Genomic DNA, 55,711 nt, shown 5'->3' with positions numbered 1-55,711 from the left:
AGCACGGCAGCGGCAAGACCCACCTGCTGCGGGCCGTGAGCGAGGCCCTGCGCGAGCAGGGCGGCAGCGTCGGCTGGCTGGACGCCTCGGTGAACTTCCCCACTGCCTTCAACGACCGCTGGACGGCCGTGATGCTGGACGAGGTCCACCTCTACAACACGGCACAGCAGGCGGCGGCCTTCAACTGGTTCATCAATGCCATCAGCCCGGCGGTGGGTTCCCCGCGCTGGGTGCTGGCCGCTGGCGACCTTCCCCCCGCCGACCTGCCGCTGCGCGATGACCTGCGCAGCCGCCTGGGCTGGGGCGACGTGTTCCAGCTGCATCTGCTGGATGATGCCGAGCGCCGCGCCGTGCTGCGCGAGGAGGCCGGCGCGCGCGGCATCGCCCTTTCCGAAGAGGTGGTGAGCTTCATGCTGGCCCGCTTCTCGCGCGATCTGGGCAGCCTGATGGAACTGCTGGGCAAGCTCGACAGCTTCGCCCTGCAGACCCGCCGCGCCGTGACTGTTCCGCTGCTCAAGACCATGCTGGAGACCGAGTGAGCGGGGCCTGTGCCCCCCACCCGCGCCCGGCCTTTCGCCTGATACATGACTGATACGCCGCAACGCCGTCCTCGATTGGCCCTGTTCGATCTCGACCACACCCTGCTGCCGCTCGACTCGGACTACGAGTGGGGCGAATTCACGATCCGCCAGGGCTGGTGCGACCGCACCGAGTTCGGCCGCCGCAACGACGCCTTCTTCGCCGACTACCAGGCCGGCACGCTGAACGTGCACGACTACGTGCGCTTCGCCACCGAAGCCGCCCGCCTGCGTGGCGCCGAGGCCAGCCAGGCCGCGCATGCGCAGTTCATGCAGGAGGTGATCCTCCCCGCGATCCACCCGCAGGCGCTGGAGCTGCTGCAGAGCCACCGCGATGCGGGCGACGAGGTCGTCATCATCACCGCCACCAATGAATTCGTGACCACGCCCATCGCCCGGGCGCTGCGCGTCGAGAACCTGCTGGCCGTGGAGCTGGAGCGCGATGCCGGCGGCTGGATCACCGGCGCGATCCGCGGCGTGCCTTCGATGCGCGAAGGCAAGGTGCTGCGCATGCAGCAATGGCTGCAGGCGCACGGCTGGGACTGGGGCGATGTGGAGACCACCTTCTACAGCGACTCCCTCAACGACGTTCCCCTGCTGGAGAAAGTCGATCATCCGGTGGCCACCAACCCCGACCCGCGCCTGCGCGCGCTCGCGCAGCAAAGAGGCTGGCGCATACTGGACCTGTTTCCTTCCAAGACATGATCAAGAAGTTCATCGACAAGCTGCTGGGCAAGGATTCCAGCACCGCCGCCAAGGGCGGCAAGCACCGTTTCGGCAAGCGTGAGGAAGTGCCGGCCTCCGTCCACGGCATCGACCCGGACCTGGTGGACCGCCGCGCGGCCGAGGTCGTGCGCACGCTGAAAGACGCCGGCTACGAGGCCTACATCGTCGGCGGCGCCGTGCGCGACCTGCTGCTGGGCCTCAAACCCAAGGACTTCGACGTGGCCACCAACGCCACGCCCGAGCAGGTCAAGGGACTCTTCCGCCGCGCCTTCATCATCGGCAAGCGCTTCCGCATCGTCCACGTGGTGCACGGCCGGGGCCGCGAGCACGAGGTGATCGAGGTCTCCACCTTCCGCGCCTACCTGGACAACACCGCCGCCGAGCAGCAGGTCAGCGGCAACGAGAAGACCTCGCGCGCGGCCCTCGCCGGCATGCAGCATGCGGTCGATGCCAGCGGCCGCGTGCTGCGCGACAACGTCTGGGGCCCGCAGGACGAAGACGCCACGCGCCGCGACTTCACCGTCAACGCCATGTACTACGACCCGGAGACCCAGGTCGTGGTGGACTATCACAAGGGCATCCAGGACGCCAAGAAGAAGCTCTTGCGCATGATCGGCGACCCGGCCACGCGCTACCGCGAAGACCCGGTGCGCATCATCCGCGCCGTGCGCTTCTCGGCCAAGCTCGCCGGCCTGGGCTTCACCATCGAGCCCAAGACCGCCGGTCCGCTGATCGCCTCGCAGGCTCTGCTGGCCGACGTGCCGCAAAGCCGCATGTTCGACGAGATGCTCAAGCTGCTGCAGACCGGCCATGCGCTGGCCACCATCGCGCAGCTCAAGAAGCTGGGCATGGCGACCGGCATCTACCCGCTGCTGGACGTGGTGGTCGAGCGTGCCGACACGCCCTTCGTGCAGGCGGCTCTTGCCGACACCGACCGCCGCGTGGGCGAGGGCAAGCCCGTGGCGCCGAGCTTCCTGCTGGCCTGCGTGCTGTGGCAGGACGTGAAGACCGGCTGGGACCGTCGCCTCGCGCAGCGCGAGCACCCGTTCCCCGCGCTGCAGGGCGCCATCGACGATGTGTTCGATCAGCGCATCGGCGACGTGTCCGGCCGCGGCAAGCTGGCAGCCGACATGCGCGAGATCTGGGTCATGCAGCCGCGGTTCGACAAGCGCTCTGGCACCACGCCGTTCAGCATGGTCACCCACCTGCGCTTCCGCGCGGGTTTCGACTTCCTGCGCCTGCGCGCCGACGTGGGCGAGGCCGAAGAGGCGCTGGCCGAGTGGTGGCAGGAATTCCAGCTCGCCGACGAGGCCCGCCGCGAAGACATGCTGGCCCAGGCCCGCGAAGAACAGCGTTCTCGCCAGAAGAAGGCCCAGCCCGTGGTGCGCCGCGTGCCCAAGCCCGCGCCGGCCGAGAGCGCCCGTGCGCCTGCCGCCGCCTCGCCGGCCGAAAGCCGCGATGAATCCAGCGCCGATGGCGCCTTCGAGCCATCCGATGGCGGCGAGCCGCTGGCCGGCGATGCCCCCAAGAAGCGCCGTCGCCGTCGCCGCAAGCCCGCCGGGGGGGCTGGCGGCGCGGGCGAGGGCGGCGGTTCCGCTCCCGCCGGGGAATGACGCTTACTTCCGGACCATCAGCGCCTGGCGCCCCGGCGCAGGGGGCGCAGCAGGTGGTGTATGTCGGCCTGGGCGCCAACCTGGGCGAGCCCCAGGCCGCGCTATGCGATGCGCTCGCCGCCATCGCGGCGCTGCCGGGCACTCAGCTGCTGCGCGTCTCGGCCCTCTACCGCAGCGCACCCGTGGATGCCGGCGGGCCGGATTACTGGAACGCCGTGGCGCAGATCGCCACCACGCTGGAGCCGCTGGCGCTGCTGCAGGCCCTGCAGCGCATCGAAGACGCGGCTGGGCGCGAGCGCCCCTACCGCAACGCCCCGCGCACGCTCGACCTGGACGTGCTGCTCTTCGCCGATCGCCGCATCGACATGCCCGTGCTGACCGTGCCGCACCCGCGCATGTACGACCGCGCGTTCGTGCTGCTGCCGCTCGCGGACGTAGCGCTGGAACAGGTGCCGCCCAGCGCGCTGCAGGCCGTGGCCGACCAGCGCATCGAGCGGGTCGCAGAACCGGGCTGGCACGCGGGCTGATCAGTCGCGCCAGCCGCCCGCCGGGATGTCGGGAAGGGCCTGTTTTGCTATATCTTTCGTAGCGTAATGCGCAGGTAATTCCTGCGCTGCAGGCTGAAACGCCTGCAACTTCCGCGGCTCAGTCCACCCGGGCGCCCGATGCCTTCACCACCTGCTGGTACTTGGCCCGCTCCGAGGCCATGAAGGCGTCGAACTGCTCGGGTGTCGTGGGCACGGGTTCGGCCAGCAGTGCGGCGAATCGGGCCTTGGTTTCGGGCGACTTCAGCGCGTCGGTGAAGGCCTTGTTCAACCGAGCGATCACCGGCCGGGGCGTGCCATGCGGCGCTACCAGGCCCCACCAGGTGTCGATGGAAAAGCCCTTGTACAGGCTGGCGATCGTCGGCACGCCGGGCAGCAGCGGGCTGGGTTCGAGCGAGGTCACGGCCAGCGCGCGGAGCTTGCCCGAGCGGATGTTGGGCGCGGCCGCTGCCAGGTTGTCGATGTTGAAGTCCACTTCGCCGGCCAGCAGTGCCAGCTGCGCAGGGCTGGCGCCGCGGTAGGGAATGTGCAGCGCGTAGATGCCCGCGCGCTGCTTGAACATCTCGCCGGCCAGGTGGCCAGCGCTGCCGTTGCCGCCGCTGCCGTAATTGAGTTTGGCCGGGTTGGCCCTGGCGTAGGCCACCAGGTCGGCCAGCGTGCGGATATGCAGCTGATCGGCATGCGCGGCATTCATCACCACCACGTTGGGTACGCGCACCATCTGCGTGATGCCGGCGAAGTCCCGCGCGGCGTCGTAGGGCATGCGCGAATACAGCCACGGGTTGACTGCATGCGTGGCGGTGGCCGCGATGCCGATGGTCAGGCCGTCCGGCGCTGCCTTGGCGATGGCGTCTGCGCCGATGTTGCCGCCCGCGCCGGGCTTGTTGTCGATGATGACCACTCCCAGGGTCTCGCGCACCCGCTCGGCCAGTGCGCGAGCAGTCACGTCGATCGGCCCACCCGGTGCGTAGGGCACGATCAGGCGCATGGGCGGGTCCTGTGCCAGGGCGAACGGGGAAGCGAAGGTGCTCGCCAGGGCGGCGGCGCCAAGAAGGAGGGGTCTGCGGTTCATAGCCTTCCATTGTGCAAAAAAGGCGTGCGGGGCGGCAAGCGGCTGAGGCTTGGAGCGGGCCTGCCCTGCGGAAAGTGCGGTATGGGATGCTGCTCAGGCCAGCCGTGGGGGCGTCGGGGGCGCAAGTCCTACACCGCTGCAGCCACGCCTGTCTCTATAAAGTGAGGCAGATGCGCGCAAGGATTCCGCCGCGCGACGGAAGGCGTGCAGCCCGGCGCAAGAACCGCCATGTCTCCCTTTTGCCGAGGACCGCCATGCTTGATCTGCCCCACCGCCTTTCCCAGTCCCGCTATGCCGATGCCATCGCGGCCTGCAATGAATGCGCGAACGCCTGCGATTTCTGCTCCGCCGCCTGCCTGCGCGAGCCCGATCCGCGCCACATGGCCAAGTGCATCGCGCTGGACATGGACTGCGCCGCAGTGTGCCGCCTGGCCGCCGCCGCCATGGCGCGCGACAGCGCCCACCTGGCCTATGTGTGCGAGCTGTGCTCGCGCATCTGCGACAGCTGCGCCGAGGAGTGCGCGAGCCACGAGGCGCAGCACTGCCAGGACTGCGCCTGGGCCTGCCGGCGCTGCGCGCAGATCTGCCGGGATCTCTTCCCCTGATCTGACCCTGAACCCTGCCCTGGGGTCATGGTGCGGCCTCTGCGGAGCGGGGGGGGCTGCGGCGCTGGGCGCTCAGCCCGCGTGCTTGTCGGCTTCGGAGGTGAACGCGTCGGCGAAGAATTCGTCGGCGGGCAGGCCGCGTTCGGCGGTGTAGGCCGCGCGGGCCGATTCGACCACCACCGGCGCGCCGCAGGCATAGACCTGGTGGCCTGAGAGGTCGGCGAAGTCGTCCAGCACGGCCTGGTGAACGAAGCCGGTGCGGCCCGTCCAGCCGTCTTCGGGCTGGGCGTCGGAGACCACCGGCACGTAGCGCAGCTGCGGCATGGCCGCCAGCTGCTCGCGCATCCAGCCGTCCATGTAGAGATCGCCCGGCCGCCGGCCGCCCCAGTAGAGCGTGGCGGGGCGCTCGATGTTCTTGAAGCGCATGTGCTCGATGAGCGCCTTGATGGGCGCGAAGCCCGTGCCCGAGGCCAGCATCACGATGGGCTTGGCGGAGTCCTCGCGCAGGAAGAAGCTGCCGAACGGGCCTTCGACGCGCAGGATTTCCTTTTCCTTCATGCCGGTGAAGACATGGTCGGTGAAGCGCCCGCCCGGCATGTGGCGAATGTGCAGCTCCACGCCCGGCGCCGTGGCCTGCTGGTGCGGCGCTGTGGCCATCGAATAAGCGCGCCGCGCGCCGTCCTTCATGATGAATTCGATGTACTGCCCCGCGTGGTAGCGGAAGGTGTCCACCGCCGGCAGCTGCAGTTTCACGACCATCACGTCGTGCGAGGCGCGGCTGAGCGACGAGACGCGCACCGGCAGCTTCTTGATGGGAAAGGCGCTCTCGTCGGTCACCTGGCGCGATTCCAGCACCACGTCGGTCAGCGGCTGGGCGCAGCAGGTGAGCACGTAGCCCGCGTCCTGCTCGGCCGCGCTCAGGGCCTTGGCCTGGTGCTCGCCATGGACCACGGAGCCGCTGAGCTTCTTGCACTTGCACGATCCGCAGGCGCCGTCCTTGCAGCCGTAGGGCAGGCCCACGCCGCTGCGGATCGCCGCTGTCAGGATGGATTCGCCCGACTGCGCGGTGAAGGTGCGGCCGCTGGGCTGCACGCTGATCTGGACGGCCGCCGCGGCGGTCTCTGCAATCGTCATGGTGTGGGTATCCTTGGGTTCTTTTCTTGGAACACGGCTTTCGATTTTGCCCTCAAACCAGAACCCTCTCGGCGCGCTGCCGGCGCGCTTTCGGCGCCAGCGCATCCTCATCATCGGCTGCGGCGACGTGGGCCTGCGCGTGGCGCGGGGCCTGGGCGCGGTAGCGGGCAGCGGGCCGCGCCCGCGGGTGATCGCGCTCACCTCCAGCCCCGAGCGCGTGGCGCCGCTGCGCGCGGCGGGCATCACGCCCCTGGTGGGCAACCTCGACCGCATCGCCACGCTGCGGCGCCTTTCGGGCCTGGCCACGCGCGTGCTGCACCTGGCGCCGCCGCCCGGCGAACGCGAATGCGGCCCGGCCTGGTGGCGCGACGACCGCACCGTGGCCCTGGCGCGGGCGCTGCGCCTGCGCACGCTGCCCGCCGCGCTGGTCTATGGCTCCACCAGCGGCGTCTATGGCGACTGTGGCGGTGCGCTGGTGACCGAGGCGCGCCCGGTGGCGCCCGCCACGCCGCGCGCGCAGCGCCGCGTGAATGCCGAGCGCGCCGTGCGCCACCTGGGCCGCGCCGGCGTGCGGGCCAGCATCCTGCGCATTCCCGGCATCTACGCGCCCGACCGCGAAGGCGGCACGCCCGAGGCGCGCCTGAAGCGCGGCACGCCCGTGCTGCAGGCGCGGGACGACGTCTATACCAACCACATCCATGCCGACGACCTGGCCCGCGCCTGCCGCGCTGCGCTTTGGCGCGGCGGCGCGCAGCGCTGCTACAACGTGAGCGACGCCAGCGAGATGAAGATGGGCGACTACTTCGACTTCGCGGCCGACCTCTACGGCCTGCCGCGCCCGCCGCGCGTGGCACGCAGCGCGGCGCAGCAGACGCTGCCGGTGTCGCTGCTGAGCTTCATGGGCGAGTCGCGCCGGCTCGACAGCACGCGCATGGCGCGCGAGCTGCGCCTGCGGCTGCAGTACCCGACGGTCGCGCAAGGGCTGCGCGGCGGCACGTAGCGCGCGCTGCGCCATCGCCTGGCGGGCTTGGGCAGGCCGCTGCCCCATGGCCTGCGCGCCGGTGATTCCCGCATTGGCGGCTGCGCCGGCCCTCCTTATGATGGCCCGATGCTGACCCTTGCCCAGACCCTCGCCTTCCTGCTGGCCGCCGTGCTCATCACCGCCACGCCCGGCCCCGACAACCTCATGGTGCTGGGCATGGGTATGTCGCGCGGGCGGGCGCAGGGCATCGCCTTCGGGCTGGGCTGCGCGCTGGGTTGCCTGAGCCACACGCTGCTGGCCGTGGTGGGCGTGAGCGCGCTGATCGCCGCTTCTCCCTGGGCCTTCACGGCGCTGAAATGGGCGGGCGGCGCCTATCTGGTGTGGCTGGGCGTGCAGGCGCTGCGCAGTAGGGGCACCGCGCGCGTGCAGGCTGGCCAAGCGCCCGCCGATTCGCTGCGGACGCTGTTCTTCAAGGGCATGCTGGCCAACGCCATCAACCCCAAGGTGGTGCTGTTCTTCCTGTCGTTCCTGCCGCAGTTCGTGGTGCCCGCGCAGGGCAGCGTGGGCCTGCAGCTGGGCCTGCTGGGCGTGCTGTTCACGGTGCAGGCGGCGCTGCTGTTCGGGCTGCTGGGCTACTTCGCCGGTGCCATCGGCGGCTGGCTGAACCGCCGCCCGCGCGCCGGCCTGTGGCTGGACCGGGTGGCGGGCGCGGTCTTCGTGGGCCTGGGGCTGCGCATCATTCTCGCGCGCTGATCGGTAAGTCCGAAACGCTCTACTTTCGATAGCAAAAAGCCCGCTCTGCAGGCGGGCTCCGGGCCGATAGGAGTTGAATCGCCGCGGTGGTGTCAGCCGCGCTCCACCGGCCGTGCCGGGTCGCTGCACCACTCGCTCCAGCTACCGGCGAAGAGGGCTGTGGGGCCCAGGCCGGCGACTTCCATGGCCAGCAGGTTGGGCACGGCGCTCACGCCGCTGCCGCACTGGTGGACCACGGTGCCGGCCGGGCGGCCCTGCAGCAGCGCGTCGAATTCGGCGCGCAGCTGCGCTGCGGGCTTGAAGTGGCCGTCCGGCCCCAGGTTCAGCCCGAACGGGCGGTTGAGCGCGCCCGGGATGTGGCCGGCTACCGGGTCCAGCGGCTCGACCTCGCCCCGGTAGCGCGGCGTGGCACGCGCATCGACGATGGTTTGCCCGGGCTGGCCCAGGCGGTCCTGCACTTCCTGCGCGGTGACCAGCCGGCGCAGCGGCTCGTTCAGGCGGAAGTTGGTCTGGAAGTGCGAAGGTTCCGCGCCGCTGGCCACCGGCTGGCCGGCGGCCGTCCAGGCCTGCAGGCCGCCGTCGAGCACGGCCACTGCATCGTGGCCGGCCCACTTGAGCATCCACCAGAGCCGGCCGCAGTAGTTGGCGCCGTTGCGGTCATAGACGATGGCCTGCATGTCGTTGCTGAAGCCGATGCTCGATAGCCAGACGGCGAAGCGCTCGCGGTTGGGCAGCGGGTGGCGGCCGCCGGACGCGGGCTCGTCGCCTTCGGTGGCGACGATGGTGCCGTGGGCGCCCGGTGCGCCATGCGGGGCGCTCAGGTCATGCTCCAGGTCGGCGCGCACGGCGCCGGGGATGTGCGATGCGAGGTACTGCGTGCCGCCCAGCGTGGGCTGGGCCAGGTCGAAGCTGCAGTCGAACACCATGTGCGGCTGGCCGCTGTCGATCAGGGCCTGCAGCTGGGGAACGGAGATCAGCGTGGTGTAGGTGGCGGGCATGGCGATGGCGAACGGAGTGTGACGGGATCGGGCCATTGTGGCACCGCGCCCGGCCTGCGTGGCGTCCGCCGGCCTTGCGCCGGAGCTTCCAGACCGCTGTGTCAGAAGCGGTAGGTGGAGGTCAGCAGGAAGGTGCGGCGCTGGCCGTAGAAGCAGTCGCCCCGGTCCAGGCACTGCGTGATCTGCACTTTGTCCGTGAGGTTCACGACGTTGAAGGCGAGCCGCCAGTCGCCCGCGTCGTAGGCCAGCAGCGCGTCGGCGATGGTCGAGGCCGGCGTGGAGATGTCAATGCCCTTCTGCGTGCCCGTGTAGCGCAGGCCGCCGCCCACCGTCCACTGGCCGCTACCGCCGGTGCTGAAGCGGTGCGACAGCCAGGCGGAGGCCGTGTGTTTGGGCACGCCGGCCACCGGCTGGCCCTCGTCGCCGGCGTTGCTGCGGGAGATCTTGGCGTCGGTGTAGGCGTAGGCGAGGGTGGCGTCCCAGCTGCGCGCAAGGCTGGCCGTGAGCTCGGCTTCGAGGCCGCGGGCGCGGGTCTCGCCGATCTGCAGGTTGTTGCGCGGGTTGGCCGGGTCGGTGGTCTTGCGGTTCTTCTCGCGCAGCTCGTAGATGGCGGCATAGCCCGACAGGCCCCGGCCTTCGGGCTGCCACTTCACGCCGGCTTCCCACTGCTGGCCGCGCTGGGGTTTGTAGGGCGTGCCGTAGAAGTCCACGCCGCCCAGGGGCTGGAACGACTCCGAATAGCTCAGGTAAGGGGCCCAGCCTCCGTCGGCCTGGTATGTGGCGCCCAGGCGTTTGGTCCAGGCAGTGTCGTCCACGGCGGCGGCGGGGCGGCCTTCGGTGTTCGTCTTGGCGCGGTCGTGGCGCAGGCCGAGCGTGGCCGTCCAGCGGTTCCAGCGGATCTGGTCCTGCGCGTAGAAGCCGATCTGGCGCTGCCGCACGTCGGGCTGGCGCACCAGCGCCGATGCGGCCGGCGGCGTGAAGTTGCCATAGACGGGCGCATAGGCGTCGATGCCGGCGATCGTCTGGCTCCAGGTGGACTGGCTGGTGGTGTTGCGCTGCGCGTCCACGCCCGCCAGCAGCGTGTGCTCGGCGGCGCCGGCGCGCAGCTTGCCTTCGAGTTGGGTGTCCAGCAGCAGCAGGCGGCTCGCGTTGCGCTGCCAGCCGGCGTCGCGGATGAGCGTGCGGCCATCGGCCTCGAACACCGGGCGCGCCGGCCGGCCGGTGGTGCGGTTGGCGGCGAAGCTGGTGTAGATCGTGCGGTAGTCCACGTCGCTCACGGTGCGGCGCAGGTTCTGGCGCACGGTCCAGTCGCTGTTCAGCTGGTGGCTGAAGAGGTAGCCCCAGGAGTTGTTCTCGCTGTTGTAGGCGTCCCAGCCGGGCTCGCTGATGAAAGTGGAGGTCGGGATCTGTCCGTAGGCGCTCGGCAGCAGCGTGCCCTGCCACGGGAAGAAGCCGATCAGCGAGCCGCTCTTGTCCTTCTGGTGCGTGAACTGCAGCGTGAGGGAGGTGGCGGCGCTGGGCTTCCAGGTGAGCGATGGCGCGAACACCTGGCGGTCGTCGCGCACGTGATCGACCTGGCTGTCGCTGTCGCGGCCCACGGCCACCAGGCGGTAGAGCCACTGGCCGTCGGCGGTGAGCGGGCCGGTCAGGTCGGCCGCGATCTGCTTGCGGGCATGGTTGCCCAGCTGCACCTGCACTTCGCGCAGCGGCTCCGCCTGCGGGCGCTTGCTGGTCAGGTTGAGCACGCCGCCCACGCTGCCCTGGCCGTAGAGCACGGACGAGGGGCCGTGCAGGAATTCGACGCGTTCCAGCAGATAGGGCTCGGCCTTGATGTTGTTGTAGGTGCCGTAGATGCGTAGCAGCCCGTCCAGGTACTGCGTCACGTCGCCGCCGCGGGCCTTGAAGCTGTCCACGCGGCTGTCGAAGTAGTTGGAGACGATGCCCGCGGTGTAGGCGGTGGTCTGGCGCAGGGTCTGGGCGCCCTGGGCTTCCATGCGGTCGCGCGTGATGACGCTGATGGCCTGGGGCGTTTCGATCAGCGGCGTGTCGGTCTTGGTGGCCGAAAGCGCCCGGCGCGCGACGAAGCCGGTGACAGGGCCAGTGGGGTTCTCCTGCGCGGCACCGGCGTTCACCGTCACGGGCGCGAGCGTGGCTTCCGCCGGGGCGGCAGGGGCGGCGCCCGCGGCCGTCTGGGCCTGCGCGCCGCCGCCGGCACCCATCGCGCAGAGTGCGGCCACCGCCGTGGCGAGGGCGTGAATCAGCGCGGGCGGGCGCGACGAATGGACTGCGGCGGCGAGCGCGGGATGGCGAGAGGGTGTCGGAATGGACTGCGGCATGGCAATGGAATGAGGACGCCAGCAAGCGGCTTGCACCGAACGACTGGCTGAAGGGGCTGAGGGACGGGCGGAGGGGGTGGCTGGGGCCTCAAGGGAGCCGCCCCAGGACGCAGGGGCGGTCGGCTTCGGGAGGTGGTCCTGGCTGCAGATGTAAGCGGCTGTCGTGCAGCCTGCTCTTCAGAAAATTATAGTCATGAGATTGATTCGCATTACCGTGTTTTGGTGAATTCCACGGATGCGCGGCCTCTTGTGGGTCTCGCCGCAGCGGTGGGGCGTGCTGCGGGATCGTTCGGGGTCTAGGGGCGCAGTCCACGGGCAGCGGGAGAGACTCATCGTGGATGAGGTGCCCCGTAGGCCCAGGCGGTTCGTACAAAGGTGCCTGGGAGGTGCGGCGGTGGACAGGGGAAGGCCATCCCGGTTTCAGCATCTGGAGGTGGCCACGCACGGCGCTTGGACGGTGCGCTCCGGGAGTCGGCCTGGGCCGTTCTGCGCCCGATCGCTGAAGGCTCTGCGGCCGCCCATCGGTTCGCGTTGCGTTCGAAAACGCCCCTGCGGCGACCCGCACAGCGACCATCGGTCGCGAAGCCATTCGGGCCATCGCGCCGCGGCACGGCGTGTTGCGGGGGGCTATACGGGGCAGGGGGCACGCCGATCATCGCCCCCCGGGACTTCGCCCCGATGCTGCCGGCCTGACCTGGCTTCTGTTGTGGGGAGGGCGCAGACGGCGTCCCCGCCCCGGCGCCGCTGCATCACTGATGTCAGTGCTTGAGCGACGACAGGTTCTCGGCCGGTGCTGCCTTGTGGGGCGAACGGGTCAGGCGGGAGCTTGCGCCAGGCGCGCTGAGGGCTGGTTCGCCGCGAGCTCGCTACTATCATGGGCTGGCCCTTTCTCCGACCATGACCGCCTCTGATTTCGCAGCGTACCGTTGCCTGCACACCTATCGCCTCGTCTCCGTCCAGAACGGCGGCACCACTGCGGGCCGGAGGGCCGCATGGGCTCCATGAAGGCCCCGGGCTACCCATCGCAAGCCGCAACGGCAGACCCTGCCATCGATGCGTTCATCGACGCGCTGTGGCTGGAGGACGGCCTCTCGCGAAACACCCTGGCTGCATACCGGCGTGACTTGTCGCTTTATGCGCAATGGCTGGCCGAGAGGGGCCGAGCGCTGCCCCAGACCGAAGAGTCGGACCTCAACGCCTACATGGGGGCACGTTACCAGCAGAAGGGCAAGGCCACTTCCGCCAACCGCCGCCTCACCGTGTTCAAGCGCTATTTCCGTTGGGCGTTGCGCGAGCGGCTGATCACCGCCGACCCCACGGCCCGCCTGCAGTCTGCCCGACAGCCGATGCGGGTGCCCAAGACCCTGACCCAGGCGCAGGTGGAGGCGCTGCTGCATGCACCCGACGCGGCCGAGCCGCTGGGCTTGCGTGACCGGGCCATGCTGGAACTGATGTATGCCAGCGGCCTGCGCGTGACGGAGCTGGTCACGCTCAAGACCTTCCACCTGGGCCTGCAGGAAGGCGTGCTGCGCGTGATGGGCAAGGGCGGCAAGGAACGACTCGTGCCTTTTGGCGAAGAGGCCGGCCGCTGGCTGGAGCGCTACCTGGCCGAGGCCCGCGCAGCCATCCTGGGCGGGCAGCAGAGCGATGACCTCTTCGTCACCCAGCGCGGCGCGGGCATGACGCGGGCCATGTTCTGGGTGATCGTGAAGAAGTCGTCGCAGCGGGCCGGCATCACCACGCCGCCGTCGCCGCACACGCTGCGCCACGCCTTCGCCACCCATCTGCTCAACCACGGCGCCGACCTGCGCGTGGTGCAGCTGCTGCTGGGCCATGCCGACATTTCCACCACCACCATCTACACCCACGTGGCGCGCGAACGGTTGAAGCACCTGCACGCGCAGCATCATCCGCGTGGCTAGGGGACTCTTTCTTTTTCTACTGTCTGGATCCTTCATGCAACGACTTCACCGCCGCCGCCATCTGGCGCTGCTCGCATCGGGCCTGCTGGCCGCCCTCTGCATGCCTGCGCTGGCCGAGCAGCCCGCCTGGCCTTCGCGCCCCATCCGCATCGTCGTGGCCTATCCGGCCGGCGGGGTGAGCGACGTGGTTGCCCGGGCGTTGGGCGACAAGCTCTCTGCGCAGCTGAATGTGCCGGTGGTGGTGGACAACAAGGCCGGCGCGGGTGGCAGCATCGGCATGGATGCGGTCGCCAAGGCCGCGCCCGATGGCTACACGCTGGGCTTTTCCGCCATCAGCCCGCTGGTGCTGAATCCGCACCTGGGCAAGCCGCCGTTCGACCCGGTGCGTGACATCGTGCCGGTGGCCAGCGTGATGTATTCACCGGTGCTGTTGGTGGGAACGTCCGCCTTGGGCGCGCGCGATTTTCAGCAGCTGCTGGCTCAAGCCAAGGCGCGGCCGGGCGAGGTGCGCTGGGCTACTTCGGGGCTGGCGTCGCTCGGCCACATCATGCTCGAGCAGATCGTGCTGGGCAGCCAGGCACAGATCACGCACGTGCCCTACAAGGGCGGCGGCCAGCAGCTCAACGATGCACTCAGCGGCCAGTTCGAGGTGCTGTCCACCAATGCCGCGCCGGCGGTGATGCAGCAGATAAAGGCGGGCCGGCTGCATGCGCTGGCCGTGGGCGCGCCAAAGCGTCTGGAGACCTTGCCTGAGGTGCCCACGCTGGCCGAGCTGGGCCTGCCAGCCGCCAATCTGACCTCGGTCTTCGGCATCTTCGCGCCGGGCAAGACGCCCGTGCCGGTAGTTGAGCGTTTGAATGCGGAGATCAACCGGGCGCTGGCGCAGCCCGACGTGCGGGCGCGGCTGACGGCTTCGGACAACGTGCCCGCAGGCGGCTCGGCAGCCGATTTCGCCCGGCAGATCGCGGCCGAATCCGCGAGCAACCTCAAAGTGATCCGCGCTGCGCACATACAGGCGCAATGAGTGCGGAGGCTGCGCCTGCAGGGGCGCAGCGGGTGTTCATTGGCTGAGGTTCTCAGCCCACGTCAGCGCTTGCAAGTGGGCCCAGTTGACCTGGCGGTTGGAGAGGTGAAGCTCTTGCGCCGCCCGGGCGAAGGCTGCGTCGTCGCCGCTTTCGCAGGCCTTGGTGAGCTCGAGGAAGGGGGCGAAGACGCCGGTGTTGTGCAAGAGTGCATCGATCACGGGCTGTGGCAGTGCCACGGATTCGAGCGCTTTCTCCAGCGGCACACCCAGCATGGTGTCGAGCAGCGAGAACACGCCCACCACGAAGGCGTTGTCGCAGTCCTCTGGCGGCAGCAGTTCGGCCGCCAGCAGTTCCATCAGGCGTCCGCGCACCACGGCCGTCTGGCCTACGGCGGGTGGCGTGCTGTCGGCGCGCGAGGTGGTCATCAGGAGCGCGGCCCAGCGGAAGAGCTTCTTCAGGCCGAGGATCATCACCGCATGCCCGAACGAGGTGATCTCGCAGGACAGGCCGAAGCCGGACGAATTGATGAACCGCAGCAGGTTGAAGGACAGGGTGGGGTCCTTCTTCAGTAGCTCCTCTATCTCGGCGGTAGATGCCTGGCGGCGCACCAGGTTGATGAGCTGGATGACGGTGGCCTGGGAGGGGCGGATGGTCTGCGCCTTGACGAGCGACGGGCGTGCGAACCAGAAGCCCTGGAAGAGCTTGACCCCGAGCGCTGCCATGCGCTCGTGCTGTTCGGCCGTCTCCACCTTCTCGGCGACCAGCTGAGCGGTGCTGTGGGCGCGGGCGTATTTCACCAGCGGTTCGGCCAGCTGTGGGTGGAAGGCCTGTATGTCGAGCTTGATGAAGGCCGCCAGCGGCAGCCAGGAGGCGTAGGCCTTGCGCAGCACGTCTTGGCTGAAGGCGAGGCGGAAGCCACGTGCGCGCAGCCCCTCCAGCAGGGGCACCCGGTCCTGGATGTCCTCGGGGGCGGCGCCGTCCTGCAGGATGGGCACTTCCAGCACGACCTTCTCGGGATGGATCAGCTCCAGATGGCCGCCGGCAAGGCTTTCATGTGTGCAGTTGATGAAAACCGTCTTGCGCCCGACCAGGGCCTCGGTCCCGGCATAGGAGAGGGCGTTGAACAGCAAGGCAGCATCGCTGGCCGCCGTGTGCTCGTCCGCGCGGGTCGAGCGGTCGAATAGCTCGTAGCCGTAGACCGTGCGATTCTCATCGAGGATGGCCTGCCGCGCGATGATGATGTGCTCGCCCGACTCAGCTGAATCGGCGTTTTCCAGGGCTTGCGGTTCGGTGGGCTGGAAGTCTGGCGAAAGGGGGGCGGATGGGCTCGGCATGGACGCAGGCTGGATGGGGGGGTACAGGCCCATTCTAAAAGCAGCCAAGGCGCCAGGCGGACGGCGTGCGCCTGAGCGCTGCGGCGCTGGTACCCACACCGCCGGGCGGCAGGCGCTTTGCGCAGGAGCCGTCAGCTGCCGTCGGCGACGTGGTCGGCCCAGGCGAGGGCCTGCAGATGAGCCCAGTTGATCTGCTGGCTTGTCAGCCCCAGGGTTTGGGACGCCTGGTCGAAGGCCGCGTCATCGTTGTTCTCGCAGGCTTCTGCCAGCGTCAACAGCTGGCCCAGCGTGCCCGTGCGCTCCAGCAGTGCCTCTGCCACGGGCGCAGGCACGTGCAGCAGGCCCACCGCGGCAGCGAGGGGGATGGACAGCATCACGTCCAGCAGCGAGAAGACGCCGACCACGAAGGCCTGGTCGGCCTCCTCGGGCGTGAGAATCTCCAGCGCCAGCAACTCCATCAGGCGGCCGCGCACGACCGCCGTCTGACCGACGGCGGGCGGCATGGCGCCGGTACGCGAGGCGGTGAGCAGCAGTGCGGCCCAGCGGAAGAGCTTCTTGAGCCCCATCAGCATGACGGCCTGGCGGAACGAGGTGATCTCGCGCGTCATGCCGAAGCCGGTGGAGTTGATCAGGCGCATGAGGTTGAAGGCCAGGCCCGCGTCCTTCTTCAGCACTTCCTCGATCTCGTCGGTGCTGGCCTGTTTGCGTACCAGGTTGATGAGCTGGATGATGCTGTGCTGAGAGGGGCTCAGCAGCTTGGCCTCGACCAGTGAGGGGCGCGAGAACCAGTAGCCCTGAAAGAGCTGGATGCCTTTGCTCGACACCATGTCGTACTGCTGCGCGGTTTCCACCTTCTCGGCGATCAGCTCGGCGCTGGACTGCCGGCCCGCGTAGTTGATGAGCACCGCCAGCTGGTCATAGGCCAGCACCGACAGGTCCAGCTTGATGTAGTCGGCCAGCGGCAGCCAGGGCGCGTAGATCGATTCGAGCACCGTGTGGTTGAAGGCCAGATGGAAACCCCGCTGGCGCAGCTCCGCCAGGATGGGCAGGCGCATGTTCACCTCTTCGGAGGCTGCGTGGCCCAGTGGCGGAATCTCGAGAACGACCTTGGCCGGGTCGACCAGTTCGAGGTGGCCGCCCGAGAGGCTCTCATGGGTGCAGTTGACGAAGATGAGCTTTTTGCCCACCAGGTCTTCGGTGCCTGCATGGGACAGGGCCGTGAAGACCAGAGTGACGTCGCTGGCGGCCGTGTGCTCGGTCTGGGTGCGCGAGCGGTTGAAGAGTTCGTAGCCGATGACGGCGTGCTCACCGTTGACGATGGCTTGCCGCGCGATCATCGCCTTGCTGATCGCGGACGATCCGGCAGGGGGCACCGCGGCGGGCAAGGGAGGCGTTGCAGTAGGCATGATTGAGGAAAGCGATGAATTGCGGCCAAGCATAGCTTGAGCAAGGCGATGCGCGGAGAAAAGCAGCAAACCCCCGTGGCGTCGTGTAGGCGAGTATGCAGGCCGCCGGGGTTGCGGTTCCGATCCGTGCTAGCTGGATGGAGCCCTCCGGTGCCGCGGTGGTTCCTCAGCCGTTGCACAGCCAGTCCATCTCGGCGTCGCTGAAGCCCGCTGCGCGCCGTGCGTCGGCGTTGAAGGGGGGCTTCAAACGCGGCGCCTCGTAGTGGCGCACCAGGTGCGCGTAATGCGCAACGGGGTCCAGGCCCGCGCGTTCGCAAGTGTGGCGATACCAGTGATTGCCGATCGCCACGTGGCCGATCTCTTCGCGCAGGATCACGTCCAGGATGTCCACCGCCGCCAGCGCGTCGTGCGTGCCCACCTGGCGCAGCTTGCGCTGTATCTGGGGCGTGGCATCGAGCCCGCGGGCTTCGAGCGTACGCGGCACCAGGGCCATGCGGGCCACGATGTCGTGCGCGGTCTTCTCGCACATCGTCCAGAGGCCCTGGTGCGCGGGGAAGTCGCCGTAGTCGTGGCCGGTGCTGCGCAGATGGGCGCGCAGCATGCGGAAGTGGCTGGCCTCCTCGCCGGCCACGCGCAGCCAGTCGCGGTAGTAGGCATCGGGCATGCCAGCGAAGCGCCAGACCGCGTCGAGCGCGAGGTTGATGGCGTTGAACTCGATGTGGGCGATGGCGTGCATCAGCACGGCGCGGCCTTCGGGGGTGGCGGGCGAGCGGCGGGCGACCTCGGTGTGGCGCAGCAGCGCGGGCCGCTCGGGCCGGCCTGGCAGGCTGGCCGGATCGGGCTCCGGCAGCGTGGCGTGGCTTGCTATGGAAAAAATAGCTGACTGCGCATGCATTTCGAGCGCTGCGGCCGATTTTTCTTCAGGGTCTGCGAGGCGCAAGACCTCCAGGGCACGTTGGCGAAGCTCCATCCCTACAATTCTAGTTTTTCCACCACATCCCGATGACAGGAGACCGCATGGCGCTGTATGAACTCGATGGCATTGCTCCGCGCGTGGCGGAATCGGCCTGGGTGGCGGAGAGCGCCGAGGTCATGGGCAACGTGGCGCTGGGCGAAGACGCCAGCATCTGGTTCGGCGCGGTGCTGCGGGGCGACAACGACCCCATCACCATTGGCGCGGGCACCAACGTGCAGGACGGCAGCGTGCTGCATGCCGACATCGGCCAGCCGCTGACGCTGGGCGAACGCGTGACCGTGGGCCACAAGGTCATGCTGCACGGCTGCACCATTGGCGACGAGTCGCTGATCGGGATCGGCGCAGTGGTGCTCAACGGCGCGAAGATTGGCCGCCATTGCCTGGTGGGCGCGGGGGCCCTGGTCACCGAGGGCAAGGAGTTCCCAGACGGCTCCATGATCCTCGGAAGCCCCGCCCGCGTGGTGCGCCAGCTCACACCCGAGCAGATTGAGGGCTTGCGCCGCAGTGCGCAGGGCTATGTCGAGAACGCCCGGCGGTTCCGCGCAGGACTGCACCGCATCGGCTGACCGCCCGCGCAATCGCCTGCCTGGCCGGGATTGCCCGGCTGTCCTCGTCCCATTCTTTTTTTTTCGTTTTTTGCAGGAAGGCACAGCGTGTCCGAACTCCACAAATTCCTTTTCGACGGTCTGCCGGTACGCGGCATGCTGGTGCGTCTGACAGACGCCTGGACCGAGATCCTGGCCCGCCGTGCCGGCAACACCACCACGGGCGCCTATCCTGAGCCGGTGCGCGAGCTGCTGGGCGAGATGGCCGCCGCTGCCGTGCTGATGCAGTCCAACATCAAGTTCAACGGCGCGCTGGTGCTTCAGGTGTTCGGTGATGGCCCCGTCAAGCTGGCCGTGGCCGAAGTGCAGTCCGACCTGAGCCTGCGCGCCACGGCTTCCGTCACGGGCGAGGTGCCGGTGTCGTCGCGCCTCTCTGACATGGTGAACGTAGGCGGTGGCGGCCGCTGCGCCATCACGCTGGACCCGAAGGATCGCCTGCCCGGCCAGCAGCCCTACCAGGGCGTGGTGCCGCTGCACGGCGACCACCACGAGAAGCTGGACAAGCTCAGCGATGTTCTGCAGCACTACATGCTGCAGTCCGAGCAGCTCGACACCACCCTGGTGCTGGCTGCTGACGACAAGGTGGCAGCCGGCATCCTGATCCAGCGCATGCCCATCAAGGGCGAGGGCAACCTCGGCGGGAGCGAGCTGAGCCACAGCGAGAACGAGGACCAGATCGGCCGCAATGAGGACTACAACCGCATCGCCACGCTGGCCGCCAGCCTGACGCGGGAAGAGCTGCTCTCGCTGGACACCGATACCATCCTGCGGCGCCTGTTCTGGGAAGAGAAGCTGCTGCGCTTCGTGCCCCGCGAAGGCGAGGAAGGTCCGCGCTTTGCCTGCACCTGCAGCCGTGAGCGTGTGAGCAACATGCTGCGCAGTCTGGGCGCGCAAGAGGCCGAGAGCATCCTGGCCGAGCGCGGCGAGATCGAGGTGGCCTGCGAGTTCTGCGGCCAGCAGTACCGCTACGACGCGGTGGATGCCGCGCAGATCTTCACCGGCGCCGTGAAGTTGCCGCCGGGCACGGACGCAGTGCAATGAACTGAGGTGGCCGGCCGCAGCTTTGCCGGCCGCCGGGTTTGCAGTCCGCTGGACTGAGGGCGCCTGCGCGCTCGCGGCAGCGTTTGTCAGCGCGCAGCGATGAGCCGCTGGAACAGCTGGTGCTCGCATTCCGGGTCGCTGCATTTCTCGCAGGCCCAGTTGCGCATGCGCAGCCGACGGTCGGCGACGGATGCCGGCGCTTGCTGCGCCTCGTTGGCTGCCGTGCTCTGGCGCACGCCTGCGAGGGCCATCAAAGCCCTGCTCGCCTGCTGCACGCGGGCCGGCATGTCGCCATAGAGCACCTGGTAGGGAATCTGGCCCGCGTGCAGTGCTCTGCGCAGTCGGGCGTGCAGGGCCTCGGCCGGAGCGTCTGGCGCGGGCCCTTCCAGCCCGCCCAGCAAGGTCAGCTGGTAGGTGGCGGCATGGCGGCGGGCTGCGGCCTCGATGGCGTCACGGCCCGGGTCTGGGGCCGCGCCTGCGCCAGTGGGGGAGGTCAGGGCTATTTCAGCGCCGGTGCAAGCGGCGGTCAGCACATGGGCCTGCAGTTCGGTGCGGCCCTGGAGTCGCCATGCGCGGCCAGCGGGCAGATCGGCGCGCACGGCTGCATCCAGCGCATGGGCCAGGGCGGCGCTGTCGTCGGCGCGATCGGCCAGGATGGCCACTTGGAAAACAGCGGGGGGCAAGGGATGGTTGCCTGTGGTGACGGGCGGCGAGAGACCGCCTCCATATGCGTGAATGAGGGGTGAAGGAAGCGGCAGGGCCCACCGTGCGTGAAGCCTGCGTGCCGCTTCAGCGCCGGTTGCCGGCGATCTGCACGTAGATCTCGTTGGGCTTGACCATGCCCAGTTCGCTGCGCGCCTTTTCCTCGACCATGTCCAGGCCGTCGCGCAGGTCCTGTACTTCGGAGCTGAGCCGATCGTTGGCCAGGCGGGCCTTTTCGTTGGCGGCCTTCTGTGCAGCGATCTTTTCCTGCATTTCCTGCACATGGGCCAGGCTGCCGCGCCCGGTCCATAGCTGGGCATGGACGCCCGCCAGCAGCAGCAGCAGGACCAGAGGGACGATGCGGGGGGTCATAGAGCCGGGTGTCGGGGGGGCGATGGCGTGCCGGGCCGCGCTGCAGTCCACCCGCACCTGCACGGCGCGTTGCGCCGGGCGCGGGGCCCGGCGGTGGCGTGGCTGCAAGCGGCGGCGCTCACGGCAGCAGCGCGGAGGCGCTTCAACGCAGGTTGTAGAACGCTGCTCGGCCGGGATAGTGCGCGATGTCGCCCAGGTCTTCTTCGATGCGCAGCAGCTGGTTGTACTTGGCGATGCGGTCAGAGCGCGACAGCGAGCCGGTCTTGATCTGGCCAGCGTTGGTGCCCACGGCGATGTCGGCGATGGTGGAGTCTTCGGTTTCGCCCGAGCGGTGCGAGATCACGGCCGTGTAGCCGGCGCGCTTGGCCATCTCGATGGCGGCGAAAGTCTCGGTCAGGGTGCCGATCTGGTTGATCTTGATGAGGATCGAGTTGCCGATGCCCTTGTCGATGCCTTCCTTGAGGATCTTGGTGTTGGTCACGAACAGGTCGTCGCCCACCAGCTGCACGTTCTTGCCCAGGCGCTCGGTCAGGTGCTTCCAGCCGTCCCAGTCGCCTTCGGCCATGCCGTCCTCGATGGAGATGATGGGGTACTTGTCCACCCAGGTGGCCAGCATGTCGGTCCATTGCTGGGCCGTCAGGCGGATGCCGCCTTCGCCTTCCAGCACGTAGTGGCCGTCCTTGTAGAACTCGCTGGCGGCGCAGTCCAGGCCCAGGGCGATCTGCTCGCCGGCGGTGTAGCCGGCAGCGTCGATGGCCTGCAGGATCAGCTGGATGGCGGCTTCATGGTTCTCGACGCTGGGGGCGAAGCCGCCCTCGTCGCCCACGGCGGTGCTCATGCCCTTGTCGTTGATGATCTTCTTCAGGGCGTGGAACACCTCGGCGCCCCAGCGCACGGCCTCGCGGAAACTCGGAGCGCCCACGGGGATGATCATGAATTCCTGCAGGTCCAGGCTGTTGTTGGCGTGCGCGCCGCCGTTGATGACGTTCATCATTGGCACGGGCAGCTGCATGCCGCCCATGCCGCCCAGGTAGCGGTACAGGGGCAGGCCAGATTCTTCGGCGGCGGCGCGGGCCACGGCCATAGAGACCGCCAGCATGGCGTTGGCGCCCAGGCGGCTCTTGTTGTCGGTGCCGTCCAGGTCGATCAGGGTCTTGTCCAGGAAGGCCTGCTCGGAGGCGTCCAGGCCCAGCACGGCTTCGGAGATCTCGGTGTTGATGTGCTCGACGGCCTTGAGCACGCCCTTGCCCAGGTAGCGGCTCTTGTCGCCGTCACGCAGTTCAATGGCTTCGCGGCTGCCGGTGGAGGCGCCCGAGGGCACGGCCGCACGGCCCATCACGCCCGATTCGAGCAGCACGTCGCATTCGACGGTGGGGTTGCCACGGCTGTCCAGCACTTCGCGGCCGACGATATCAACAATCGCACTCATGGGTTTCCTTCAGGGAGAGTTTCAAAAACCGGGACGGGTGGGGCCGATCTTCAACACCAAATCGGCCACCAGCGCTTGATCTTCTTGCGCAGTTTGCTATCGAAAGGGGAGCGCGTGCGGGTCAGACGCCTTCGACGCAGACCATGCGCATGACGGCCGCGCCTTCACGGGCGGCCTTGGCCTTCTGGTATTCGGGCGTGGCGTAGAACGCCTGGGCCGCTTCGAACGAGGGGAATTTCAGCACCACCATGCGGCCGGGGTTCCAGTCGCCTTCCAGCACCTCCACCTTGCCGCCGCGGATGCACACCTCGGCACCATGCACCTGCATGGCATGCGTGCTCCACTTCTTGTACTCCTCGTACTGCTCGGGATGGGTGACGTTGACGCTGGCGATGACGTATCCGCTGGGCATGGTGCTTGTCTCTTGGTGGTTGATGGGTGGTGGGGCCGGGAAGCGATCAGGCCTCGAAATCGTCTTCGAGGAAGCCGTTCTTCTTGGTGACCTCGTCGAGCGCCACCAGGGTTTCCAGCAGCGCCTTCATGCGGCCCAGGGGCACGGCGTTGGGGCCGTCGGACCAGGCCTCGGCCGGGCAGGGATGGGTCTCCATGAAAAGGCCCGCCACGCCAGCGGCCACGCCGGCACGTGCCAGCACCGGCACCATCTCGCGGGCGCCGCCACTGACCGTGCCCTGGCCGCCGGGCTTTTGCACCGAGTGGGTCACGTCGAACACCACGGGCGCGCCGGACTTGCGCATCTCGGCGAGGCTGGTCATGTCGGCGACGAGGTTGTTGTAGCCGAAGCTCACCCCGCGCTCGCAGGCCAGGAAACGGTCGGGCGACAGGCCGGCCTCTTCGGCAGCGGCTCGGGCCTTGTCGATGACGTTCTTCATGTCCCAGGGCGCGAGGAACTGGCCCTTCTTGATGTTCACCGGCTTGCCCGACTGCGCCACGGCGCGGATGAAGTCGGTCTGGCGGCACAGGAAGGCGGGCGTCTGCAGCACATCGACCACGCTGGCCACCTCGGCGACCTGCGCGGTGTCGTGCACGTCGGTCAGGATGGGCAGCTGCAGCTGGCGGCGCACGTCGTCCAGGATCTTCAGGCCCGCCTCCAGGCCCACGCCGCGCTTGCTGGAGCCCGAGGAGCGGTTGGCCTTGTCGAACGAGCCCTTGTAGATCAGCGGGATGCCGAGCGGCGCGCAGATCTCCTTGAGCCGGCCGGCGACGTCCATGGACATCTGCAGGCCCTCGATGGAGCAGGTGCCCGCGATGAGGAAGAAGCGCTGGTCGAGGCCGACGTTGAAGCCGCACAGTTGCATGGCGTTGTCTCCGTGGTAGCTGCGGCTCAGGCCGCTGGGGTGGCCAGCGCTGCCAGCGCCGCGGGGGCGCGAGAGGCCTGGTGCTCGACCGCGGCCTTGATGAAGGCGTTGAAGAGCGGGTGGCCGTTCCAGGGCGTCGATTTGAACTCGGGGTGGAACTGCACGCCGATGTACCAGGGGTGGACGTCCTGGGGCAGCTCGACGATCTCGGTGAGCTGCTCGCGCTGCGTGAGCGCGGAGATCACCAGGCCCGCCTTGCGCAGCTGGTCCAGGTAGTTCACGTTGGCTTCGTAGCGGTGGCGGTGGCGCTCGGTCACCACGTTGCCGTAGATCTGGTGGGCCAGCGTGCCGGGTGCCACGTCGGAGCTCTGCGCGCCCAGGCGCATGGTGCCGCCCAGGTCGGAGTTGGCGTCGCGCTTCTTGATCGTGCCGTCCGCATCCTTCCACTCGGTGATCAGGGCGATCACCGGGTGGGGCGTGGCGGCATCGAATTCGGTGCTGTTGGCGTTCTTCAGGCCGGCCACGTGGCGGGCGTATTCGATGGTGGCCACCTGCATCCCTAAGCAGATGCCCAGATAGGGCACCTTGTGTTCGCGGGCGAAGCGGGCCGTGCAGATCTTGCCTTCCACGCCGCGCGCACCAAAGCCGCCGGGCACCAGAATGGCGTCGTACTTGGCCAGCTTCTCGGCCGCATCCGCCGCGCCGATGGTTTCGGAATCGACGTGCTCGATCTTCACGCGCACGTGATTCTTCATGCCGGCGTGGCGCAGCGCCTCGTTGACCGACTTGTAGCTGTCGGACAGATCGACGTACTTGCCCACCATGGCAATGGTGACCTCGCCCTGCGGATGCTCGGTCTCATAGACCAGCTGGTCCCAGCGCTTGAGGCTGGTGGGCGGCGTGTTCAGGCGCAGCTTGTCGCAGATCAGGCCGTCCAGGCCCTGCTCGTGCAGCACGCGGGGCACCTTGTAGATGGTGTCCACGTCCCACATGCTGATCACGCCCCACTCGGGCACGTTGGTGAAGAGCGAGATCTTGGCGCGTTCCTCGTCGGGAATGCGGCGGTCGGCGCGGCACAGCAGCGCATCGGGCTGGATGCCGATCTTGCGCAGCTCCTGCACGGTGTGCTGCGTGGGCTTGGTCTTGAGCTCGCCGGCTGCCGCGATGAAGGGCAGGTAGGTCAGATGGACGAAGGCGGCGTTGTTGGGGCCGAGCTTGAGGCTCAGCTGGCGCACGGCCTCCAGGAACGGCAGCGATTCGATGTCGCCCACGGTGCCGCCGATCTCGACGATGGCCACATCGACCGCGTCGTCGGTGCCGACGCCGGCGCCGCGCTTGACGTATTCCTGGATCTCGTTGGTGACGTGCGGGATCACCTGCACGGTCTTGCCCAGATAGTCGCCACGGCGTTCCTTCTCCAGCACCGACTGGTAGATCCGGCCGGTGGTGAAGTTGTTGGATTTCTTCATGCGCGTTTCGATGAAACGCTCGTAGTGGCCCAGGTCGAGGTCGGTTTCGGCGCCGTCGTCGGTGACGAACACCTCGCCGTGCTGGAACGGGGACATGGTGCCCGGGTCCACGTTGATGTACGGGTCGAGCTTGATGAGGGTGACTTTGAGGCCCCGCGATTCGAGGATCGCGGCAAGGGAGGCTGAGGCGATTCCCTTGCCCAGGGAAGACACCACACCGCCGGTGACGAAGACAAATTTGGTCATGTCTTTTATGGTGGTGGGAAATCGGAATTATAGAGGCCGGCCCGACTGCGGTCGCCGCGGGCTGGCCCATGCCCCCCGGCACCGTCTGCTAAATTGCGCTCCCATGAATGAGCTTGCTGGCAAACACATCGTCCTGGGCCTGAGCGGAGGCGTGGCCTGCTACAAGGCCGCCGAACTCACACGACTGCTGATCAAGGCCGGTGCAACGGTGCAGGTCGTGATGACCGAGGCCGCCGGCCAGTTCATCACGCCGGTGACCATGCAGGCCCTGAGCGGCCGCGCCGTCTATGGCTCGCAGTGGGACGCGCGCGAAGCCAACAACATGCCGCACATCAACCTGAGCCGCGAGGCCGATGCGGTGCTCATCGCGCCGTGCAGCGCCGACTTCATCGCCCGCCTGGTGCAGGGCCGGGCCGACGAGTTGCTGAGCCTGCTGTGCCTGGCGCGCCCCGCCGATCGCGTGCCGCTGCTGCTGGCCCCCGCCATGAACCGCGAGATGTGGGCGCACCCGGCCACCCGGCGCAACCTGGCCCAGGTGGCGGCCGACGGCGCCACGGTGCTGGGCGTGGGCACCGGCGAGCAGGCCTGCGGCGAGACGGGCGACGGCCGCATGCTGGAGCCGGCCGAGATCATGGAAGAGCTCGCGGCCTTCTTCACCCCCCAGCGCCTCGCCGGCCAGCGCGTGCTGGTCACGGCCGGGCCGACCTTCGAGGCGATCGACCCGGTGCGCGGCATCACCAACCGCTCCAGCGGCAAGATGGGCTTCGCCATCGCCCGTGCCGCCCGCCATGCGGGCGCCGAGGTCACGCTGGTGGCCGGCCCGGTGGATCTGCCCACTCCGCGCGGCGTGCACCGCATCGCCGTGCAATCGGCGCAGGAGATGCTGCGGGCCGTGATCCCGCAAGCGCAGGATGCTACTGTTTTCATAGCGACTGCCGCGGTGGCCGACTGGCGCCCGGCGCAGGCCGCCTCGCAGAAGATCAAGAAGGATGGCTCGGGCGACGTGCCCACGCTGAGCTTCGTGGAGAACGAAGACATCCTCGCCACCGTGGCGCAATCCGAGCGGGCCCGCTCGGGAGCGCTCTTCTGCGTGGGCTTCGCCGCCGAAAGCGAAGACCTCATAGCCCATGCCAGCGCCAAGCGCGTGCGCAAGGGCGTGCCGCTGCTGGTGGGCAACATCGGGCCGGCCACGTTCGGGCAGGACGACAATGCCCTGGTGCTGTTTGACGCCCAGGGTCACCAGGACCTGGGGCGCGCCTCCAAGCATGAGCTGGCCGGTCGGCTCGTCGAAGAGATCGCCCGGCGGCTGCCAGCCGCGCGCTGACGGGGCGTTTTCCGGCGCTGGGCTGCTGTCGTTGCCCAGGGCTGGCCTGGGGCGTACGGCGCTTTCCCGTTTTCTTTTTTCACACCTGGGCGGACCCATCGTCCGCCGCCTTTCCATGAAGATCGACCTGAAGATTCTCGACCCCCGCATGGCAGAGCAACTGCCGGCCTACGCCACGCCCGGCAGCGCCGGCCTGGACCTGCGCGCCTGCCTGGATGCGCCCATCACCCTGGAGCCGAACGCCTGGCAGCTTGTGCCCACGGGCATCGCCATCCACCTGCGCGATCCGGGCTACGCCGCGATGATCCTGCCGCGTTCGGGCCTGGGCCACAAGCACGGCATTGTGCTGGGCAACCTCGTGGGCCTGATCGACAGCGACTACCAGGGCCAGCTGATGGTGAGCGCCTGGAACCGCAGCGGCACGGCCTTCACGCTGCAGCCCATGGAACGGCTGGCGCAGCTGGTGATCGTTCCGGTGGTGCAGGCACAGTTCAACGTGGTGGATGAATTCGGCGCTGTCTCCGAGCGCGGTCAGGGCGGCTACGGCTCCACGGGCACGAACTGACCGCGCCGTGGGTGTAGGAGACCGCACTACGCGCATACCGCCTGCCGGCCCGCACGGAACCAAATGTGAGCAATGGTTCAATCGGTCAACGCACGGGCCCCATCGGCCATTGCTATGACAAAGGAGTTCAAACCATGCGTACCTCTTCCCGTCTGGCCACCCTGGCCGCTTCCGTGATCGTTGCCGGCACCCTGGCCGCCTGCGCCCAGCAGCCCATGTATTCGCAGTACCCGACGCAGCCTCAGCCGCAGCCTGCTCCGGGCTACAACACCTATCCTTCCGCAGCCAACAACCAGTACGGCACGGAATTCGGTACGGTGGCCAACATCGAGGTGCCTCAAGCCCGCAGCGGCGGCACCAGCGGTGCCGGCGCCCTGTTGGGTGCGGTGGTCGGCGGCGTGCTCGGCAACCAAGTGGGCGGCGGCATGGGCCGCGCGGCCGCCACGGCCGTCGGTGCTATCGGCGGTGGCTTCGCGGGCAATGCCATTGAAGGGCGCACCAACAACAACCAGGTGGCCGGCAACGGCAATTACCGCCTGATCATCAATCTGGACAACGGCGGCCAGCGCGTGTTCGACGTGCCTTCGCCCGGCGATCTGCGCCCCGGCGACCGCGTCCGCATCAACGGCGGTCAGATCTCGCGCATGTGATTGCGCCAACGCATCCCCGGGCAGCGCGCCCGGCGGGCGCACACAACACAACGGGCCCCTAGGGGCCCGTTTTTCATGCGCGCCTGCAAAGGCTCAGTGCAGCAGACCGCCTTCGGGCGCCTGGGGCTGGATGCGGAAGAAGCCCGTGCCGGCTGTGCCGCGGCCGATCTCTTCCTCCGTCGCCTCGCGCACGCCTTCCACCCGCAGATGCAGGCGCAGCGCGATACCCGCAAGAGGGTGGTTGCCGTCCAGCACCACGTGGTCGGGGTAGAGCTGCGCGACGGTATAGAGCGCATCGCGCGGCGCATCGGCATTGCAGCCCGGGGGTAGGGCGGAGCCCTCGAAGGTCATGCCTTCCTCGATGTCAGCTGGAAAGAGGTTGCGCGGCTCCAGGAAGAGCAGCTTGTCCTGGTAGTCGCCGAAGGCTTCTTCGGGCTCCAGGTGCAGGTCGAGCATGGTGCCTACCGCGTGGCCCTGCAAGGCTTCTTCCACCCGCGTCAGCAGGTCGTCGCCGCCGACCAGGAACTCCACGGGCTCATCGAGCACGTCCAGTTCCTCGCCCAGGGTGTCTTTCAGGATCCAGGTCAGAGCGACCACGCATTGAGAGGTGATTTCCATGGTGTGTGCAGCTTGCGCGGTTCGTGCCGCGATGGGAAAGATCGAAGGCCGCCGGTGCTCCGTTGTCACGAAGGCACGCGGCGGCCGCTGGGCGCGATTTTCCCACGGCTGCGCGGGCCGCCAAACCTGACCCTTGCGGTATGCCGATCAGAAGGGGTAGTGACGGGGGGTGGTCTGCATGGTGATCCAGCGCGTGTCGGTGAAGGCATCGATGCCCGCCTGGCCACCGAAATGGCCGTAGCCCGAGTGCTTGACGCCGCCGAAGGGCATCTGCGCCTCGTCGTGCACGGTCGGGCCGTTGACGTGGCAGATGCCCGCCTCGATGCGGGCGGCCACGCGCCAGCCGCGCGCCGTGTCGCGCGTATACACGGCCGATGCCAGGCCGAACTCGTTGTCGTTGGCCATGGCGATGGCTTCTTCCTCGCCGCGCACACGCACGATGGCCTTGACGGGGGCGAAGGTCTCTTCGCGGAAGATCGCCATGGCCGGCGTGACGCCGTCGATCAGCGTGGCCGGCATCAGCGTGTCGGTAGCCTTGCCGCCGCAGAGCAGCCGAGCGCCCTGGGCCAGAGCATCGTCGATCAACCGGTTGGCGCGCTCCACGGTCGCCATGTCCACCACCGAGCCGAGCACCACCGGGCCCTGGCGCGGATCGCCGAGCGGCAGCGCGTTGGCGCGAGCCACCAGCTTCGCGAGGAAGGCGTCGGCCACCGCCTCGTCCACGATGATGCGTTCGGTGGACATGCAGATCTGCCCCGAATTGGCGAAGGCGCCGAAGGTGCAGCCGGCTACGGCGGCGTCAATGTCGGCATCGTCCAACACCAGGAAGGGGGCCTTGCCACCCAGCTCCAGCACGGCCGGTTTGAGGTATTTGGCGCAGGTCTGGCCGATGATGCGGCCGACCCGCGTGGAGCCGGTGAAGTTCACGCGGCGCACGGCCGGGTGCGCCACCATCGCCTCCACCACCGCGCCGGCGTCGTCGGGCGCATTGGTCACGAAGTTGACTACGCCCGGCGGGAGGCCGCCTTCCTGCAACGCTTCGATGATCAGGCCGTGGGTGGCGGGGCACAGCTCCGAGCCCTTGAGGACCACGGTATTGCCGCAGGCCAGTGGCGCCGCGATAGCGCGCACGCCCAGGATGACGGGCGCATTCCAGGGAGCGATGCCCAGCACCACGCCTGCAGGCTGACGCACGGCCATGGCCAAGCTGCCCGGCACGTCGGAAGGAATGATCTGGCCATTGATCTGCGTTGTCAGCGATGCGGCTTCCAGCAGCATGCTGGCTGCCAGATGTACGTTGAAGCCGGCCCAGAGGCCCGATGCACCGGTCTCGGCGGCCATGGCAGCGGCGAATGCGTCGGCCTTGGCTTCCAGTGCCTGCGATGCCTTCATCAGCATCTGGCGGCGGTCGGTGGGCCCCAGAGCGGCCCAGGCGGGAAATGCCTTGTGCGCGGCCTCGACGGCGCGAACGGCGTCTTCGGGTGTGGCAGCCGGGGCTCGGGTGGCCACCGAGCCGTCCAGTGGATTGCGGCGTTCGAAGTTGGCGCCGTTGCCGGCTTTTGCGGCTTCTCCGGCGATCAGCATGGTTTGTTCGATCACGAATGTCTCCTCGGTCGGATGGGGGAAGTTGCCCCGGAGCGCGTGCAGCGCTTGGCGGGCACTGCATCGTGCCACCGTCGGGGGGCGGGCTGTCGGCCGCATAGGACAATGCCGCACTGTTTCCCAGCTCTTTTCCGGACCCGCTTCATGGACACCCATATTCCGCTCGCCCTGCTGGGCGGGCTCACCGCCTCACAATTCATGCGTCGCCACTGGCACAAAAAGCCTTTGCTGGTGCGTCAGGCAATCCCGGGCTTCACGCCCCTGATCCCTCGTGCCCGGCTGCTTGCCATGGCAGCAGAGGAGGGCGTGGAGTCGCGCCTGATCCAGCAGCAGGACGGCGGCCGCTGGAAGCTCAGCCACGGTCCGCTGGCACGCCGCAGCCTGCCACCTCTGCAAAAGCCCGGCTGGACCGTGCTGGTGCAGGGCGTTGATCTGCACGACGATGGCGTGCATCAGCTCATGCAGCAGTTCCGCTTCGTGCCCGAGGCGCGGCTGGATGATCTGATGATCAGCTACGCCAGCGATGGCGGCGGCGTCGGTCCCCACTTCGATAGCTATGACGTCTTCCTGCTGCAGGCTCAGGGCCGCCGCCGCTGGCGCATTGGCCGGCAGAAGGACCTGACGCTGCGCGAAGGCATCCCGCTCAAGGTGCTGGAGCATTTCGAGCCCGAAGAGGAGTTCGTGCTGGAACCCGGCGACATGCTGTACCTGCCCCCGCGCTGGGCGCACGACGGCATTGCCGAGGGCGAGTGCATGACCTACTCCATCGGCTTTCGCTCGCCAAGCCGGGCGGATGTCGCACAGAACGTGCTGCTGCGTCTGGCCGACGAAGCCGGCGACGAAGAGGACACGCCGATCTACCGCGATCCGCGCCAGGAAGCCGTGGCCCAGCCCGGCGCCATTCCTTCGGCGCTGCAGGATTTCGTGCGCGACGCCGTGCGCCGCGCGCTGTCTGATCCACAGGCCCTGGAGCGCGCACTCGGTGAATCGCTGACCGAGCCCAAGCCCAATGTCTGGTTTGACCCGGCGCCGCTCGGCGGCTTGCTGGAAGGGGTGGTGCTGGACCGCCGCACGCGCATGATGTACGACGAGCGCCACGTCTTCATCAATGGCGAGAGCTACCGCGCTTCAGGGCGCGATGCCACGCTGATGCGCCGTCTGGCGGACGAGCGCTCGCTGTCTGCGCAAGATCTGTCCCGCGCCAGCGACGATGCGCTGGAGTTGCTGTCGGTGTGGTGTGACAGCGGCTGGGTGCATTCGCTGGTGCAGCCAGACTGAAGCGCGCCGCCGATCAAGTGCATCTGGGTGTATCTCTTGTTGCAAGCCGAAATGGTCGATGAATGAGCCACTCAGCGGATGAGGCCGCAATGCCGGGATATTGGGTGCGCTCCTTGCCTCAAGGCCGGTTCGCCGGCCGCGAGTCTTTTCGGCAGCATGTTCGCGATGCGTTGGCATGGGCGGCGCATGAGGGATGGCCTGAACTCGTGCTGAGCGATCCGGACTTTCACGACTGGCCCCTGGGCGAGCGTGCCGTGGAGCAATCGCTGCACGCGTGGGCCCGCGCCGGCAGGCAGTGCACCGTGCTGGCCGCAGATTTCGGTGCCGTGCAGCGCCTGCATGCGCGATTCGTTCAGTGGCGCGGCACCTGGAGCCATATCGTCGTCTGCCGCAAGGCGGCGGGCGCCCCGCCGCAGGAGGTGCCCAGCGCGATTTGGTCGCCCGGCTGGGTGCTGCACCGCATTGATGTGCCACGTTGCGTGGGGATGGCCGGCCCGGAGCCGGACCGCCGGGTGCTGTTGCGTCAGTCGTTGGACGAATGGCTGTTGCGCAGGAGCTCGCCGGGCTTTCCCGCAACAACGCTGGGGCTCTGAGGCGTGCTCAGATCGCTGCCTTTTCGCGGCCCTGGTCGATCGTCAACAAGCTTCCCAGCCTCCCGCCACGGTCTTCTTGGTGTTACTGGGGATTGACGAAAATCCTTATAATTTATCGTTGGCCTCATAACCACACGCATGCCGCCTGGTGTGCTTGGCCAACCGGACCGCTGCAAGAGGTGGACGGTGTTGTCCATTCGAAGAAATCCGTTTGTCCAAGAGGAAACCTGAAATGAAGAATTCCGTCGTTCTGGCCGCCCTGATCGCTGCTGCTGCCCTCGCCGCCTGCGGCAAGAAGGAAGAGCCCGCTCCCGCTCCCGCACCTGCCGTGGAAGCTCCTGCCGCCGCACCGGCTGCCGCTGCCGCCGCTTCTGACGCTGCCATGGCTCCCGCTGCTGCTGCTTCCGAAGCTGCTTCCGCCGCTGCCGCTGCCGCCTCCGACGCTGCTGCTGCCGCAAACGCTGCTGCCGCTGCTGCTACCGGCGCTTCCGCAGCCAAGTAAGCTCTGCAGGCTGTCCCCGGCGTTGCCTGGGGATCGGTCGAAGGCCCCGTACCGCTGGTCGGGGCTTTTTTTCGTCTGTCTTTTGGCGGCTGCTACGGCTGCTACGGCTGCTGCGAGCGCTGTCGGTGGAGAAGGCGTTCAGTCCACTTCGATCCAGCCGGTGCCTTCGCGCGGATGGGCCACGTCCACCGCCTCCGCGGGCCAGCCCAGGGCGTCTGCGAGCGCCGCACGGGCCAGCTCGGGGCGGTTGTTCTGGGCGCTCAGGTGGGCTGCTGCGACGCGCTGCAGGCCCGCGTGGCGCACCGCGCCCAGGATGTCTGCCGCGACATGGTTCGGCAGGTGGCCGAGGCGGCCGCTGATGCGCCTTTTCAGGAAGGCCGGGTAAGCCGATGCCTGCAGCATGTCGGCATCGTGGTTGGATTCCAGCAGCAGCGCGTGGCAGCCCTGCAACTGCTCCAGTACATGCTCAGATGCGTGGCCCAGGTCGGTCAGCAGACCGATGTGCGTGGTGCCGTCGCTGCAGCGCAGGTGCAGCGGTTCGCGGGCATCGTGCGGCACGGTGAAGGGGCGGGCCTCGAAGGCGCCCAGGTCGATCGCCTCGCCGTCGCGGGCGATGCGCAGCAGGCCGTCCAGCTCCGGGCTGCCCAGGGCCTCGTACGTGCCCTGACTCATCCATACCGGGACGCGGTGGCGCAGGGCGAGTTTTTGCACGCAGCCGATATGGTCGGAATGCTCGTGCGTGATGAATACGGCGTCGAGCTCATTCAGCGCAACGCCTGCGGCATCCAGCCGCCATTCGAGCTGCCGGATGCCGAGGCCGCAGTCCACCAGCAGCCTGCGGCGGGCCTGCGGGCCGCAGGCGCCGTTGGTGCCGCCTTCGACCAGCGTGGCGTTGCCCGTGCTGCCGCTGGCCAGGTTGCGAAAGCGGAGCAACTCGGGTGGGCTTACTTCAGATCGTCGACCAGCACCCGCACGATGCGCTGGGCGTTGTCGGACGATTCGGGGGCGCCGGCTGCGTTGAGCACGGAGACGGTGCTCACGTTGCCCTGGGTGCGCACGACGATGCGGTACTTGAGCGGTGCCACGCTGTCGGACGAGCTGCTGAACAGCTTGCCGAAGAAGCCCTTGTCCTTCTTGTCGGTCGGCGGCACGTAGCGCACGAAATAGACGCCCTGGCTGCGGTCGCGGTCTTCCACGGTGAAGCCGGTGCGGTCCAGCGTCAGGCCGACGCGGCGCCATGCGCGGTCGAAGGGTTCATCCATCTGCACGGCCGGGGCGCCCGCCACGGTGGCCAGGCGCGCAGCCGGTGCGGCCTGCACCGGCGCATTGGCGATGGCGCGCGACTGCTGCTCGCTCACGCCCAGCTTGACCATCAGGCGGCGCAGGAATTCGGTTTCCAGCTCGGGATCGACCGGACGGGGCTGCCACACGGTGCTGTCTTTTTGCTGGTTGGTGTAGACCTCGGCCATGCCGCGGTGCGAGATAAACACCTCGGTGGAGCCGTTGGGGCCGCGCTCCAGGCGCGTGCGGAACTTGTCGCGCTCGCCCGTGGAGTAGAGCGAGTCGAACACCTTGCCGATGGTGGAGCGGATGATGTCCTGCGGCAGCTTGGCACGGTTCTCGGCCCAGTCGGTTTCCAGCAGGCCCAGCTTGGGCTCTTCGGTAGTGAAGACGAAGCCGTTTTCGAGCCAGAAGTCGCGCACGGGCTCCCAGAGCTGTTCCGGCGTGCGGTTGACGACCAGCCAGCGCTGGTTACCGTCGCGCTCGATGCGGACGTCGCCGATGGTCTGCGGCGCCGCATTCGTGCGACTGCTGGCGCGCTGGGTCTGGCCGGCCTCGAAGGCTGCGGCCGACACGGTGCTGCCGGGCACGACGTAGCGAGCGTCGGTGGTGATCTGGCGCAGATCGGGCGGCACCTCCAGCGTCGGCCCCTTGGTGGCGCTCTTGTAGTCGATCTTGTCGTTTTCCAGAACGGAGCAGGCGGACAAGGCCATGGCAAGGCCCAGCAGGCCCAGGCGATTGATTGCGTTCACGCGAAAATCCTCTTGTGATCTGAGGCTGCAGGTGCGGCCGGGTACGTGTTGCGTCAAGGTGGGCGGTGCGTCAGAGCAAGCCGCCGGCCTTCAGGGCGGCTTCGACGACGGGCTCGTTGGCGGTGGACAGAGGCGTCATGGGCAGGCGCATGGCGCCGCCGCACAGGCCCATGCGCTTCATGGCCCACTTCACGGGAATCGGGTTGGCCTCGACGAAGAGCTGCTTGTGCACGGGCATCAGCTGAAACTGGATTTCCATGGCTCGGCGCACGTCGCCCGCAAGGGCGGCCACGCAGAGCTCGTGCATCAGGCGCGGGGCGACGTTGGCCGTCACGCTGACGTTGCCGTGGCCGCCGCAGAGCATGAGGGCCACGGCGGTCGGGTCGTCACCCGAATAGACGGCGAAGCCCTTGGGCACCTCGCGGATCAGCCACTGCGCGCGCTCGATGTTGCCGGTGGCTTCCTTGATGCCGATGATGCCGGGCACCTGGGCCAGGCGCAGCACCGTGTCGTGCTGCATATCGGCCACGGAGCGGCCTGGCACGTTGTAGAGGATGGTGGGCAGGTCGCCCACGGCTTCGGCAATCGCCTTGAAGTGCTGGTACTGGCCCTCTTGCGTGGGCTTGTTGTAGTAGGGCACCACCTGCAGCTGGCTGTCCGCACCGACCTTCTTGGCGAAGCGGGCCAGTTCGATGGCCTCGGAGGTGGAATTCGCGCCGCAGCCGGCCATGATGGGCACGCGCTTGGCGGACTGCTCGACGGCCACGCGGATGATCTCGCAGTGCTCTTCGACGTTGACCGTGGGCGACTCGCCCGTGGTGCCCACCACGCCGATGCAGTCGGTGCCTTCGGCGATATGCCAGTCGATCAACTTGCGCAGCGTGGGGTAGTCCACGCTGCCGTCCTCGTGCATGGGGGTGACGAGGGCGACGATGCTGCCGGTAAGAGGAGCGCTGGGGAGTGTCATGTCCGCATGGTGAAACGGTAAAAGGGCATTCTAACTAGCCGCCCGCGGCATGGAGGGCATTGCAGTGGGAACGAGGGGGCGCCGTGGTGGTGTTGCACCGGGTACCTCGCGCACCGCGGCGATCCGCTGCACGAAGCGTTCGGGCGACGGCAGCCAGCCGTCTTCGAAGGCCACGATGCGCAGACCTTCGCAGGCGCGCAGCAGTTCCCCGGGCGCCAGCAGAAAGTCGGGCCGCGAAGGCCGTCCCACGGTTTCGTTGCCGGCGGCGAACGTTTCATACAGCAGCACGCCGCCCGGCGCCACGCAGGCCACGATGGCCGGCAGCAGTGGGCGCCACAGGTAGTTGGTGACGATCACCGCATCGAAGCGGCGGCCGGCGAGCGGCCAGGGGCCGGCCTCGATGTCGGCGCACAGGGTTTCGGCGAAGGCGCCCAGCGGGCCCAGCGCGTCCTGCGACCGGTCGATGCCAGTGACCGCATGGCCGCGCCCGTGCATCCAGCGCAGGTGGCGGCCTGCGCCGCAGGCCACGTCGAGCACGCTGCCGCCCGCGGGTGCCAGATGCGCCCATCGCTGGATCCATTCGGAAGGGTGGTCTTGGCCGTGCATGGTGGTTTTGCTATTATTTTGATAGCTTCCTGCGCTTGTCCAGCGGGCGCAGGCGGCATTAAAGAGTCGGAAATCGATGCCGGAGTCGGAGTTCGGCCGCTCAGAAGCAGGCCCAGATCTGGTCGGCCAGCATGACCACGAAGCCCGGCTCCGCGTACAGCCAGAACACCAGCGCCAGCAGCGCGCCGCCCAGGGCGAGGGTGAGCGCCAGGTGCAGGCGTTGGGCGGGGCGCAGGCGCTGGCGGGGCATGCTTGCAAGACCTGTCAGGCGGGGCGCGGCGCGCGCAGCACCGGGGCTTCGCGCACCGGCAGGTTCACCAGGCCCGCGAAGACGCCCAGCGCGATGGCGATGTACCAGACCACGTCGTAGCTACCGGTGCGGTCGTAGAGGTAACCGCCCAGCCACACGCCCAGGAAGCTGCCGATCTGGTGGCTGAAGAACACGAAACCGCTGAGCATCGACAGGTGCTGCACCCCGAAGATCTGCGCTACCGTGGCGTTGGTGACCGGCACGGTGGACAGCCACAGCGCGCCGATCACGGCCGAGAACACATACACCGACGCGGGCGTGAGTGGCGCCAGCAGAAAGGCGCTGATGGCCACGGCGCGAGCGAAATAGATGAACGCGAGGATGTAGCGCTTGGGCAGGCGCTGGCCCAGCGTGCCGGCCAGGTAGGTGCCGAAGATGTTGAAGAGGCCGATGAGCGCCAGCGCATAGCTCGCCACCTGCGGCGAGAGGCCGTGGTCCTTGAGGTAGCTGGGCATATGCACCCCGATGAACACCACCTGGAAGCCGCAGACGAAGTAGCCCGCGGTCAGCAACAGGAAGCTGGGGTTGTGCAGCGATTCCGCCACCGCCTGCGCGATCGACTGGCCGCGCTGCGGCGCAGGCGTGGCGCCTTGGCCGGAAGGCTTGGAAAAGCCGGGCTCGCGCAGGCCGAAGGCCAGCGGCACGATGAGGAGCACCAGCAGCGAGAGCGCCAGCAGCGCCTCCTGCCAGCCCATGCGGGCGATGAGCTGGCCTTCCACCGGAACCATCAGGAACTGCCCGAACGAGCCCGCCGCCGCCGCCACGCCCATAGCCCAGGAGCGCTTTTCGGGCGCGATCTGCCGCCCCAGCACGCCGTAGATCACTGCATAGGTGGTGCCTGCCTGGGCCGCGCCGATGAGCACGCCGGCGGTGAGTGCGAAAGTCAGCGGCGTGGGCGACAGCGCCATGCCCGCCAGTCCCAGTGCGTAAAGCAGGGCGCCGCCGATCAGTACGCGGAAGGCGCCGAATCGGTCCGCCACCATGCCGGCCAGGATGCCGAATACGCCCCAGGCGATGTTCTGCACCGCGATCGCCAGCGCGAAGGTCTGGCGCGTCCAGCCCATTTCCTGCGTGATGGGCTGCAGCCAGAGCCCGAAGCCGTGGCGTATGCCCATCGACAGCGTGACGACGGCGGCGCCGCACACCAGCACCTGGGCCATGGACAATTTGCGCGTGGGATCTTGAGGCATCGTGCGAATGTAGCCAAAACGGCGCGGGGCCGCTGGCACGCAAGCGTCTTGCTTGTCTGTGAGCTGTGGTTATATCCAGCACTACAATCCGCCGCCATGGCAGTCAAACCCGCATCCGTATCCGCATCCTCCGCCGCGAGCAGCGAGTATTCCGAAGGCTCGATCCGCGTGCTCAAGGGCCTGGAGCCCGTCAAGCAGCGCCCGGGCATGTACACCCGCACCGACAACCCCCTGCACATCATCCAGGAGGTGCTGGACAACGCCGCCGACGAGGCCCTGGCCGGCCACGGCAAGAAGATCAAGGTCACGCTGCATGCCGACGGCTCGGTCAGCGTGGAAGACGATGGCCGCGGCATTCCGTTCGGCCTGCATCCCGAAGAGAAGGCGCCGGTGATCGAGCTGGTGTTCACCCGCCTGCATGCGGGCGGCAAGTTCGACAAGGGCAAGGGCGGCGCCTACAGCTTCTCGGGCGGCCTGCACGGCGTGGGCGTGTCGGTGACCAACGCGCTGGCGCTCAGGCTGGAGGCCCACACCCACCGCGAAGGCCAGGTGGCCCGGCTCGTCTTCGAGGGCGGCGACGTGACCGAGCCCCTGGTGGCGCGTCCGCTCGCCGCCGGCGAACGCAAGCAGGGCACCACCGTGCGCGTGTGGCCCGATCCCAAGTACTTCGAAACCTCCGTGCTGCCGATGGGCGAGCTGACCCACCTGCTGCGCAGCAAGGCGGTGCTGATGCCCGGCGTCACGGTGACGCTGGTCAACGAGAAATCGAAGGACACCCAGACCTGGCAATACAAGGGCGGCCTGCGCGACTACCTGGCGCAAACCTTGTCGGCCGATCCGGTGATCCCGCTCTTCGAGGGCGAGGGCTTCGCCGACCGCCACAACGAGAGCTTCGCCGAAGGCGAGGGCGCCTCCTGGTGCGTGGGCTTCACCGACGAAGGCGCCCCGGTGCGCGAGAGCTACGTCAACCTGATTCCGACCAGTGCGGGCGGCACGCACGACGCGGGCCTGCGCGACGGCCTCTTCAACGCGGTCAAGAGCTTCATCGAGCTGCATTCGCTGCTGCCCAAGGGCGTCAAGCTGCTGCCCGAAGACGTGTTCGCCCGCGCCTCCTACGTGCTGTCGGCCAAGGTGCTGGACCCGCAGTTCCAGGGCCAGGTCAAGGAAAAGCTCAATTCGCGCGACGCCGTGCGGCTGGTCTCCAGCTTCGTCAGGCCGACGCTCGAGCTCTGGCTGAACCAGCACGTCGAATACGGCAAGAAGCTGGCCGAACTGGCCATCAAGGCCGCGCAGACGCGCCAGAAGGCCGGCCAGAAGGTCGAGAAGAAGAAGGGCTCCGGCGTGGCCGTGCTGCCCGGCAAGCTCACCGACTGCGAAAGTCGCGACCTCTCGCACAACGAGGTCTTCCTGGTCGAGGGCGACTCCGCCGGCGGCAGCGCCAAGATGGGCCGCGACAAGGAATGCCAGGCCGTGCTGCCGTTGCGCGGCAAGGTGCTCAACACCTGGGAGGTGGACCGCGACCGGCTCTTCGCCAACAACGAGATCCACGACATCTCCGTGGCGCTGGGCGTCGATCCGCACGGCCCCAACGACACGCCGGACCTCTCGGGCCTGCGCTACGGCAAGGTCTGCATCCTGTCGGATGCCGACGTGGATGGCTCGCACATCCAGGTGCTGCTGCTCACGCTCTTCTTCCGCCATTTCCCCAAGCTGATCGACGCCGGCCACATCTACGTGGCGCGGCCGCCGCTCTTCCGGGTGGACGTGCCCGCGCGCGGCAAGAAGCCGGCCTCCAAGGTCTATGCGCTGGATGCGGGCGAGCTCGAGTCCATCCTCGACAAATGCGCCAAGGACGGCGTGGCCCGCGAGAAGTGCCAGATCAGCCGCTTCAAGGGCTTGGGCGAGATGAACGCCGAGCAGCTCTGGGAAACCACCCTCAACCCCGACACGCGCCGCCTGCTGCCGGTGCAGCTGGGCGCCATGGGCTTCGCCGATACCGAGAGCCTGATCACCAAGCTGATGGGCAAGGGCGAGGCCGCCGCCCGCCGCGAGCTGATGGAGCTGCACGGCGATGCGGTGGAGGTGGATATCTAGCCGTACGCGCTGCGGCTTAGGGCGGATTCGGGCTGCAGCCCCCGTTCTGCGAGCGCATGCTGCTATTGATTTGGTAGTGGATGGGTGGAGCACGGCCCAGGGCCGCTCCGCTGCCTCCTTCGTTCTTTTCTTTTCCTTCGACGCATGAGCGACAACGACCAACCCACCCTCGATCTCACCCCGCCCGCGCCGGCTGACGACCAGCTTGCCCTGGCCGGCTACGCGCAGCGCGCCTATCTGGAATACGCGCTCTCCGTGGTCAAGGGCCGCGCGCTGCCCGACGTGTGCGACGGCCTCAAGCCTGTGCAGCGGCGCATCCTCTTCGCGATGGACCGCATGGGCTTGTCGTACAGCGGCCCTACCCGCAACGTGCCCGCCAAGCCGGTGAAGAGCGCCCGCGTGGTGGGCGACGTGCTGGGCCGCTTCCATCCGCACGGCGACCAGTCGGCCTACGACGCGCTGGTGCGTCTGGCGCAGGACTTCAGCCAGCGCTATCCGCTGATCGACGGCCAGGGCAACTTCGGCAGCCGCGACGGCGACGGTGCCGCCGCCATGCGCTACACCGAGGCGCGCCTGACGCGCATCTCCAGCCTGCTGCTCGACGAGATCGACCAGGGCACGGTGGACTTCGTTCCCAACTACGACGGCTCCACCGAGGAGCCGCGCCAGCTGCCCGCCCGCCTGCCGTTCGCGCTGCTCAACGGCGCCAGCGGCATCGCCGTGGGCCTGGCCACCGAGATCCCCAGCCACAACCTGCGCGAAGTGGCCGACGCCTGCGTGGCACTGGTCAAGAACGCCCATCTCTCCGAAGAGGAACTGTTCACGCTGATCCCCGGCCCGGACTACCCCGGCGGCGGCCAGATCATCAGCAGCGCGGCGGACATCCAGGATGCCTACCGCACCGGGCGCGGCAGCCTGAAGGTGCGCGCGCGCTGGAAGATCGAGGATCTGGCTCGCGGTCAGTGGCAGCTGGTGGTGACCGAGCTGCCGCCGGGCGTGTCGGCGCAGAAGGTGCTCGAAGAGATCGAGGAACTTACCAATCCCAAGGTCAAGGCCGGCAAGAAGGCGCTCTCGCAGGAGCAGGTGCAGCTCAAGGCCACGGTACTGGGCGTGCTCGACGTGGTGCGCGACGAGTCCAGCAAGGACGCGCCCGTGCGCATCGTCTTCGAGCCCAAGACCGGCCGCGTGCCGCAGCAGGAACTCATCACTTGCCTGCTGGCCCACACCAGCCTGGAGACTTCGGCTCCCATCAACCTGACCATGGTGGGGCTGGACGGCCGGCCCGTGCAGAAGTCGCTGCGCCGCATGCTGGAGGAGTGGGTCGCCTTCCGCCAGCAGACCATCACGCGGCGCAGCCAGCATCGCCTGGCCAAGGTCCTGGACCGCATCCACATCCTCGAAGGGCGGCAGACCGTGCTGCTCAACATCGACGAGGTGATCGCCATCATCCGCGCCAGCGACGAGCCCAAGGCCGCGCTGATGGCGCGCTTCAATCTGTCGGAGCGGCAGGCCGAGGACATCCTGGAAATCCGCCTGCGCCAGCTGGCGCGGCTCGAGGCCATCAAGATCGAGCAGGAGCTCGCCGAGCTGCGCGAAGAGCAGGGCAAACTCGAAGACATCCTGGGCAACCCGTCGTCGCTGCGCCGTCTCATGATCAAGGAGATCGAGGCCGACGCCAAGCAGTTCTCCGATGCCCGCCGCACCCTCATCCAGGCCGAGAAGAAGGCCGTGGCCGAAGTCAAGGTGGTCGATGAGCCGGTCACTGTGGTCGTCTCGCAAAAGGGCTGGGTGCGCGCGCGCCAGGGCCACGGCCACGACGCAGCCAGCTTCGCCTTCAAGGCGGGCGACGGGCTCTATTCCACCTTCGAGTGCCGCACGGTCGATACGCTCATCGTCTTTGGCAGCAACGGGCGCCTGTATTCGGTGGCGGTGTCGCAGCTGCCGGGCGCGCGCGGCGACGGCCAGCCCATCACCACGCTGATCGAGCTCGAAGCCGGCACGCAGCCGGTGCATTACTTCGCCGGCCCGGCCGCCGCCACGCTGCTGCTGGCCAGCTCGGGCGGCTACGGCTTCATCGCGGCGGTGGAGAACATGGTGGCGCGCAACCGGGGCGGCAAGGCCTTCGTCACGCTGGGCGAGGGCGAGCAGCTCTGCCGGCCTTCGCCAGCAGCGGGCTGCAGCGCGGGTGGCCAGCCGCTGGCGCCGGCCACGCACGTCTGCTGCGCGTCGGTGGGCGGGCGCATCCTGACCTTCGAGATCAGCGAACTCAAGACCATGGCCAACGGCGGCCGCGGCCTGATGCTGATCGACCTGGAAGACAAGGACCAGTTGGCAGGTGCGGCGGCCTACACACGCAGCGTGCGCATCGCGGGCGTGGGGCGCGGCGCCAAGGAGCGTGACGAGACGCTGGAGATCCGCAGCCTGAACAACGCGCGCTTCCCGCGCGGGCGCAAGGGCAAGGCGGCTGACCTCGGATTCAAGCCGAACGCCGTACTGCGCGTCGAATAAACCCTCGTGAACACCCGTCCCCTGCGGCGGTCATCGCACGGGGGCGGCCTTTTTGTTGCACCGCCGCATCGCGGTGGGAGCATGGTGTTAATGCGGAGTAGTGTTTCGGCTTGTATCAAGGCACTATCTGCCCGCACGGCCATTGCAGGCGACGCATGAAGAGGTCGTGACTTGTCGAGATGCGCGCCAGGAGTACCCTATTGTGAAAGATCTGAAAATCGCCACCCGGCTCGCGCTGGGATTTGCGCTCATCCTGCTCGTCATGTTCGTCATGAACATACTGGGCCTAACGAACATGGGGGAGATGGTCCGTTCCGTGAAGGGCGTCGGATCGGAAGCTCTCCTGAAGGAGCGCCTGATCAGTGATTGGGCACGCAACATCCATACCAGCGTTCAGCGGACCAAGGCCGTGGTGCTGAGCGCGGACGCATCGCTCAGCGACCGGTTCGCGGAAGAGGCCGCCGCCTCGTCGCGCCAGTCGGGGGACATGCTCAAGCGCATTGATTCGCTGGCCGAGAGCGACCAGGAGAAGTCGCTGATGGCCGAAATCCAGAAAACGCGCACGGCCTATCTCGCGTCGCGCGACGCTCTGTACAAGGCCAAGCGCGAGGGCCGGCTGGACGAAGCTCAACGGCTGTTCACGCAGGAGTTCCAGCCGCTCAACGTGCAGTACCTCAAGAACGTGCAGCAGCTCCTGGACCTGCAGCGTGCGAACATTGATGTGGCTCTCGGAAAGGTGGAATCCGGCTACGCGCAGACCCGTATCGCCATGGTGATCGCCAGCGTGCTGGTTTTGATCCTGGGCGCGGGCCTGGGCTGGTGGATCACGCGCGGCATCACGCGCCCACTCGGCCAGGCGGTGCGCGTCGCGCGTGCCGTGGCGGACAACGACCTCACGAGCACCATCGCCCCCGGCGGGCGCGACGAGACCGGGCAGATGCTGAATGCCCTGCGCGAGATGAACGACAACCTCGCCCAGGTCACGGGCCGCGTGCGCCAGGGGGCCGACAGCATTGCCGTCGCGGCGCGGGAAATCGATGCAGGCAACCAGGACCTTTCCGCGCGGACCGAACGGCAGGCGAGTGCGCTGCAGGAAACAGCGGCCTCGCTCGAACAGCTCACCAGCGCCGTGAGCCAGAACGCCGACAGCGCGCGTCAGGCCACGCAGCTGGCCGCGCAGGCATCGCAGGTGGCGGGCGAAGGAGGCAAGGCCGTGGCGGACGTGGTGCAGACCATGGGCGCCATCGATGCGTCCTCGCGCAAGATCGCCGACATCATCGGCGTGATCGACGGCATCGCCTTCCAGACCAACATCCTGGCGCTGAATGCGGCCGTGGAAGCGGCCCGTGCCGGCGAGCAGGGCCGGGGCTTCGCTGTGGTGGCCGGTGAGGTGCGCAGCCTGGCGCAGCGCAGCGCCGAGGCCGCCAAGGACATCAAGACCCTGATCGGCGACTCGGTGGCCAAGGTGGACCAGGGTTCTCAGCAAGTGGCCCAGGCCGGCCGCACCATGGAGACAGTGGTGGACAGCATCCGCCGCGTGGCTGACATCATGGGCGAGATCAGCGCGGCGACCGTCGAGCAGAGCTCCGGCATCGGGCAGGTGAGCCAGGCCGTCGGCCAGATGGACCAGATGACGCAGCAGAACGCGGCGCTGGTCGAAGAAGCTGCGGCTGCAGCCAGTTCGCTCAAGTCCCAGGCGGCCATGCTGTCCGAACTGATGGCGATCTTCAAGCTGCGAGATGGCGGCCCCGCTGCGGAGTACCGGCCCCAGGCCGTGCCCATGGTCGCACCGGCTCCCGCCCGGGGGGCCGCTGCGGCGCCAGCGAAGGCCCGTGCCCAGGCGCCGGCCGTCCCGGCCAAGCCCGCTGCGCGTCCGGCGGCCACGCCGGCACTGCCGGGCCGCGCAGCGGCACCGGCAACCGCACAGCCACCAGCACCAGCACCAGCACCCAGCGCACGCAAGGCGACTGGCGGCGACGACGACTGGGAAACGTTCTGAACTTGTGAGCGGCGGCTGCCGACCCTTGCGGGCTTCGGGAGTCTCGGATGCTGTTGCTGGCCGGGATCGCCGCAGGCGGCATGGCGTTGATCCGCGGAAGCCAGAAGGCGCTGGTCGAAGCCAATGCATGGCTGCCGCATTGCCGGCGCCGACGGGGCCTCGCCGAGGCCCTAACGGGAGCGCGACGAGTTCGGCGAACTGCTGCGCCCGCTCGGCCGGATCGGAGATCGTCCGCTCGGTGCAGCACGTCAACGACATGATGGGCGAGATCTCTGCGGCCACCTCCGAGCAGAGCGCTGGTATCGGCCCGGCGAACGAATCCGCGGCCCAGCGGGATCAGATGACGCACCCGAACGCCGCACGGGTGGAGGAAAGTGCCGCCGCAGCCCAGAGCCTGCGCGGGCAGGCAGAGCAGCTGGCGCGAACGGTGCCGGTCTTCACGCTGCGCTCCATGCCCGGCAAGGCCGGGGCGGCGTTGCCACCGCCGTCTTCCCGGGATGCGTGTCGCCGGCTGACGGGCTGATCAGGCTCTTGCAGCCACGGCTTCGGCGGCGAAGCGCTGCGATGGCTGCGCAATCTGGTCGCGGCACGCCACGAGCGGCAGATCGCGCTGGCCGGGCACGGTGCGGGCCACCAGCGCGTAGAGGCTGCTCACGGCGCCGGAGACCGCATCGGGCGTGGCTGCGCCGCGCAGCAGATGGCCCAGCAGCACAGCGGAGAAAACATCGCCCATGCCGTTGGGCAGGGGCTGCAGGTCGATGAACGGGGTCTGAACCAGCCAGGCGGCATCTGCCGTCACGGCCAGGGTGCCGAGCCGGTCGTCGGGCAGATCGGGCGTGCGCAGGCTGGTCACCACGACCAGCGCCGGCCCGGTGCCGGGCGTGGGGCCCAGCAGGGTCCTCGCTGCAGCGATGGCCTCATCGACCGATGCGAGCGGCTTACCGCCGTGCAGCAGCTCGAATTCGTATTGGTTGGGCGTGATGATGCTGGCTTGCGCCAGCGCGCGGCGGCGCAGGAATTCGGGGATGTCGGGCCGCACGAAGACGCCCCGGCCCACGTCGCCCATCACCGGATCGCACAGGTAGTGCAGGCCGGGGCGGGCGGCGCGGATCTCCTGCACGGCCGCGAGGATGGCTTCGCCCACGCCGGCATCGCCCAGGTAGCCCGAGAGCACGGCCTGGCAGCGCGCCAGCACGCCGCGCGCACGCAGTCCGTCCAACACGTCGCCGATGTGCGCGGGGGTGAACACCTGGCCCTTGAACTCACCGTAGCCCGTGTGATTGGAGAACTGCACCGTGTGCACCGCCACCGGCTGCAGACCCAGCAGCTGCAGCGGCAGCACCGCCGCGTCGTTGCCCACGTGCCCGTAGGCGACGTGCGACTGGATGGACAGCACCAGGGGCGGCTCGGCAGCGTGCAGGGTCATGGCGGAGGCGATGGACTCGGTCGGTTATCAGGTGGTCAGGAGAGTTCGGCGATCAGCTCGATCTCGACGCAGGCACCCATGGGGATCTGCGCTACGCCGAAGGCGCTGCGGGCATGCACGCCCTTGTCGCCGAACACCTGGCCGAACAATTCGCTGGCGCCGTTGGTGACCAGATGCTGCTCGGTGAAGTCGCCGGTCGAGTTGACCAGGCTCATCACCTTGACGATGCGGGCGATGCGGTTGAGGTCGCCGCCGGTGGCCGCGTGCAGCGTGCCCAGCAAGTCGATGGCGACGGCGCGGGCGGCGGCCTTGCCTTCTTCGGTGCTGATGTCGCGGCCGAACTGCGCGGCCCAGGGCTTGCCGTCCTTGCGGGCGATGTGGCCGCTCAGGAACACCAGGTTGCCGGTCTGCACATAGGGCACGTAGGCCGCGGCGGGCACGGACACCGGGGGCAGTTCGATCTGCAGTTCCTTGAGCTTTTCATAGATGTTCATGGCGATCCTTGCAATAGGTGGGTGGGTACAAAAAAAAACGACGGCACGCAGCGCGTACAGAGTGCGTACGCTGCAGGCAGAAACCGAAGTGTTACACAGGCTGAGCCATGGTCCGCAGCCGCTAGGATGCTCGCATGCGGCCTCCCATGCTCTCTCTGTCTGCCCGCGCAGCACCGCTCCAGCAGCAGCGGCAGGGGTGGCGATTGCCGGCCGTCCTGTGCGGCGGCGTGGCCGGCACGGCGGCACAGCTGCAGCAGCCTGCGCTGTGGCCGGGCTGGGCTTATGGTGCCTTGATCGCGCTGGTTGCAGTGATGCTGGGCTGCGCTGCGGCCGGCCAGGCGATGCGGGGTCGCCAGGTCGGCTGCTCTACCCTGCGGGATCTGCCTGGGCTCCTGGGCTGGTTGATCGGATTTTGCGTGGGTGCGGCCTTGCTCTTTGGTCTCTGCGGCCTGCGCGCCACGGCTTTTATGGCGCAGGCCCTGGACCCCGCTCTGGAAGGGCGCGATCTGCGTGTGGTCGCGATGGTCGGGGCCATGCCGCAGCTGCGTGACAACGCAGTGCGCATGCGGCTGGAGGTCGAATCGGCGCAGCTGGAAGGCCAGCCCGTACGCCTGCCGCCGCTGATCGAGGTGTCGTGGTATTCGGGGGCCTTCTTCCTGCGCGACGGCGGCCCTGAGCCGGGCGCGGCGGCCATTGCCGAGCTGCAAAAGCCCCCGCCCGAGGTGCACCCTGGAGAGCGCTGGGAGCTGACTCTGCGGCTGAAGGCGCCGCACGGCGGACGCAATCCACACGGCTTCGACTATGAGCTCTACCTATGGGAGCAGGGCGTGCAGGCCACGGGCTACGTGCGTGCCAGCCCGCGCGATGCGCCGCCGCGCCTGCTGGCCGCGACCTGGGCCCACCCGATCGAACGGGCCCGCCAGCACGTGCGCGACGCCATCCTGGAGCGGCTGGGCGGGCGCAGCGGTGCACCGGGCGATGGGGTCACCGCTGCCGCCGACATCGCCCGCCAGCGCGCTGCCGGCGTGGTGGCCGCGCTGGTGACAGGGGACCAGCGCGCCATCGACCGTGCCGACTGGGACGTGTTTCGCGCCACCGGCGTGGCGCACCTGATGAGCATCTCGGGGCTCCACATCACCTTGTTCGCGTGGCTGGCCGCGCATGCGGTGGGCGCGGCCTGGCGCCGGTCGCGGCGGCTCTGCCTTGCCTTGCCCGCTCCACGGGCGGCATTGGTCTGCGGCGTGTGGCTGGCGGCGGGCTATGCACTCTTCAGCGGCTGGGGTGTGCCGGCGCAGCGCACCATCTGCATGCTGGCTGTGGTGGCGCTGCTGCAGCTTTCGGGCCGGCGCTGGCCATGGCCGCAGGTGTGGCTGCTGGCCTGCGCGGCGGTGCTGCTGGCCGACCCCTGGGCGCTGCTGCAGGCGGGCTTCTGGCTGAGCTTCATCGCGGTCGCCGTGCTCTTTGCTAGCAATCCGATAGCGCAAGGCGCGGGTGGAAAGGGCGCTGCAGGGCGGTTTTGCTCGATGCTGCGGGAGCAATGGGTGGTCACGCTCGCCCTCACGCCGCTCAGTCTGCTGCTGTTCGGACAGGTGTCGCTGGTCGGGCTGCTGGCCAATCTGGTGGCCATTCCGTGGACTACGCTGGTCGTCACGCCGTTGGCCCTGGGCGGCGTGCTGTGGCCGCCGCTCTGGGATGCCGCGGCGTGGAGCGTGCAGCCCCTGTCGGCTGCGCTGCAGTGGCTGGCGGGCTGGCCCTGGGCCCAGCTGTCGCTGGCGGTGGCTCCGCTCTGGGCGGGCATTGCGGCTGTGGCCGGGGGCACGCTGCTGGCCCTGCGCCTGCCCGTGCCGGCGCGCCTCTTGGGCCTGCCGCTTTTGCTGCCAGCGCTCTGGTGGCATCCGCCGCGCCCGGCGCCAGGCCAGTTCGAGCTGCTGGCCGCCGACGTGGGCCAGGGCCAGGCGGTGGTGGTGCGCACCGCGCGCCATGCGCTGCTCTACGACGCCGGTCCGCGCTACCATCAGGACAGCGATGCCGGCGACCGCGTGCTGGTGCCCTTGCTGCGTGCCACCGGCGAGCGGCTGGACCGCGTGGTGCTGAGCCACCGCGATGTGGATCACACGGGCGGCGCGGCGGCCGTGCTGGCCCAGCAGCCCGCAGCGGACGTGCTCGGCTCCATCGAGCCGGGCCATCCGCTGCAGCAGCTGCGGCCCGTCGCGCCCTGCCGGGCGGGCGATGGATGGGAATGGGATGGCGTGCGTTTTTCCGTGCTGCATCCTCCCCCCGGCGCCGACCTGGCTGCGGGCAAGCCCAATAGCCACAGCTGCGCCTTGCGCATCGAGGCCACGGCGGGCACTGCGGCCTTGTTGGTGGGCGACATCGAACGCGCGCAGGAAACCGCACTCATCGCGCGCGGCGCGCCGCTGCATGCCGACCTGCTGCTGGTGCCGCATCACGGCAGCCGCACGTCGTCCAGCACGGCCTTTCTGGAGGCCGTGGCGCCCCGCACTGCGCTGGTGCAGGCCGGTTACCGCAATCGATTCGGCCACCCTGCGCCCGACGTGGCACGGCGCTACCTCGAGCGTGGCATCGACTTCGTGCGATCAGACCGCTGCGGGGCCATCGGCTGGACGTCCGAAGCACCGGAGCGCGTGCGCTGCGAGCGCGCAGCGCAGCGGCGCTATTGGCAGCATGCGGCGATCGCGGCCGACGAGGTCCCCTGACTCACCAGCGATCTCGAAGCGTGCGTTGATCGCGCGGCCGTCGGTCGGCCTGCTCTCCTACAGCGTGCTGTATCAAATCTGGCGCCGATGTTCCCAAGTGTCGGCCCGCAACTTGCTATGCTGAGTCCAGGAGGCACCGCTTTTATGCAGAAGTTCGACGAGATGTATGCGTCGCTGCCGTTTCAGGGCAGCGACGTTCGAGACCATTACAAGCGCTACGGGCAGTGGTTGGGTAAGCAGTCAGAAGAAGCGATGCAAGCGCGCCGCGCGGAGGCGGAGATGATCTTCCGCCGTGTCGGCATCACTTTCGCGGTGTATGGCGCCAAGGACGAGGACGGCGCGGGTACCGAGCGGTTGATCCCGTTCGATCTGATCCCGCGCATCATCCCCTCGCACGAGTGGTCCCGCATGCAGCAGGGCCTGGTGCAGCGCGTGACCGCACTCAACCGTTTCATCCACGACGTCTATCACGGCCAGGACATCATCCGCGCCGGCATCGTGCCCTCCGACCTGATCCTGCGCAACGCACAGTTCCGGCCCGAGATGGTGGACGTCGATGTACCTCGCGATCTCTACGCACACATCGCCGGCATTGACATCGTGCGGGCGCCCGACGCCAGCGGCGAGGGCGTGTATTACGTGCTCGAAGACAACCTGCGGGTGCCCTCGGGCGTGTCGTACATGCTCGAGAACCGCAAGATGATGATGCGGCTCTTCCCCGAGCTCTTTTCGCTGCACAAGGTCGCCCCCGTCGCGCATTACCCCGACCTGCTGCTCGACACGCTGCGCGCCAGCGCCCCGGCCGGCGCCGCCAACCCGACGGTGGCGGTGCTCACGCCCGGCATGTACAACAGCGCCTACTTCGAGCACGCGTTCCTGGCCCAGCAGATGGGCGTGGAACTGGTCGAAGGCCAGGACCTGGTGGTCAAGGACAACTTCGTCTACATGCGCACCACGCGCGGCCTGCAGCGGGTGGACGTGATCTACCGCCGCGTGGACGACGACTTCCTCGACCCGCAAGTGTTCCGCCCTACCTCCACGCTGGGCTGTGCGGGCCTGATGAGCGCCTACCGCGCGGGCAACGTCGCCATCTGCAACGCGGTGGGTACGGGCATCGCCGACGACAAGTCGGTCTATCCGTATGTGCCCGAGATGATCCGCTTCTACCTGGGCGAAGAACCCATCCTGGCCAACGTGCCCACCTGGATGTGCCGCAAGGCCGACGACCTGAAATACGTGCTGGATCACTTGCACGAACTGGTGGTGAAGGAAGTCCACGGCGCAGGCGGCTACGGCATGTTGATCGGCCCGGCCGCAACCAAGGCCGAAATCGAGGAGTTCCGCGCCGCGCTGCTCGCCAATCCGTCGGGCTACATCGCGCAGCCCACGCTGTCGCTCTCCAGCTGTCCCACCTACGTCGAATCCGGCATCGCGCCGCGCCACATCGACCTGCGCCCCTTCGTGCTCTCCGGCCAGAAGGTGCAAATGGCCGCTGGTGGCCTCACGCGCGTGGCGCTGAAGGAAGGCTCACTCGTCGTCAACTCGTCGCAGGGTGGTGGTACCAAGGACACCTGGGTGCTGGGCGAAGACAACGCCGCTCCACCCGTGCCCTGGCCCGCACCTACGCAAACCCTGGGCGGCATGACCCAGACCCTGGGCAGCGTGGTGCCCCCCCTGGGAGGACTCTGAGATGCTGAGCCGTACCGCCGATCATCTGTTCTGGATGTCCCGCTACACCGAGCGGGCAGAGAACACCGCCCGGATGCTGAACGTCAACTACGAGACGTCGCTCCTGCCCCAGTCCGCCGCCGTGTCGGAAGAGGGCTGGCAGGGCCTTCTTTCCATCAGCGAATTGATGCCGGCCTACCTCGCCAAGCACGGCGAGGTCACGCCGGCCGGGGTGCTGAATTTCATGGTGCATGACGGCACCAATCCTTCGTCCATCGTGTCGTGCCTGCGTGCGGCGCGCGAGAACGCCCGTGCGGTGCGCGGCGCGCTCACCACCGAGGTGTGGGAGACGCAGAACCAGACCTGGCTGGAGCTGAGCCGCCAGCTGGGCGGCGGCGTGTTCGAGCGCGACCCGGGCCAGTTCTTCGAATGGGTGAAGTACCGCTCGCACCTGTCGCGCGGCGTGGTGTTGGGCACCATGCTGCAGGACGAGGCCTTCCATTTCCTGCGGCTGGGCACGTTCCTGGAACGGGCCGACAATACCGCACGCCTGCTGGACGTGAAGTTCCATGCGGTGCAGAGCGACTTCCACGGCTCGGTTCAAAACCCGCGCCGGGCCACGCCGGAGTTCGACTTCTACCACTGGAGCGCGATCCTGCGCAGCGTCTCGGCCTTCGAGGTCTATCGCAAGGCCTATCGCGACGTCATCACGCCCGAGCGCGTGGCCGACCTGCTGATCCTGCGCCGCGACATGCCGCGTTCGCTGCACGCCAGCGTGAACGAAGTGGCGGACAACCTCGCCGTGCTTTCCAACGAGCACTCGGGCGAGACCCAGCGCAAGGCCGGCCGCCTGTTGGCCGATCTGCGCTACGGCCGCATCGACGAGATCCTGGCCACGGGGCTGCATGCATACCTCACGCAGTTCCTGGACCGGGTCAACGAACTGGGAGCCGGTATCAGCCGAGATTTCCTGGTGCCGGTGCCGCACTGACGAAGGCGGGGGCCTGGCTGCGTCGCCCCCAGCCGCTCTCGACCGCATCCATGCACCGGGCGCCGGGCGCGCAGCTCAAAAAGCTGGCGGCAGGCGCTTGTCTTATTGGGGGCTGGGAGTAAAAAGTGGCTGAGGTGCTTGAGAATCAAGCGCAGGCAGCTACTTTTTCGATAGCGATAGCGATAGGGGTGCTGCTGATGCAGTCATCAGCGCCATGGGCCGGAGGCGCGATCTGCCTGCCCGGCCCGTCGCTGAGGCGCCCGGCTTTCAGCGCTGGCCTCTGCGTTTTTGCTCGCGCAGCATGAACAGGTACAGGCTTTCCACCTTTTCCCGCGCCCAGGGCGTCTTGCGCAGGAACTTGAGGCTCGACGATACGCTCGGGTCGCTCTCGAAACACCGGATCGGTACTTCTCTCGCCAGGCCGCTCCAGCCATAGTGCTGCTGCAGCGCCACCACGATGGCCTCCAGCGTCATGCCGTGGAGCGGGTTACGGGGCTGTGCGGGCGGCTGGGCGGGTGCGGGCGCCGGCGGTGGGGCGGTGGAGTCGTCGTCGTGCATGGGCCGCGAGCATACGCGCTCCTGCGGGCCTGCCGGCGGGCGCGTGCCCTCCGCCCCGGCTCATGTGCGCGTGACGTTTTCTTGCCCGCGCCGGCTTTGTGCCGCGCCGCAGACCCTGGCACGAAGAGTGGCGGGCGCGTCGTTCACTGCCGCTGCAGATGCGGCTCACTGGCGAACAGCTCGGCCGCCCAGTCCACGAAGGCGCGTACCTTGGCGCTGAGGTGTCGGTTGGGCGGGTACACCACGTAGACGGGCAGCAGGGGGTGAGACCAGTCGTCCAGCACATGGATCAGCTGGCCCTCGTCGACATAGCGCTGCGCCTGGAAGGTGGTGATCTGGCCCACGCCGCGGCCGGCCACGAGCGAGGAGACGTAGGCATTGCTCTCGTTCACCGCCAGCTGCGACGGGCCTGAAATCTCCAGCACTTCGCCGTCCTTGTGAAATTCGAGCGGGTAGCGGCGCGTGGTGACGGGCGAGAAATAGATCACGCTGCGATGCCCGTTCTCCAGGTCCAGCGGATGCTTGGGGGTGCCGTGCTGCGCGAGGTAATCGGGCGAGGCGACGGTGATGAACTCGAGGTTGCCGATGCGCCGCGCCACCAGGGACTGGTCGGCCAGTTCGCCGCCGCGGATCACGCAGTCCACGTTGTCGCCGATCAGGTCCACAGTGCGGTCGCTCACGCCCAGGTCGATCTGGATGTCGGGGTAGCGGTCCTGGAACGCCGCCAGGCGCGGAATGATGAGAAGCCGGGCCACCGCCGTGCCGACATCCACGCGCAGGCGACCTCGCGGGTTGGCGCGGGCCTGGCTCATGCTGGCCTCGATGTCGTCGAAATCGGCCAGCAGCCGCACCGTGCGGTCGTAGTACGCCGCGCCATCAGGCGTCACGGTGACGCGCCGCGTCGTGCGGTTGAGCAGCTTCACGCGCAGCCGCTCCTCCAGCGCCTGCACGTGCTTGGTCACGCTGGCCTTGGGCAGCTGCAACGAATCGGCGGCGCGCGTGAACGTGCCGGCTTCCACTACCCGCACGAATATTCGCATGGCCTGTATCTGGTCCATGGATTTCCCTTTGTTCCCTTCCCCGTCTCTTGCAGAGACGGAAAGAATTCTCACACGCAGCACATGGCTGGATTGTTCGAAGTTTGGAAACAGTACTGTGGCGTTTGCCTGGTTTATCGTGGGGTGACCCGTCGCTACATTTCACATCACCCGGCCCTTGTCCGGCACCACCACCATGATCCGCTCCACCACGCCAACGCCGTCCGTCTGCACCGACTCCACCATTGAGGTGGCGAACGGCCAGTCGGTGGACGTGCGCCTGTATGGGCGCAAGCGGGCAGGCCACGTGCTGCCGTTGGTGGTGCACTTTCACGGCGGCGCGTTCGTGTCCGGAGACCTCGACAACGGCGGCACGGTGGCCGGCCTGCTCGAAGCCGCCGGTGCGCTGGTGGTGTCTGTTGCCTATCCGCTCACGCCCTTCCCGCAGCCCCTGGAGACCGGCTACGCCGTGCTCAAGTGGGCCTTCAAGCACCGCACCAGGCTTGCAGGGCAGGGCGCGCGGGTGTACCTGGCGGGCGAGGAGGCCGGCGGCAACCTGGCCGCGGGCGTGGGGCTGATGTCGCGTGACCAGGCACATCCCCCGCTGGCGGGGCAAATCCTGCTGTCGCCCATGCTGGATCCGTGCGTCGGCACCCCCTCGGTTCGCGCCGTCACCGGCAAGGCCACCGAGTGCAAATGGTCCGCTGGGTGGATGAAGTTCCTGGGGTGCGCGCGGGATGCGGAGCATCCCTACGCCGTGCCCGCGGCGGCCCAACGGCTGGCCGGTCTGCCCCCCACGCTGGTGCTGGTGGGCAGCGACGACCCGATGCACGATGAGGCGCTCGCCTATGCCGCCCGCCTGGAGGCCGCCGGCCAGCCCGTAACGCGCCATGTCTTCAACAAGGCAGCGCAGTGGCCCGACGCCCTCCTGCAACCGGGCGCACGCAATTGCCCTTGCGCCGCTGAGGTGCAGGAGCAATTCCGCCAATTCTTCGAGGCCACGCGATGTCCCGCTCCGCAGTGACCTCTTAAACCCGCTTTCCCCGTACCGGCCGTGCCTGGTGCTTGACCTCGACTGCGGTTGAGGTCTGAGCCTTCGCACGCCTGTCGATCGCAAGGCTTTCCCTTTCATGCCTTTTTTCCGGCCGTCCCGTGCTGGAGGGAGAAGGCTTGCCCCGAATTTTTGTTGTACCGATCTGAGATTCAAAACACGGAGGAATCATCATGAAGAAGCCATCCACTCTTTTCTCGCCCGCCCGCCGCTGGTGGACCGCTGCCGGCGCTGCTGCGGCCGTGGCTGCCGCCGGCGGTGCGATGTTCGGACTGAGCGCGTCGCGCGCCGAGTCCCCGGCCGCTGTGCCGGCGGCCATGCCGGTGTCGGTCGCCACCGTGGTGCAGCAGGACGTGTCGCTGTGGGATGAGTTCTCAGGCCGGCTCGAAGCTATCCAGCGTGTGGAGGTTCGCCCCCGCGTGGCCGGCGCCCTGCAGGCCGTGCATTTCCGCGAAGGCGCTTTGGTCAAGCAGGGCGACCTGCTGTTCACTGTGGACCCCGCTCCCTTCGCCGCTGAAGTGGACCGTGCCGAAGCGCAGGTCGTGGCTGCTCAGGCGCGCGTGGCGTACACCCGCAGCGACATGGAGCGCTCCACGCGCCTGTGGGAGGAGCGTGCCATCGCACAGCGCGAGCATGAAGAGCGCGTGAACGCGCAGCGCGAGGCTGACGCCAACCTGCGCGCAGCGCAGGCCGCCCTGAAGACCGCGCGCCTGAACCTGGGCTACACCCAGGTGCGCGCCCCCGTGTCGGGCCGCGTCGGCCGCATCGAGGTCACGCAGGGCAACCTGGTGGCCGCAGGGGCTGGCGCGCCGGTGCTGACCACGCTGGTGTCGGTGAGCCCGATCTACGCGAGCTTCGACACCGACGAGCAGATCGTGGCCAAGGCCCTGGAAGGCCTGCGCAGCGGCAAGAACGCCCGCTCGCAGATCGAGAACATTCCCGTGCAGATGGGGACGGGCACGGCCGGCAGCACGCCCTACACCGGCCACCTGCAGCTCATTGACAACCAGGTTGACGCCCGCAGCGGCACAGTGCGCGTGCGTGCCGTGTTCGACAACGCCGAAGGCGCGCTGATGCCTGGCCAGTTCGCCCGCATCCGCATGGGGCAGGTCAAGAGCACGCAGGCCGTGCTGATCAACGAACGCGCCGTGGGCACCGACCAGAACAAGAAGTTCGTGATGGTGGTGGGCGAGGGCAACAAGGCCGAGTGGCGAGAGGTGCAGCTGGGTGCGCCGGTCGACGGCCTGCGTGTCGTCACCTCGGGCCTGAAGGCCGGAGAGCGCATCGTCGTGAACGGACTGCAGCGCGTGCGCCCCGGCGCCGTGATCGCGCCGCAGGAGGTACCGATGGCCGCCAAGTCCGAGTTGGCGGGCGACCGCAAGCAGGCACGCACGGCGGCCCATCAGCCTGCAGCCTGAATGCACGTCTAGACCCAAGACAAGAACATCATGAATCTCTCCCGATTTTTCATCGACCGTCCCATCTTCGCCGGGGTGCTGTCGGTGCTCATCTTTCTGTCAGGGCTGATCGCCCTGCGCGCGCTGCCGATCTCGGAGTACCCCGAGGTCGCGCCACCCTCCGTGGTGGTGCGCGCCACCTATCCCGGCGCCAATCCCAAGGTGATCGCCGAAACCGTGGCCACGCCGCTGGAGGAGTCCATCAATGGCGTCGAAGGCATGCTCTACATGGGCAGCCAGGCCACCACCGACGGGGTCATGACGCTGACCGTGACGTTCGCGCTGGGC

The 55,711-nt window shown here is 68.3% G+C and carries 52 protein-coding genes (2 of these 52 only partly in view); 27 read left to right on the top strand and 25 right to left on the bottom strand.

The features are described 5' to 3' along the window. The 4 genes in view from hda to folK are tightly spaced (at most 45 nt apart) and all read left to right on the top strand, a layout consistent with a single transcriptional unit that may run on beyond the window. Positions 1-539, top strand: the 3' portion of a protein-coding gene (hda, locus tag AC3A84_RS14495) for a DnaA regulatory inactivator Hda (RefSeq protein WP_487970559.1). It extends 160 nt beyond the left edge of the window; 539 of the gene's 699 nt are visible here — the last part of the coding sequence; its start codon lies beyond the left edge, outside the window; the stop codon is at positions 537-539. 45 nt (positions 540-584) lie between these two features. Next, positions 585-1,283, top strand: coding sequence for a histidinol-phosphatase (locus tag AC3A84_RS14490; RefSeq protein ID WP_487970557.1), 699 nt, complete (start codon positions 585-587; stop codon positions 1,281-1,283). After that, on the top strand, positions 1,280-2,917 hold the full coding sequence (gene pcnB / locus AC3A84_RS14485; protein WP_487970554.1) for a polynucleotide adenylyltransferase PcnB: 1,638 nt from the start codon (positions 1,280-1,282) through the stop codon (positions 2,915-2,917). The genes AC3A84_RS14490 and pcnB overlap by 4 nt, the downstream gene beginning before the upstream one ends. Next, the gene (gene folK, locus AC3A84_RS14480) at positions 2,914-3,444 is read left to right on the top strand and encodes a 2-amino-4-hydroxy-6-hydroxymethyldihydropteridine diphosphokinase (RefSeq protein WP_487970552.1); all 531 of its coding nucleotides are present in this window, start codon (positions 2,914-2,916) and stop codon (positions 3,442-3,444) included. Before pcnB ends, folK begins: the two co-directional genes overlap by 4 nt. Before the next feature lie 118 nt (positions 3,445-3,562). On the opposite strand, the gene AC3A84_RS14475 is transcribed toward folK, so the two are convergent. Further along, positions 3,563-4,534 (bottom strand): Bug family tripartite tricarboxylate transporter substrate binding protein, encoded by a 972-nt coding sequence (locus AC3A84_RS14475; protein ID WP_487970550.1) that lies wholly within the window; start codon positions 4,532-4,534, stop codon positions 3,563-3,565. 254 nt (positions 4,535-4,788) lie between these two features. Here AC3A84_RS14475 and AC3A84_RS14470 point away from each other — a divergent pair, with 254 nt between their 5' ends. Beyond that, positions 4,789-5,139 (top strand): four-helix bundle copper-binding protein, encoded by a 351-nt coding sequence (locus AC3A84_RS14470; RefSeq protein WP_487970548.1) that lies wholly within the window; start codon positions 4,789-4,791, stop codon positions 5,137-5,139. Positions 5,140-5,211: 72 nt separating this feature from the next. Here AC3A84_RS14470 and AC3A84_RS14465 read toward each other — a convergent pair whose 3' ends face one another. Then, complete coding sequence (locus AC3A84_RS14465; RefSeq protein ID WP_487970546.1) at positions 5,212-6,273, bottom strand: CDP-6-deoxy-delta-3,4-glucoseen reductase; 1,062 nt, start codon at positions 6,271-6,273, stop codon at positions 5,212-5,214. 46 nt (positions 6,274-6,319) lie between these two features. Here AC3A84_RS14465 and AC3A84_RS14460 point away from each other — a divergent pair, with 46 nt between their 5' ends. Then, on the top strand, positions 6,320-7,273 hold the full coding sequence (locus tag AC3A84_RS14460; protein ID WP_487970544.1) for an NAD-dependent epimerase/dehydratase family protein: 954 nt from the start codon (positions 6,320-6,322) through the stop codon (positions 7,271-7,273). A 108-nt stretch (positions 7,274-7,381) separates the two neighbouring features. Next, the gene (locus AC3A84_RS14455) at positions 7,382-8,008 is read left to right on the top strand and encodes a LysE family translocator (RefSeq protein ID WP_487970542.1); all 627 of its coding nucleotides are present in this window, start codon (positions 7,382-7,384) and stop codon (positions 8,006-8,008) included. Positions 8,009-8,100: 92 nt separating this feature from the next. Here AC3A84_RS14455 and AC3A84_RS14450 read toward each other — a convergent pair whose 3' ends face one another. Both AC3A84_RS14450 and AC3A84_RS14445 read right to left on the bottom strand, forming a co-directional pair. Continuing rightward, complete coding sequence (locus AC3A84_RS14450; RefSeq protein ID WP_487970540.1) at positions 8,101-9,006, bottom strand: sulfurtransferase; 906 nt, start codon at positions 9,004-9,006, stop codon at positions 8,101-8,103. A 101-nt stretch (positions 9,007-9,107) separates the two neighbouring features. Further along, on the bottom strand, positions 9,108-11,225 hold the full coding sequence (locus tag AC3A84_RS14445) for a TonB-dependent siderophore receptor (RefSeq protein WP_487970599.1): 2,118 nt from the start codon (positions 11,223-11,225) through the stop codon (positions 9,108-9,110). 1,118 nt (positions 11,226-12,343) lie between these two features. Between AC3A84_RS14445 and xerD the strand changes: the two genes are divergently transcribed. Further along, positions 12,344-13,264: a site-specific tyrosine recombinase XerD gene (gene xerD / locus AC3A84_RS14440; RefSeq protein WP_487970597.1), complete on the top strand. Its 921-nt coding sequence runs from the start codon at positions 12,344-12,346 to the stop codon at positions 13,262-13,264. Positions 13,265-13,298: 34 nt separating this feature from the next. Continuing rightward, complete coding sequence (locus tag AC3A84_RS14435) at positions 13,299-14,288, top strand: Bug family tripartite tricarboxylate transporter substrate binding protein (RefSeq protein ID WP_487970538.1); 990 nt, start codon at positions 13,299-13,301, stop codon at positions 14,286-14,288. Between the two features lie 36 nt (positions 14,289-14,324). Here the strand turns inward: AC3A84_RS14435 and AC3A84_RS14430 are convergent, their stop codons facing one another. From AC3A84_RS14430 to AC3A84_RS14420, 3 genes are all read right to left on the bottom strand, one after another. Further along, the gene (locus AC3A84_RS14430; protein WP_487970536.1) at positions 14,325-15,623 is read right to left on the bottom strand and encodes an EAL and HDOD domain-containing protein; all 1,299 of its coding nucleotides are present in this window, start codon (positions 15,621-15,623) and stop codon (positions 14,325-14,327) included. Positions 15,624-15,754: 131 nt separating this feature from the next. After that, the gene (locus AC3A84_RS14425; protein ID WP_487970534.1) at positions 15,755-17,029 is read right to left on the bottom strand and encodes an EAL and HDOD domain-containing protein; all 1,275 of its coding nucleotides are present in this window, start codon (positions 17,027-17,029) and stop codon (positions 15,755-15,757) included. Between the two features lie 166 nt (positions 17,030-17,195). Beyond that, a complete protein-coding gene (locus AC3A84_RS14420) occupies positions 17,196-17,999 on the bottom strand; it encodes a ferritin-like domain-containing protein (protein WP_487970532.1) in 804 nt (267 codons plus the stop codon). A 47-nt stretch (positions 18,000-18,046) separates the two neighbouring features. Between AC3A84_RS14420 and AC3A84_RS14415 the strand changes: the two genes are divergently transcribed. After that, the gene (locus AC3A84_RS14415; protein WP_487970595.1) at positions 18,047-18,571 is read left to right on the top strand and encodes a gamma carbonic anhydrase family protein; all 525 of its coding nucleotides are present in this window, start codon (positions 18,047-18,049) and stop codon (positions 18,569-18,571) included. Between the two features lie 87 nt (positions 18,572-18,658). Further along, on the top strand, positions 18,659-19,651 hold the full coding sequence (gene hslO / locus AC3A84_RS14410) for an Hsp33 family molecular chaperone HslO (RefSeq protein WP_487970530.1): 993 nt from the start codon (positions 18,659-18,661) through the stop codon (positions 19,649-19,651). An 86-nt stretch (positions 19,652-19,737) separates the two neighbouring features. Here hslO and AC3A84_RS14405 read toward each other — a convergent pair whose 3' ends face one another. From AC3A84_RS14405 to pyrG, 6 genes are all read right to left on the bottom strand, one after another. Beyond that, entirely contained in the window at positions 19,738-20,334 is a 597-nt protein-coding gene (locus AC3A84_RS14405) for a hypothetical protein (RefSeq protein WP_487970528.1), read from the bottom strand. Between the two features lie 106 nt (positions 20,335-20,440). Further along, positions 20,441-20,725: a septum formation initiator family protein gene (locus AC3A84_RS14400; RefSeq protein WP_487970526.1), complete on the bottom strand. Its 285-nt coding sequence runs from the start codon at positions 20,723-20,725 to the stop codon at positions 20,441-20,443. Between the two features lie 142 nt (positions 20,726-20,867). Continuing rightward, on the bottom strand, positions 20,868-22,154 hold the full coding sequence (gene eno, locus AC3A84_RS14395) for a phosphopyruvate hydratase (RefSeq protein ID WP_019700752.1): 1,287 nt from the start codon (positions 22,152-22,154) through the stop codon (positions 20,868-20,870). A 121-nt stretch (positions 22,155-22,275) separates the two neighbouring features. Next, entirely contained in the window at positions 22,276-22,566 is a 291-nt protein-coding gene (locus AC3A84_RS14390) for a DUF1330 domain-containing protein (protein WP_487970523.1), read from the bottom strand. A 46-nt stretch (positions 22,567-22,612) separates the two neighbouring features. Then, the gene (kdsA, locus tag AC3A84_RS14385; RefSeq protein WP_487970521.1) at positions 22,613-23,470 is read right to left on the bottom strand and encodes a 3-deoxy-8-phosphooctulonate synthase; all 858 of its coding nucleotides are present in this window, start codon (positions 23,468-23,470) and stop codon (positions 22,613-22,615) included. A gap of 26 nt (positions 23,471-23,496) precedes the next feature. Further along, a complete protein-coding gene (gene pyrG, locus AC3A84_RS14380) occupies positions 23,497-25,185 on the bottom strand; it encodes a CTP synthase (RefSeq protein WP_092939723.1) in 1,689 nt (562 codons plus the stop codon). 103 nt (positions 25,186-25,288) lie between these two features. Between pyrG and coaBC the strand changes: the two genes are divergently transcribed. The 3 genes from coaBC to AC3A84_RS14365 all read left to right on the top strand — a co-directional run bounded on the left by coaBC (position 25,289) and on the right by AC3A84_RS14365 (position 27,724). Next, complete coding sequence (gene coaBC, locus AC3A84_RS14375; RefSeq protein WP_487970518.1) at positions 25,289-26,509, top strand: bifunctional phosphopantothenoylcysteine decarboxylase/phosphopantothenate--cysteine ligase CoaBC; 1,221 nt, start codon at positions 25,289-25,291, stop codon at positions 26,507-26,509. 115 nt (positions 26,510-26,624) lie between these two features. Then, positions 26,625-27,074, top strand: a complete 450-nt coding sequence (dut, locus tag AC3A84_RS14370; RefSeq protein WP_487970516.1) for a dUTP diphosphatase — start codon at positions 26,625-26,627, stop codon at positions 27,072-27,074. Positions 27,075-27,208: 134 nt separating this feature from the next. Beyond that, on the top strand, positions 27,209-27,724 hold the full coding sequence (locus AC3A84_RS14365; RefSeq protein WP_487970514.1) for an outer membrane lipoprotein: 516 nt from the start codon (positions 27,209-27,211) through the stop codon (positions 27,722-27,724). A 93-nt stretch (positions 27,725-27,817) separates the two neighbouring features. On the opposite strand, the gene AC3A84_RS14360 is transcribed toward AC3A84_RS14365, so the two are convergent. Beyond that, a complete protein-coding gene (locus tag AC3A84_RS14360) occupies positions 27,818-28,342 on the bottom strand; it encodes an FKBP-type peptidyl-prolyl cis-trans isomerase (RefSeq protein ID WP_487970512.1) in 525 nt (174 codons plus the stop codon). A gap of 147 nt (positions 28,343-28,489) precedes the next feature. Next, positions 28,490-29,941, bottom strand: coding sequence for an aldehyde dehydrogenase (locus tag AC3A84_RS14355; protein ID WP_487970510.1), 1,452 nt, complete (start codon positions 29,939-29,941; stop codon positions 28,490-28,492). Positions 29,942-30,088: 147 nt separating this feature from the next. On the opposite strand from AC3A84_RS14355, the gene AC3A84_RS14350 reads away from it, so the two are divergent. From AC3A84_RS14350 to AC3A84_RS14340, 3 genes are all read left to right on the top strand, one after another. Next, a complete protein-coding gene (locus AC3A84_RS14350; protein WP_487970508.1) occupies positions 30,089-31,222 on the top strand; it encodes a JmjC domain-containing protein in 1,134 nt (377 codons plus the stop codon). A gap of 62 nt (positions 31,223-31,284) precedes the next feature. Then, complete coding sequence (locus AC3A84_RS14345; RefSeq protein WP_487970507.1) at positions 31,285-31,815, top strand: hypothetical protein; 531 nt, start codon at positions 31,285-31,287, stop codon at positions 31,813-31,815. Between the two features lie 232 nt (positions 31,816-32,047). After that, on the top strand, positions 32,048-32,317 hold the full coding sequence (locus AC3A84_RS14340) for a hypothetical protein (RefSeq protein WP_487970505.1): 270 nt from the start codon (positions 32,048-32,050) through the stop codon (positions 32,315-32,317). A 138-nt stretch (positions 32,318-32,455) separates the two neighbouring features. Here the strand turns inward: AC3A84_RS14340 and AC3A84_RS14335 are convergent, their stop codons facing one another. The 6 genes from AC3A84_RS14335 to AC3A84_RS14310 form a co-directional block, all read right to left on the bottom strand. Further along, positions 32,456-33,250: an MBL fold metallo-hydrolase gene (locus tag AC3A84_RS14335; protein WP_487970503.1), complete on the bottom strand. Its 795-nt coding sequence runs from the start codon at positions 33,248-33,250 to the stop codon at positions 32,456-32,458. Between the two features lie 11 nt (positions 33,251-33,261). Continuing rightward, positions 33,262-34,350: an NlpB/DapX family lipoprotein gene (bamC, locus tag AC3A84_RS14330; RefSeq protein WP_487970501.1), complete on the bottom strand. Its 1,089-nt coding sequence runs from the start codon at positions 34,348-34,350 to the stop codon at positions 33,262-33,264. Between the two features lie 70 nt (positions 34,351-34,420). Beyond that, positions 34,421-35,317: a 4-hydroxy-tetrahydrodipicolinate synthase gene (gene dapA, locus AC3A84_RS14325; RefSeq protein ID WP_288513135.1), complete on the bottom strand. Its 897-nt coding sequence runs from the start codon at positions 35,315-35,317 to the stop codon at positions 34,421-34,423. A 30-nt stretch (positions 35,318-35,347) separates the two neighbouring features. After that, positions 35,348-35,923 (bottom strand): class I SAM-dependent methyltransferase, encoded by a 576-nt coding sequence (locus AC3A84_RS14320; protein ID WP_487970499.1) that lies wholly within the window; start codon positions 35,921-35,923, stop codon positions 35,348-35,350. A gap of 100 nt (positions 35,924-36,023) precedes the next feature. Continuing rightward, on the bottom strand, positions 36,024-36,173 hold the full coding sequence (locus AC3A84_RS14315; RefSeq protein ID WP_487970497.1) for a hypothetical protein: 150 nt from the start codon (positions 36,171-36,173) through the stop codon (positions 36,024-36,026). Positions 36,174-36,187: 14 nt separating this feature from the next. After that, positions 36,188-37,423 carry an MFS transporter gene (locus AC3A84_RS14310; RefSeq protein WP_487970495.1) on the bottom strand — a complete coding sequence of 412 codons (1,236 nt, stop codon included), beginning with the start codon at positions 37,421-37,423 and terminating at the stop codon, positions 36,188-36,190. A 96-nt stretch (positions 37,424-37,519) separates the two neighbouring features. Here AC3A84_RS14310 and AC3A84_RS14305 point away from each other — a divergent pair, with 96 nt between their 5' ends. The 4 genes from AC3A84_RS14305 (at position 37,520) to AC3A84_RS14290 (ending at position 44,547) form a co-directional block, all read left to right on the top strand. Then, a complete protein-coding gene (locus AC3A84_RS14305) occupies positions 37,520-39,517 on the top strand; it encodes a DNA topoisomerase IV subunit B (RefSeq protein WP_487970493.1) in 1,998 nt (665 codons plus the stop codon). Positions 39,518-39,661: 144 nt separating this feature from the next. Next, complete coding sequence (gene parC / locus AC3A84_RS14300) at positions 39,662-42,025, top strand: DNA topoisomerase IV subunit A (RefSeq protein ID WP_487970491.1); 2,364 nt, start codon at positions 39,662-39,664, stop codon at positions 42,023-42,025. A gap of 202 nt (positions 42,026-42,227) precedes the next feature. Next, a complete protein-coding gene (locus tag AC3A84_RS14295; protein WP_487970489.1) occupies positions 42,228-44,024 on the top strand; it encodes a methyl-accepting chemotaxis protein in 1,797 nt (598 codons plus the stop codon). 238 nt (positions 44,025-44,262) lie between these two features. Continuing rightward, complete coding sequence (locus AC3A84_RS14290; RefSeq protein ID WP_487970487.1) at positions 44,263-44,547, top strand: hypothetical protein; 285 nt, start codon at positions 44,263-44,265, stop codon at positions 44,545-44,547. Here AC3A84_RS14290 and pdxY read toward each other — a convergent pair whose 3' ends face one another. Both pdxY and AC3A84_RS14280 read right to left on the bottom strand, forming a co-directional pair. Continuing rightward, positions 44,548-45,450 carry a pyridoxal kinase PdxY gene (gene pdxY, locus AC3A84_RS14285; protein WP_487970486.1) on the bottom strand — a complete coding sequence of 301 codons (903 nt, stop codon included), beginning with the start codon at positions 45,448-45,450 and terminating at the stop codon, positions 44,548-44,550. Between the two features lie 35 nt (positions 45,451-45,485). Then, positions 45,486-45,944 carry a RidA family protein gene (locus AC3A84_RS14280; RefSeq protein ID WP_487970484.1) on the bottom strand — a complete coding sequence of 153 codons (459 nt, stop codon included), beginning with the start codon at positions 45,942-45,944 and terminating at the stop codon, positions 45,486-45,488. A gap of 146 nt (positions 45,945-46,090) precedes the next feature. On the opposite strand from AC3A84_RS14280, the gene AC3A84_RS14275 reads away from it, so the two are divergent. The 3 genes from AC3A84_RS14275 to AC3A84_RS14265 all read left to right on the top strand — a co-directional run bounded on the left by AC3A84_RS14275 (position 46,091) and on the right by AC3A84_RS14265 (position 51,320). Beyond that, positions 46,091-48,661 carry a DNA internalization-related competence protein ComEC/Rec2 gene (locus AC3A84_RS14275; protein WP_487970482.1) on the top strand — a complete coding sequence of 857 codons (2,571 nt, stop codon included), beginning with the start codon at positions 46,091-46,093 and terminating at the stop codon, positions 48,659-48,661. Positions 48,662-48,805: 144 nt separating this feature from the next. After that, entirely contained in the window at positions 48,806-50,350 is a 1,545-nt protein-coding gene (locus AC3A84_RS14270; RefSeq protein ID WP_487970480.1) for a circularly permuted type 2 ATP-grasp protein, read from the top strand. A gap of 1 nt (position 50,351) precedes the next feature. Further along, entirely contained in the window at positions 50,352-51,320 is a 969-nt protein-coding gene (locus tag AC3A84_RS14265; protein ID WP_487970478.1) for an alpha-E domain-containing protein, read from the top strand. Positions 51,321-51,587: 267 nt separating this feature from the next. Here the strand turns inward: AC3A84_RS14265 and AC3A84_RS14260 are convergent, their stop codons facing one another. After that, complete coding sequence (locus AC3A84_RS14260; protein WP_487970476.1) at positions 51,588-51,878, bottom strand: VF530 family protein; 291 nt, start codon at positions 51,876-51,878, stop codon at positions 51,588-51,590. A gap of 143 nt (positions 51,879-52,021) precedes the next feature. Beyond that, on the bottom strand, positions 52,022-52,936 hold the full coding sequence (locus AC3A84_RS14255) for a LysR family transcriptional regulator (RefSeq protein ID WP_487970474.1): 915 nt from the start codon (positions 52,934-52,936) through the stop codon (positions 52,022-52,024). Positions 52,937-53,111: 175 nt separating this feature from the next. On the opposite strand from AC3A84_RS14255, the gene AC3A84_RS14250 reads away from it, so the two are divergent. From AC3A84_RS14250 to AC3A84_RS14240, 3 genes are all read left to right on the top strand, one after another. After that, positions 53,112-53,939, top strand: a complete 828-nt coding sequence (locus AC3A84_RS14250) for an alpha/beta hydrolase (RefSeq protein WP_487970593.1) — start codon at positions 53,112-53,114, stop codon at positions 53,937-53,939. Positions 53,940-54,139: 200 nt separating this feature from the next. Further along, positions 54,140-55,384 (top strand): efflux RND transporter periplasmic adaptor subunit, encoded by a 1,245-nt coding sequence (locus AC3A84_RS14245; protein ID WP_487970472.1) that lies wholly within the window; start codon positions 54,140-54,142, stop codon positions 55,382-55,384. A 30-nt stretch (positions 55,385-55,414) separates the two neighbouring features. Further along, positions 55,415-55,711, top strand: partial view of an efflux RND transporter permease subunit gene (locus AC3A84_RS14240; RefSeq protein WP_487970471.1) — the beginning only. Its footprint extends 2,949 nt past the window's final position; only the first 297 of its 3,246 coding nucleotides appear in the window; its start codon is at positions 55,415-55,417; its stop codon lies off the right edge, out of view.

Source organism: Paracidovorax sp. (assembly GCF_057642795.1).
This window is presented reverse-complemented; position numbering and strand designations above follow the sequence as displayed.

What these genes read in the sequence shown, in the direction of transcription:
- AC3A84_RS14270 (WP_487970480.1), top strand. Translation starts at nt 48,806, where the DNA reads ATGCAGAAGTTCGACGAGATGTATGCGTCGCTGCCGTTTCAGGGCAGC.
- AC3A84_RS14365 (WP_487970514.1), top strand. Translation starts at nt 27,209, where the DNA reads ATGCGTACCTCTTCCCGTCTGGCCACCCTGGCCGCTTCCGTGATCGTT.
- AC3A84_RS14455 (WP_487970542.1), top strand. Translation starts at nt 7,382, where the DNA reads ATGCTGACCCTTGCCCAGACCCTCGCCTTCCTGCTGGCCGCCGTGCTC.
- AC3A84_RS14445 (WP_487970599.1), bottom strand. Translation starts at nt 11,225, where the DNA reads ATGGGTGCCGGCGGCGGCGCGCAGGCCCAGACGGCCGCGGGCGCCGCC.
- AC3A84_RS14465 (WP_487970546.1), bottom strand. Translation starts at nt 6,273, where the DNA reads ATGACGATTGCAGAGACCGCCGCGGCGGCCGTCCAGATCAGCGTGCAG.
- pyrG (WP_092939723.1), bottom strand. Translation starts at nt 25,185, where the DNA reads ATGACCAAATTTGTCTTCGTCACCGGCGGTGTGGTGTCTTCCCTGGGC.
- AC3A84_RS14425 (WP_487970534.1), bottom strand. Translation starts at nt 17,029, where the DNA reads ATGCCTACTGCAACGCCTCCCTTGCCCGCCGCGGTGCCCCCTGCCGGA.
- kdsA (WP_487970521.1), bottom strand. Translation starts at nt 23,470, where the DNA reads ATGCAACTGTGCGGCTTCAACGTCGGCCTCGACCAGCGCTTCTTCCTC.
- AC3A84_RS14430 (WP_487970536.1), bottom strand. Translation starts at nt 15,623, where the DNA reads ATGCCGAGCCCATCCGCCCCCCTTTCGCCAGACTTCCAGCCCACCGAA.
- coaBC (WP_487970518.1), top strand. Translation starts at nt 25,289, where the DNA reads ATGAATGAGCTTGCTGGCAAACACATCGTCCTGGGCCTGAGCGGAGGC.
- AC3A84_RS14475 (WP_487970550.1), bottom strand. Translation starts at nt 4,534, where the DNA reads ATGAACCGCAGACCCCTCCTTCTTGGCGCCGCCGCCCTGGCGAGCACC.
- AC3A84_RS14470 (WP_487970548.1), top strand. Translation starts at nt 4,789, where the DNA reads ATGCTTGATCTGCCCCACCGCCTTTCCCAGTCCCGCTATGCCGATGCC.
- AC3A84_RS14310 (WP_487970495.1), bottom strand. Translation starts at nt 37,423, where the DNA reads ATGCCTCAAGATCCCACGCGCAAATTGTCCATGGCCCAGGTGCTGGTG.
- AC3A84_RS14420 (WP_487970532.1), bottom strand. Translation starts at nt 17,999, where the DNA reads ATGGAGCTTCGCCAACGTGCCCTGGAGGTCTTGCGCCTCGCAGACCCT.
- AC3A84_RS14245 (WP_487970472.1), top strand. Translation starts at nt 54,140, where the DNA reads ATGAAGAAGCCATCCACTCTTTTCTCGCCCGCCCGCCGCTGGTGGACC.
- dut (WP_487970516.1), top strand. Translation starts at nt 26,625, where the DNA reads ATGAAGATCGACCTGAAGATTCTCGACCCCCGCATGGCAGAGCAACTG.
- dapA (WP_288513135.1), bottom strand. Translation starts at nt 35,317, where the DNA reads ATGACACTCCCCAGCGCTCCTCTTACCGGCAGCATCGTCGCCCTCGTC.
- AC3A84_RS14260 (WP_487970476.1), bottom strand. Translation starts at nt 51,878, where the DNA reads ATGCACGACGACGACTCCACCGCCCCACCGCCGGCGCCCGCACCCGCC.
- xerD (WP_487970597.1), top strand. Translation starts at nt 12,344, where the DNA reads ATGAAGGCCCCGGGCTACCCATCGCAAGCCGCAACGGCAGACCCTGCC.
- AC3A84_RS14305 (WP_487970493.1), top strand. Translation starts at nt 37,520, where the DNA reads ATGGCAGTCAAACCCGCATCCGTATCCGCATCCTCCGCCGCGAGCAGC.
- eno (WP_019700752.1), bottom strand. Translation starts at nt 22,154, where the DNA reads ATGAGTGCGATTGTTGATATCGTCGGCCGCGAAGTGCTGGACAGCCGT.
- AC3A84_RS14435 (WP_487970538.1), top strand. Translation starts at nt 13,299, where the DNA reads ATGCAACGACTTCACCGCCGCCGCCATCTGGCGCTGCTCGCATCGGGC.
- pcnB (WP_487970554.1), top strand. Translation starts at nt 1,280, where the DNA reads ATGATCAAGAAGTTCATCGACAAGCTGCTGGGCAAGGATTCCAGCACC.
- AC3A84_RS14320 (WP_487970499.1), bottom strand. Translation starts at nt 35,923, where the DNA reads ATGCACGGCCAAGACCACCCTTCCGAATGGATCCAGCGATGGGCGCAT.
- AC3A84_RS14345 (WP_487970507.1), top strand. Translation starts at nt 31,285, where the DNA reads ATGAGCCACTCAGCGGATGAGGCCGCAATGCCGGGATATTGGGTGCGC.
- AC3A84_RS14350 (WP_487970508.1), top strand. Translation starts at nt 30,089, where the DNA reads ATGGACACCCATATTCCGCTCGCCCTGCTGGGCGGGCTCACCGCCTCA.
- pdxY (WP_487970486.1), bottom strand. Translation starts at nt 45,450, where the DNA reads ATGACCCTGCACGCTGCCGAGCCGCCCCTGGTGCTGTCCATCCAGTCG.
- folK (WP_487970552.1), top strand. Translation starts at nt 2,914, where the DNA reads ATGACGCTTACTTCCGGACCATCAGCGCCTGGCGCCCCGGCGCAGGGG.
- AC3A84_RS14280 (WP_487970484.1), bottom strand. Translation starts at nt 45,944, where the DNA reads ATGAACATCTATGAAAAGCTCAAGGAACTGCAGATCGAACTGCCCCCG.
- AC3A84_RS14315 (WP_487970497.1), bottom strand. Translation starts at nt 36,173, where the DNA reads ATGCCCCGCCAGCGCCTGCGCCCCGCCCAACGCCTGCACCTGGCGCTC.
- AC3A84_RS14390 (WP_487970523.1), bottom strand. Translation starts at nt 22,566, where the DNA reads ATGCCCAGCGGATACGTCATCGCCAGCGTCAACGTCACCCATCCCGAG.
- AC3A84_RS14255 (WP_487970474.1), bottom strand. Translation starts at nt 52,936, where the DNA reads ATGGACCAGATACAGGCCATGCGAATATTCGTGCGGGTAGTGGAAGCC.
- AC3A84_RS14360 (WP_487970512.1), bottom strand. Translation starts at nt 28,342, where the DNA reads ATGGAAATCACCTCTCAATGCGTGGTCGCTCTGACCTGGATCCTGAAA.
- AC3A84_RS14340 (WP_487970505.1), top strand. Translation starts at nt 32,048, where the DNA reads ATGAAGAATTCCGTCGTTCTGGCCGCCCTGATCGCTGCTGCTGCCCTC.
- AC3A84_RS14400 (WP_487970526.1), bottom strand. Translation starts at nt 20,725, where the DNA reads ATGACCCCCCGCATCGTCCCTCTGGTCCTGCTGCTGCTGCTGGCGGGC.
- AC3A84_RS14450 (WP_487970540.1), bottom strand. Translation starts at nt 9,006, where the DNA reads ATGCCCGCCACCTACACCACGCTGATCTCCGTTCCCCAGCTGCAGGCC.
- AC3A84_RS14250 (WP_487970593.1), top strand. Translation starts at nt 53,112, where the DNA reads ATGATCCGCTCCACCACGCCAACGCCGTCCGTCTGCACCGACTCCACC.
- AC3A84_RS14275 (WP_487970482.1), top strand. Translation starts at nt 46,091, where the DNA reads ATGCTCTCTCTGTCTGCCCGCGCAGCACCGCTCCAGCAGCAGCGGCAG.
- parC (WP_487970491.1), top strand. Translation starts at nt 39,662, where the DNA reads ATGAGCGACAACGACCAACCCACCCTCGATCTCACCCCGCCCGCGCCG.
- AC3A84_RS14415 (WP_487970595.1), top strand. Translation starts at nt 18,047, where the DNA reads ATGGCGCTGTATGAACTCGATGGCATTGCTCCGCGCGTGGCGGAATCG.
- AC3A84_RS14490 (WP_487970557.1), top strand. Translation starts at nt 585, where the DNA reads ATGACTGATACGCCGCAACGCCGTCCTCGATTGGCCCTGTTCGATCTC.
- AC3A84_RS14265 (WP_487970478.1), top strand. Translation starts at nt 50,352, where the DNA reads ATGCTGAGCCGTACCGCCGATCATCTGTTCTGGATGTCCCGCTACACC.